Origin of the sequence: Epibacterium ulvae (assembly GCF_018678075.1) — a bacterium.
Classification (GTDB): domain Bacteria; phylum Pseudomonadota; class Alphaproteobacteria; order Rhodobacterales; family Rhodobacteraceae; genus Epibacterium; species Epibacterium ulvae_A.
In genome coordinates, this window is record NZ_JAHHIR010000012.1 from 1 (window position 1) to 41,194 (window position 41,194).

At 57.2% G+C, this 41,194-nt stretch carries 48 protein-coding genes, 2 tRNA genes and 6 pseudogenes; 31 read left to right on the forward strand and 25 right to left on the reverse strand.

Annotated elements, in window-relative coordinates; genetic code table 11:
- From KMP13_RS02485 to KMP13_RS02555, 15 genes and pseudogenes are all read left to right on the forward strand, one after another.
- Positions 1-393: transposase family protein (locus tag KMP13_RS02485; protein WP_251363655.1), on the forward strand; the 393-nt coding region annotated here is incomplete at its 5' end.
- Positions 394-532: 139 nt separating this feature from the next.
- Positions 533-784 (forward strand): helix-turn-helix transcriptional regulator, encoded by a 252-nt coding sequence (locus tag KMP13_RS02490; protein ID WP_215263996.1) that lies wholly within the window; start codon positions 533-535, stop codon positions 782-784.
- A gap of 1 nt (position 785) precedes the next feature.
- Positions 786-2,087 (forward strand): type II toxin-antitoxin system HipA family toxin, encoded by a 1,302-nt coding sequence (locus tag KMP13_RS02495; RefSeq protein WP_215263997.1) that lies wholly within the window; start codon positions 786-788, stop codon positions 2,085-2,087.
- A gap of 269 nt (positions 2,088-2,356) precedes the next feature.
- On the forward strand, positions 2,357-2,602 hold the full coding sequence (locus tag KMP13_RS02500) for a hypothetical protein (RefSeq protein WP_215263998.1): 246 nt from the start codon (positions 2,357-2,359) through the stop codon (positions 2,600-2,602).
- Positions 2,586-2,771: pseudogene (locus KMP13_RS02505) on the forward strand (ArdC-like ssDNA-binding domain-containing protein); the annotation flags it as partial. The gene KMP13_RS02500 and the pseudogene KMP13_RS02505, both read left to right, overlap by 17 nt.
- 195 nt (positions 2,772-2,966) lie before the next feature.
- Positions 2,967-4,031 (forward strand): annotated as a pseudogene (locus KMP13_RS02510) (VirB4 family type IV secretion system protein); the annotation flags it as partial.
- Positions 4,024-4,182, forward strand: coding sequence for a hypothetical protein (locus KMP13_RS02515; RefSeq protein WP_024096575.1), 159 nt, complete (start codon positions 4,024-4,026; stop codon positions 4,180-4,182). The pseudogene KMP13_RS02510 and the gene KMP13_RS02515, both read left to right, overlap by 8 nt.
- A 46-nt stretch (positions 4,183-4,228) precedes the next feature.
- Positions 4,229-5,323 carry a lytic transglycosylase domain-containing protein gene (locus KMP13_RS02520; protein ID WP_215264031.1) on the forward strand — a complete coding sequence of 365 codons (1,095 nt, stop codon included), beginning with the start codon at positions 4,229-4,231 and terminating at the stop codon, positions 5,321-5,323.
- Entirely contained in the window at positions 5,320-6,099 is a 780-nt protein-coding gene (locus tag KMP13_RS02525; protein ID WP_215263999.1) for a type IV secretion system protein, read from the forward strand. The genes KMP13_RS02520 and KMP13_RS02525 overlap by 4 nt, the downstream gene beginning before the upstream one ends.
- A gap of 4 nt (positions 6,100-6,103) precedes the next feature.
- Entirely contained in the window at positions 6,104-6,754 is a 651-nt protein-coding gene (locus KMP13_RS02530; RefSeq protein WP_215264000.1) for a virB8 family protein, read from the forward strand.
- Between the two features lie 3 nt (positions 6,755-6,757).
- Complete coding sequence (locus tag KMP13_RS02535) at positions 6,758-7,453, forward strand: TrbG/VirB9 family P-type conjugative transfer protein (protein WP_215264001.1); 696 nt, start codon at positions 6,758-6,760, stop codon at positions 7,451-7,453.
- Entirely contained in the window at positions 7,446-8,762 is a 1,317-nt protein-coding gene (locus KMP13_RS02540; RefSeq protein WP_215264002.1) for a TrbI/VirB10 family protein, read from the forward strand. The genes KMP13_RS02535 and KMP13_RS02540 overlap by 8 nt, the downstream gene beginning before the upstream one ends.
- Positions 8,763-8,764: 2 nt before the next feature.
- Positions 8,765-9,760 (forward strand): ATPase, T2SS/T4P/T4SS family, encoded by a 996-nt coding sequence (locus KMP13_RS02545; protein ID WP_215264003.1) that lies wholly within the window; start codon positions 8,765-8,767, stop codon positions 9,758-9,760.
- Positions 9,753-9,929: a DUF4177 domain-containing protein gene (locus KMP13_RS02550; protein ID WP_215264004.1), complete on the forward strand. Its 177-nt coding sequence runs from the start codon at positions 9,753-9,755 to the stop codon at positions 9,927-9,929. Before KMP13_RS02545 ends, KMP13_RS02550 begins: the two co-directional genes overlap by 8 nt.
- A 20-nt stretch (positions 9,930-9,949) precedes the next feature.
- On the forward strand, positions 9,950-10,948 hold the full coding sequence (locus KMP13_RS02555; RefSeq protein ID WP_215264005.1) for a type IV secretion system protein: 999 nt from the start codon (positions 9,950-9,952) through the stop codon (positions 10,946-10,948).
- Between the two features lie 109 nt (positions 10,949-11,057).
- Here the strand turns inward: KMP13_RS02555 and KMP13_RS02560 are convergent, their stop codons facing one another.
- The 9 genes and pseudogenes from KMP13_RS02560 to KMP13_RS02600 form a co-directional block, all read right to left on the reverse strand.
- Positions 11,058-11,519, reverse strand: a complete 462-nt coding sequence (locus tag KMP13_RS02560) for a hypothetical protein (protein WP_215264006.1) — start codon at positions 11,517-11,519, stop codon at positions 11,058-11,060.
- 302 nt (positions 11,520-11,821) lie between these two features.
- Positions 11,822-14,881, reverse strand: a complete 3,060-nt coding sequence (locus KMP13_RS02565) for a DEAD/DEAH box helicase (protein WP_215264007.1) — start codon at positions 14,879-14,881, stop codon at positions 11,822-11,824.
- A 46-nt stretch (positions 14,882-14,927) separates the two neighbouring features.
- The gene (locus tag KMP13_RS02570; protein WP_215264008.1) at positions 14,928-15,737 is read right to left on the reverse strand and encodes a DUF1837 domain-containing protein; all 810 of its coding nucleotides are present in this window, start codon (positions 15,735-15,737) and stop codon (positions 14,928-14,930) included.
- Between the two features lie 284 nt (positions 15,738-16,021).
- Positions 16,022-17,579: pseudogene (locus tag KMP13_RS02575) on the reverse strand (type IV secretory system conjugative DNA transfer family protein).
- 5 nt (positions 17,580-17,584) lie between these two features.
- Positions 17,585-18,910: pseudogene (locus KMP13_RS02580) on the reverse strand (type IV secretion system protein B4); the annotation flags it as partial.
- Positions 18,900-19,178 carry a type IV secretion system protein VirB3 gene (locus KMP13_RS02585; protein WP_215264009.1) on the reverse strand — a complete coding sequence of 93 codons (279 nt, stop codon included), beginning with the start codon at positions 19,176-19,178 and terminating at the stop codon, positions 18,900-18,902. The pseudogene KMP13_RS02580 and the gene KMP13_RS02585, both read right to left, overlap by 11 nt.
- Positions 19,179-19,185: 7 nt before the next feature.
- A complete protein-coding gene (locus tag KMP13_RS02590; protein WP_025060020.1) occupies positions 19,186-19,476 on the reverse strand; it encodes a TrbC/VirB2 family protein in 291 nt (96 codons plus the stop codon).
- Entirely contained in the window at positions 19,476-20,054 is a 579-nt protein-coding gene (locus KMP13_RS02595; protein ID WP_215264010.1) for a lytic transglycosylase domain-containing protein, read from the reverse strand. Before KMP13_RS02595 ends, KMP13_RS02590 begins: the two co-directional genes overlap by 1 nt.
- A gap of 70 nt (positions 20,055-20,124) precedes the next feature.
- Positions 20,125-20,445 (reverse strand): hypothetical protein, encoded by a 321-nt coding sequence (locus KMP13_RS02600; protein ID WP_215264011.1) that lies wholly within the window; start codon positions 20,443-20,445, stop codon positions 20,125-20,127.
- A gap of 166 nt (positions 20,446-20,611) precedes the next feature.
- Here KMP13_RS02600 and KMP13_RS02605 point away from each other — a divergent pair, with 166 nt between their 5' ends.
- Positions 20,612-20,896: a hypothetical protein gene (locus KMP13_RS02605; RefSeq protein ID WP_215264012.1), complete on the forward strand. Its 285-nt coding sequence runs from the start codon at positions 20,612-20,614 to the stop codon at positions 20,894-20,896.
- Positions 20,897-21,006: 110 nt separating this feature from the next.
- Here KMP13_RS02605 and KMP13_RS02610 read toward each other — a convergent pair whose 3' ends face one another.
- A complete protein-coding gene (locus tag KMP13_RS02610) occupies positions 21,007-21,396 on the reverse strand; it encodes a MerR family transcriptional regulator (protein ID WP_058289271.1) in 390 nt (129 codons plus the stop codon).
- A 56-nt stretch (positions 21,397-21,452) separates the two neighbouring features.
- On the opposite strand from KMP13_RS02610, the gene KMP13_RS02615 reads away from it, so the two are divergent.
- From KMP13_RS02615 to KMP13_RS20365, 3 genes are read left to right on the forward strand one after another with little or no spacing between them, the layout of a single operon-like run.
- Positions 21,453-21,833, forward strand: coding sequence for a hypothetical protein (locus KMP13_RS02615; protein ID WP_215264013.1), 381 nt, complete (start codon positions 21,453-21,455; stop codon positions 21,831-21,833).
- A complete protein-coding gene (gene merF / locus KMP13_RS02620; RefSeq protein ID WP_215264014.1) occupies positions 21,830-22,039 on the forward strand; it encodes a mercury resistance system transport protein MerF in 210 nt (69 codons plus the stop codon). Before KMP13_RS02615 ends, merF begins: the two co-directional genes overlap by 4 nt.
- Entirely contained in the window at positions 22,015-22,239 is a 225-nt protein-coding gene (locus KMP13_RS20365; RefSeq protein WP_251363650.1) for a GDCCVxC domain-containing (seleno)protein, read from the forward strand. Before merF ends, KMP13_RS20365 begins: the two co-directional genes overlap by 25 nt.
- Here KMP13_RS20365 and KMP13_RS02625 read toward each other — a convergent pair whose 3' ends face one another.
- Positions 22,240-22,656: a MerR family transcriptional regulator gene (locus KMP13_RS02625; protein ID WP_215264015.1), complete on the reverse strand. Its 417-nt coding sequence runs from the start codon at positions 22,654-22,656 to the stop codon at positions 22,240-22,242.
- Between the two features lie 70 nt (positions 22,657-22,726).
- On the opposite strand from KMP13_RS02625, the gene KMP13_RS02630 reads away from it, so the two are divergent.
- Genes KMP13_RS02630 through KMP13_RS02640 form a run of 3 tightly spaced genes read left to right on the forward strand, consistent with a single transcriptional unit; the run spans position 22,727 to position 24,680 of the window.
- Entirely contained in the window at positions 22,727-23,497 is a 771-nt protein-coding gene (locus KMP13_RS02630; protein WP_215264016.1) for a transglutaminase-like domain-containing protein, read from the forward strand.
- Positions 23,497-24,132, forward strand: coding sequence for a cation transporter (locus tag KMP13_RS02635; protein WP_058289269.1), 636 nt, complete (start codon positions 23,497-23,499; stop codon positions 24,130-24,132). Before KMP13_RS02630 ends, KMP13_RS02635 begins: the two co-directional genes overlap by 1 nt.
- On the forward strand, positions 24,129-24,680 hold the full coding sequence (locus KMP13_RS02640) for a methyltransferase family protein (RefSeq protein WP_215264017.1): 552 nt from the start codon (positions 24,129-24,131) through the stop codon (positions 24,678-24,680). Before KMP13_RS02635 ends, KMP13_RS02640 begins: the two co-directional genes overlap by 4 nt.
- Positions 24,681-24,821: 141 nt before the next feature.
- Here KMP13_RS02640 and KMP13_RS02645 read toward each other — a convergent pair whose 3' ends face one another.
- Positions 24,822-25,349, reverse strand: a complete 528-nt coding sequence (locus KMP13_RS02645; RefSeq protein ID WP_058289268.1) for a hypothetical protein — start codon at positions 25,347-25,349, stop codon at positions 24,822-24,824.
- Positions 25,350-25,424: 75 nt separating this feature from the next.
- Between KMP13_RS02645 and KMP13_RS02650 the strand changes: the two genes are divergently transcribed.
- On the forward strand, positions 25,425-26,015 hold the full coding sequence (locus tag KMP13_RS02650; RefSeq protein WP_215264018.1) for a Crp/Fnr family transcriptional regulator: 591 nt from the start codon (positions 25,425-25,427) through the stop codon (positions 26,013-26,015).
- Here KMP13_RS02650 and KMP13_RS02655 read toward each other — a convergent pair.
- The 7 genes from KMP13_RS02655 to KMP13_RS02685 all read right to left on the reverse strand — a co-directional run bounded on the left by KMP13_RS02655 (position 26,012) and on the right by KMP13_RS02685 (position 30,455).
- On the reverse strand, positions 26,012-26,443 hold the full coding sequence (locus KMP13_RS02655; RefSeq protein WP_035262750.1) for a c-type cytochrome: 432 nt from the start codon (positions 26,441-26,443) through the stop codon (positions 26,012-26,014). The genes KMP13_RS02650 and KMP13_RS02655 overlap by 4 nt on opposite strands.
- The gene (locus tag KMP13_RS02660; protein ID WP_251363651.1) at positions 26,440-27,741 is read right to left on the reverse strand and encodes a multicopper oxidase family protein; all 1,302 of its coding nucleotides are present in this window, start codon (positions 27,739-27,741) and stop codon (positions 26,440-26,442) included. Before KMP13_RS02660 ends, KMP13_RS02655 begins: the two co-directional genes overlap by 4 nt.
- Before the next feature lie 26 nt (positions 27,742-27,767).
- On the reverse strand, positions 27,768-28,634 hold the full coding sequence (locus KMP13_RS02665; RefSeq protein WP_215264020.1) for a copper resistance D family protein: 867 nt from the start codon (positions 28,632-28,634) through the stop codon (positions 27,768-27,770).
- Between the two features lie 2 nt (positions 28,635-28,636).
- Positions 28,637-28,978 carry a copper resistance CopC family protein gene (locus KMP13_RS02670; protein ID WP_215264021.1) on the reverse strand — a complete coding sequence of 114 codons (342 nt, stop codon included), beginning with the start codon at positions 28,976-28,978 and terminating at the stop codon, positions 28,637-28,639.
- Positions 28,979-28,989: 11 nt separating this feature from the next.
- Positions 28,990-29,421 carry a c-type cytochrome gene (locus KMP13_RS02675; protein ID WP_215264022.1) on the reverse strand — a complete coding sequence of 144 codons (432 nt, stop codon included), beginning with the start codon at positions 29,419-29,421 and terminating at the stop codon, positions 28,990-28,992.
- Between the two features lie 618 nt (positions 29,422-30,039).
- Positions 30,040-30,240, reverse strand: coding sequence for a hypothetical protein (locus tag KMP13_RS02680; protein WP_164644540.1), 201 nt, complete (start codon positions 30,238-30,240; stop codon positions 30,040-30,042).
- A 2-nt stretch (positions 30,241-30,242) separates the two neighbouring features.
- Positions 30,243-30,455, reverse strand: a complete 213-nt coding sequence (locus KMP13_RS02685) for a helix-turn-helix domain-containing protein (protein ID WP_215264023.1) — start codon at positions 30,453-30,455, stop codon at positions 30,243-30,245.
- A gap of 382 nt (positions 30,456-30,837) precedes the next feature.
- On the opposite strand from KMP13_RS02685, the gene KMP13_RS20370 reads away from it, so the two are divergent.
- Positions 30,838-31,254, forward strand: a complete 417-nt coding sequence (locus KMP13_RS20370) for a hypothetical protein (RefSeq protein WP_251363653.1) — start codon at positions 30,838-30,840, stop codon at positions 31,252-31,254.
- A gap of 2 nt (positions 31,255-31,256) precedes the next feature.
- On the opposite strand, the gene KMP13_RS02695 is transcribed toward KMP13_RS20370, so the two are convergent.
- Positions 31,257-31,571, reverse strand: coding sequence for an Arc family DNA-binding protein (locus KMP13_RS02695; RefSeq protein ID WP_058289260.1), 315 nt, complete (start codon positions 31,569-31,571; stop codon positions 31,257-31,259).
- A gap of 84 nt (positions 31,572-31,655) precedes the next feature.
- Between KMP13_RS02695 and KMP13_RS02700 the strand changes: the two genes are divergently transcribed.
- From KMP13_RS02700 to KMP13_RS02710, 3 genes are read left to right on the forward strand one after another with little or no spacing between them, the layout of a single operon-like run.
- Positions 31,656-31,850 (forward strand): Arc family DNA-binding protein, encoded by a 195-nt coding sequence (locus tag KMP13_RS02700; RefSeq protein WP_170695082.1) that lies wholly within the window; start codon positions 31,656-31,658, stop codon positions 31,848-31,850.
- A gap of 24 nt (positions 31,851-31,874) precedes the next feature.
- Positions 31,875-32,066, forward strand: coding sequence for a hypothetical protein (locus KMP13_RS02705; protein ID WP_058291186.1), 192 nt, complete (start codon positions 31,875-31,877; stop codon positions 32,064-32,066).
- Complete coding sequence (locus tag KMP13_RS02710) at positions 32,063-33,094, forward strand: site-specific integrase (protein ID WP_215264025.1); 1,032 nt, start codon at positions 32,063-32,065, stop codon at positions 33,092-33,094. The genes KMP13_RS02705 and KMP13_RS02710 overlap by 4 nt, the downstream gene beginning before the upstream one ends.
- A 68-nt stretch (positions 33,095-33,162) precedes the next feature.
- On the opposite strand, the gene KMP13_RS02715 is transcribed toward KMP13_RS02710, so the two are convergent.
- The 4 genes and pseudogenes from KMP13_RS02715 to KMP13_RS02730 all read right to left on the reverse strand — a co-directional run bounded on the left by KMP13_RS02715 (position 33,163) and on the right by KMP13_RS02730 (position 35,503).
- Positions 33,163-33,236, reverse strand: a tRNA-Cys gene (locus KMP13_RS02715).
- Between the two features lie 3 nt (positions 33,237-33,239).
- A complete protein-coding gene (locus tag KMP13_RS02720; RefSeq protein WP_215264026.1) occupies positions 33,240-33,830 on the reverse strand; it encodes a tyrosine-type recombinase/integrase in 591 nt (196 codons plus the stop codon).
- Between the two features lie 297 nt (positions 33,831-34,127).
- Positions 34,128-34,742, reverse strand: a pseudogene (locus tag KMP13_RS02725) (transposase); the annotation flags it as partial.
- A 68-nt stretch (positions 34,743-34,810) separates the two neighbouring features.
- On the reverse strand, positions 34,811-35,503 hold the full coding sequence (locus tag KMP13_RS02730; RefSeq protein WP_353055672.1) for a sirohydrochlorin chelatase: 693 nt from the start codon (positions 35,501-35,503) through the stop codon (positions 34,811-34,813).
- Between the two features lie 194 nt (positions 35,504-35,697).
- Here KMP13_RS02730 and KMP13_RS02735 point away from each other — a divergent pair.
- The 4 genes from KMP13_RS02735 (at position 35,698) to KMP13_RS02750 (ending at position 40,825) form a co-directional block, all read left to right on the forward strand.
- Positions 35,698-35,771: transfer RNA gene (locus KMP13_RS02735), tRNA-Gly, on the forward strand.
- Positions 35,772-35,962: 191 nt separating this feature from the next.
- A complete protein-coding gene (locus tag KMP13_RS02740) occupies positions 35,963-37,762 on the forward strand; it encodes an ABC transporter transmembrane domain-containing protein (protein ID WP_215264027.1) in 1,800 nt (599 codons plus the stop codon).
- A 177-nt stretch (positions 37,763-37,939) separates the two neighbouring features.
- Positions 37,940-39,835, forward strand: a complete 1,896-nt coding sequence (locus KMP13_RS02745; RefSeq protein ID WP_215264028.1) for an acyl-CoA synthetase — start codon at positions 37,940-37,942, stop codon at positions 39,833-39,835.
- A gap of 66 nt (positions 39,836-39,901) precedes the next feature.
- Positions 39,902-40,825 carry an alpha/beta hydrolase gene (locus KMP13_RS02750; protein WP_215264029.1) on the forward strand — a complete coding sequence of 308 codons (924 nt, stop codon included), beginning with the start codon at positions 39,902-39,904 and terminating at the stop codon, positions 40,823-40,825.
- Between the two features lie 9 nt (positions 40,826-40,834).
- On the opposite strand, the pseudogene KMP13_RS02755 reads toward KMP13_RS02750, so the two are convergent.
- Positions 40,835-41,059 (reverse strand): annotated as a pseudogene (locus tag KMP13_RS02755) (D-aminoacyl-tRNA deacylase); the annotation flags it as partial.
- Positions 41,060-41,194 lie beyond the last annotated feature (135 nt).

A 41,194-nucleotide genomic window follows, 5' to 3' on the forward strand; every position in this document is an offset into this window, starting at 1 on the left:
AAAGCTGCCAGCGAGTTCAAAGACAAAACGACAGCCATCAACCAGCTCTGGCAGACCGACTTCACCTATCTGAAGGTGCTTGGCTGGGGTTGGTTCTATCTCAGCACGATCTTGGACGATTATGCCAAGGAAAGCGAAGGCTACACGCGCAGCAAAGTCTGCTTCTCAGACAACTGGTTCAAGATGCGCCGATGGGAGAAGGGCCTTGCCCAGATACAGGCGGATCGTGAGAAAGCGCGAGAGGCCGAAGCCAAAGGCCGTGCCAGCCTCGCCGAGTGGGTCCACGAGCGCCATCCTCTATGCCGCCACATCACCAACCGGCAGATCGAGGATTTGATTGCATCAAAGCTGGTGACGCCCGAACAGGTTCGTGCTGCGGGGCTGCAGGTGTGAGAGTATTAGCGAAGTCTGGAAAACAGCTACCAATGCTGTCGAGCATTATGATGCTTGGATCATACTGCAGTTTTATGACTTGGAGATCATATTGACAATTTATGATTTAGAAGTCATATTCAGTGGTAGGAGAACCGCCATGAAGCACCTCGTTCGTACATCAAAAAACTTGGGCCACGCAATTCGCCAGGCTCGGAAGGCAAAGAACCTTACCCAGAAGGAACTCGCCTCGATGAGCGGTGTCTGGCAAGAGACAATTTCCAAGATCGAAAACGGCAGCGGCGGAACCAAGCTGGAAACGGTATTCGATTTGATCGCGGCCTTGGAGCTCGAAATAGCGGTGACCGAGCGTAGTAAAGGCACATCAGACGGGCTAGAGGACATCTTCTGACATGGGCCGCAAGCGCAGCTACACACCGCTGAACGTTTTCCTGAACTCGCGGCTCGTGGGTCAATTGGTGCGTGAGACCTCCGGCGGCGTCAGTTTCGCCTATTCGCGAGACTGGCTTGAGTGGGAGCACCGGATGCCGGTCTCGTTGTCGTTGCCATTGCAGGAGAACCGCTACAGCGGCGCACCAGTGATGGCCGTTTTTGACAACCTGTTGCCCGACAGCGACCTCATCCGTCGAAGGGTCGCGGAACGCGTCGGGGCTGAAGGCGTCGATGCCTTCAGCTTGCTGTCCCAAATCGGGCGGGACTGCATCGGCGCGCTTCAGTTTCTGCCCGACGGGCAAGAGCCCCAGCCAATGTCCGAGCTGACTGGAGAACTTGTCGACGAGGCGCAGATCGGGGCCATTTTGAGCGACCTAGATCTCGCGCCACTGGGGATCCGCCGCGAGAATGACTTCCGAATTTCTGTCGCTGGTGCGCAGGAAAAAACGGCGCTGCTTCGTAAAGATGGCCAGTGGATCGAGCCAACCGGTACAACGCCAACCACGCACATCATCAAGCCGCAAATTGGCAGACTTCCCAACGGCATGGATCTTTCCGACAGCGTTGAGAATGAATACTTGTGCCTCAAGCTGATGGAGGCATTTGGGCTTCGGGCGGCGAATGTCGAAATGGCGCAGTTTGGCGAAAAGAAAGCCTTGGTCGTTGAGCGTTTTGATCGGCGCTGGACGTCTGATGGCCGCTTGATCCGTCTGCCGCAGGAGGATTGCTGTCAAGCATTGTCCGTTGTGCCTACCCAGAAGTACCAGAACGAGGGCGGCCCAGGAATCTCAGATATCATGGATCTATTGTTGGGAAGTGATGACCCCAACAAAGACCGGTACGACTTTTTCAAAACGAATGTCCTGTTTTGGCTGCTGGGCGCGACAGATGGGCATGGTAAGAACTTTAGCGTCAGTCTTTTGCCCGGCGGTCGCTTTCGCATGACACCGCTTTACGACGTTCTGACGGTGCAGCCGACTGTCGATGCGCGACAGATCGAGCGAAAGTACTTCAAGCTCGCTATGAATTTCGGCAACTCGAACCACTACAAGCTGGCAAATATCGTGGGCCGCCACATCGTGGAGACCGGAGTTCAATCTGGCTTATCCCGCGCAGTCGTGCAGGGCCTGTTCGAAGAGCTGCAGGAGACCTCGCACGCGATCGTTGAGGCCACGTTCAATCAGCTTCCAGAGGGTTTCCCAGAGGCGTTGCTTGCTTCGATCGACGGCGCGCTGAAGGCTAGGTTGCACCTGTTGAACTAAAGCTGGTCGCGCTTGCTTGGTGCCAAGATGAGGCTTTTCGATGGTAGAGGACTTCAGTCAGGTTGTCGTAGCCGAACTCAGATCCTCAATGCCGTGTTTCTGATTGCTGAACATAAGCGGGCAGCCGTTTCAGACGCGGGACAAGCCCCGCTTCAACAAGAAAATTCCCCTGCGTCAGCGCATTCCTCGCGAGGCAAGTTTCTCGCTGACAGCCCCTTGGTGCCAGCTTGGGTCATGTTCATCGAAACACTCAAAGTGAGGATCAAAAAATGGCTACTCAAACTCTGAAACTGAACGTCAAATCCGGTGAAAAAGACGGCAAGAACTTCTGGGACAGCTGCGGCGTGCTCTTCGTCAACACCGACGACAGCGGCAACATCACGTCGATCAACGTCAAACACAGCATGTTTCGGTCAGATCAGGTGGCCGAGGCGCAGCCCATCGGCGGAAAGGGGGCGCGCAGCCTCACCCGCGTCACTTTGATCGAGGAGGCCACAAATGGCACCGAAGTTTGATGTTTATGCCCATGTCACCGACACCATTATTGCAGAAATCGAGGCAGGCACGCCGCCATGGCGCAAGCCGTGGACAGGGAGCGCGTCCGGCATTGCCCTGCCGACACGGCATAACGGCGAGGAGTATCGCGGGATTAATGTCCTGATGCTCTGGGTTATGGCGGCCAAGCAGGGTTATGTGTCCAGCCGTTGGATGACCTACAAGCAGGCCCAAGAGCTGGGCGGCCAAGGCCTATCTCCAAAGCGACGCCGCACTGGCCAACAGTGTGGCGATGGAGCATGTCCTCGACGAAATCGCCAACGAAGAACTAGACCTCCAACGCGAGCGGCACGTCGATACCGACGGCGAAAAGGGAGTGACGCATGGGTAACCGGCGGGCACACCTTGATCCTTGGCCGCCCTGGCTCCGGCAAATCGGTGTTGTCAGCCTTCCTCATGACCCAAGCGCGGCGCTGCGACGCACGGGTATTTGTCTTCGACTACCGTGCAGGAATGGAAATGGCGGTGCGGGCCAATGGCGGGCGTTACAGCGCCATCAAGGCTGGAGAAGCGACAGGTCTAAACCCGCTGCGGACAGAAATCGATGGGCGCGGCCAAGCCTGGCTCTCCGATTGGCTGGCCACGCTATTGCATCGCGCTGACAAGCCCCTGAGCCCAGTTCAGATTAACCGCATCCAAGAAGTGGTGCGCCAGAACGCCGGGGCGAGCGATGCCGCCCTTCGCAATTGGCAAGATCTGGCCTCGCTCTTTGTGGCCGGGGCGGATGAGGGGGATCTGTTCGAACGGATACAGGAATGGACCGCTGAGGGCCGCTACGGTTGGATTTTCGGGCAAAGCTCTGAGGATACCTTCTCGCTCGATGGTGACGTTGTCGGGTTCGACCTGACCGGCATTCTCGACAGCGAAAGCGAGAAAGAACGCATGGCGGTACTGTCCTATCTGTTTCGGCGGGTGGAACGCGTGATTGAAGATCGCAAACCTACGCTGATCATTATTGATGAAGCCTGGAAGGCGCTCGACAACCCGTATTTCGCAGACCGGCTGAGCAACTGGCTGGTCACAGCGCGCAAACAGAATGCCGTCGTTGTCATGATGACCCAATACGCCAGCCAGCTTGAGAAAACCCGCACCGGCAAGACGATTGTCGAGGCTGTGCCGACGCAGCTATTGCTTCCCAACATCCGCGCTTCGGCCAGCGATTACACGATGCTCGGTCTCGCTGAAAAAGAGCTCAACTTTTTGCTCGGCACAGGCAGCAACTCTCGTCTGGCGCTGGTGCGCGACGATCAAGGCTCCGTCGTGATCGACGCCGATCTGAGCGCTCTTGGGCCCTGCCTCACGATCCTTGGCGGTATGGAAAAAGGCGAAGCACTTGTTGGCGCGGATTATCGCCAGAACCCCGAATTTTGGAGACAGATTGATGCGTAGACTTTGCGTGCTGACCCTTACCCTTTTGACCCTGACAGCCTGCGCGGAATACCGGCCGTCAGAAGCCGAATGCTTCAACTCCTTTGCCGAAGTCAGTCGCAGCAACTGCAATTTCGAACTGCTCGGGCCGATTGGTGGACTGGGTGAATAAGCTTCACCCGCATATCCTTGCAGGCTTGGCGTCACTGGCCGCGCCAATGGCCTTTGCCCAAGGCGTTCCCACATTTGATGCAGGCATGTTCTTGCAGCGCGAGCGTGTGCTGCAGCAAGCCGAACAGGATCTGGCGCTGCAGCGGGACCGGATAACCAAAGAGGAAGAGCTTGAAGAACTCGAGCAAGAACAACTCCAGGCGCTGGAAGACATCCTAGATGCCTCGACGCTTGCCAGCGGGAACTCCGGCGCGCTGGTCGCGAGTTTGGAAGCTGGTTCATCACCTGAAAGCGCCGCAGAGACGCTTTATGGTCCGGTTGATCCAAACCCCGGCGCAGCCCAGATGTTCGGCGACGCCTCTGGCTCCATCGAACAACTGATCATTCGCGCCGCCCAAGAAACGCACCACATGTCCGGCGTGCGCGCAGCGGGTCTATCGCCCAAGCAGTGGCGCTGTCTGTTGCAGGCGCTGATCTGGCAAGAAAGCCGCTTCACCATCGGCGCGCGTTCCCCTGTCGGCGCATTCGGCCTGACCCAGATCATGCCCGGCACGGCGCAGGATCTCGGGATTTACCCCGCCTACTATGAAAACCCCTACATCCAGGTCAACGGCGGCGCGCGCTATCTGGCGCAGATGCTGGCCATGTTTGACGGCAACATCATTCACGGGCTGGCGGCCTACAATGCCGGTCCGGGCAATGTGCAACGCTACGGCGGCGTGCCCCCTTTCGCTGAGACCCAGCACTACGTTCAGGTCATCCCCGAACGCTACAATCTCTACCTTGCCCGCGTCGGCGGCGTCGATGCGCTTGGCACGATTGATCCCGTCTTGCTTGCCAACTCCACGATGAGCCTGACCTCTTTTGGGGCGGGGGTCTATGGCGACTACTCATTGGTCTCGGTGCAAGCGGCCGCGCTGCGCGTGCAGGACATCATCACCCGCATCGGCGAAACCGACGACATTCACGCGGCCATGTCGCTCAACACCTACGCGCGGGCCGAACTCGCCCGCCTGATCGCAATCCGTACGCGCCTGAAGGCCGCCCATACCCGCCCGCTTAGCTCGGCCGAGCTGGCCATGGCGGCCGCACAGGCCCGCGAACAAGACTTCATGCAATTCGATCTGGAGGCATTCCGATGATCCGCTTTCTTTCTACCGTTGCCACTTGCGCGCTGTTGGTTGCCTCACCCGTATCTGCCCAAGGTGTTCCGACTGTCGACACACGCAACATCGCCCAGGAAATTCGCCAGCTGCAGCAAATGCTGGAGGATTTCGGGATCCAGACCGACCAACTCGACACGCTTCTCAAACAGCTCGACCTGGTGCAGCAGCAACTCGACACGCTCAATGAGACTTACGCCGCCTTGACCGGCGCGACGGATATCATCGAGATGGCTATGGGTGGTGATCTCGACGGCCTACTCGATCAGGAATTCGGCGATCTCCTTGGCACCATCCGGCAAATCCAAAGCGGCGATTTTCGCGGCCTGATCGGCAACGCGGCCCCTCAGATGGAAGGCCGCATGACGCAAGCCCTCGAGGACGCAGGTTTTGACCAAGAAACCCTCTCTGACATGGCCAGCAGCGGCAATCCGGGGGCTGAGCGCATTGCCAGCCAGGCGGGCACCGGGGCGGTGATGTCGGCGGCGGCAGAGAACAGTTATGACGAGGCCGCGCAATCGCTGGAACGGGTCGAGCAGCTGGTTTCATTGATCCCCGACATGGAAACGCTCAAGGAAGCCGTCGATCACAACACCCGCGTCACGGCCGAGCTGGCCATCGCCATGACACGCATGTGGGAGCTCGAAGCCATTCAAACAGTCGGCGCGGGCCAATCCGGAGTGGTCGATGCCGCGACGCTGGCCGAAGAGCGCCGCTATATGGATTTCACCCTGCCAGACCTGCGCGCGGACTGACCCCATGAACAGCGAGGCAGAAATCATCGAAGAAGAGCTCGTCTACGGCGCACGACGACGCGAGCTCATGTGGCAGAAACTGGGGCTGACAGGCATGGGGTTTGGCATGGCAGGTTGCCTCGCCGCCGCCCTCGTGGCCCTGTTCGACGTGGACCCGCCGCCCATGATCGTGCCCTTTGATAGCGAAACCGGCATGGCCCTCCCCAATGCCATGGTTGAAGCGGTCTCACTCACGGAACGCCCCGCTATCATCGAGGCACAGGTCTACCGCTATGTGATTGATCGAGAGACCTACAATCAGCTCGACAATGATGTGCGCGTGCGGCGGGTCCTGGACCAGTCGGACGGCGCGGCCGCCGCAGGGCTGCGCGCGCTTTGGACCAGCGGCCACGAGGCCTATCCGCCCGACAGCTACGGCACAGATGCCCGGCTTGAGGTCGAGGTTCTGTCGATCACTCATATCAGCGCCAATCGTGCCCAGGTGCGCCTGCGCAAGCGGCTCAACTCACCGCGCGGCTCTCAAAACGGACTCTTCACCGCTACCCTGATGTTTGAATTTCGGCCCGAGAATAGCCGGTCGATCGACGATGTCTGGCAGAACCCCTTTGGCTTCACCGTCACCGAATACGCGATCCGCTCGGATCGTTTGGAGTAACCAATGCGCCGCCTGTTCTTGATCCTCGCCGTCCTCGTTCCGTCTGCTGGCATCGCCTATGCAGAAACACAGCCGCGCCAAGGCCCCTTTGATGCCCGCGTCCGGCTGGCCACCTATCAGGACGGGCAGGTCTACCGCATCAGAACCAGTCTGACCCACGTGACCAGCATTGAATTTGGCCAGGGCGAGACCATCCGCTCGATCATTGCTGGCGACACCGAAGGCTTCCTGTTGGACGGAGTGCCCGGTGGTCAGGCCTTTGCGATCAAGCCCGTTACACGCGGCGCGCACACCAATATCACCGTCTACACCAACCGGCGTAGCTACTATTTCAACGTGACCGAGGCGAGTTCGCCGACCTTCTACGTCATTCGCTTCACCTATCCCGAAGCGGCCCCTCGGCAATCGCGTATGGCTGCCACTGCGCCAGCAAACCACGCCTACGGCGTCAGCGCGCGATCCGAGATCACCCCGCGCGAGATTTGGGACGATGGCACCTTCACCTATTTCCGCTTTGCCGCGAATGCCCCATTGCCCGCGATCTTTCGATGGTCCGGTGGCAATGAGCGCAGCGTGAATGCGCTCGCGCGGCCAGATGGCGTGATCCGCGTGTCAGGTGTCAGCACTCGATGGGTTCTCAGGCTCGGCGATGACGAGATCTGCGTCCAAGAGATGAGCGAGGCAAATCCCGATGAGTGAAACAGCTGAGCTTAAGAAACGCCTCGAAGCACTTGAAGGAAAACCACAAAACCGAAAGGCGCGGCCATCTTTTGTCGCCATCACCCTAGGGATTGGAGCAATCGCGGCTCTTGGCGGTTTCTTGCTGTTGTTCTCTGGCGGCTCTGACCCCGACAGCCTGGAAACCGCCTCCCCAGATGAATTCCAAGCGGCCGGTCCGGGGTTTGGAGACCTTGAGCCAACTCCTGCACCGATAGACACATCGCTACCTCCAGCGGAGTCAGAACCAGAAAGCGAGACAGAAGAGCTGCGCGCGCAAATGGACGCTATGCGGTCCGAACTCGAAGCCCTGCGCAAAGCACCTGCGCCTGAAGCCCCAACCGTCGACCTCGAGGCATTGGATACCTTGGGCGCAGAGATCGACGCCCTGCGCAGCGAGGCAGCAGCAACGCAAGCCGCCTTGCGCGAAGAACTGGAAGAACGCGCACGGCAAATCCAGCGTCTGCAGAACGATCTGGAGCTTGCACGCCTGGAAGCCCCGCGCACGCCCGCACCAACCGGCCCCACGGCCGAGGAACTGCGCCTTCAGGAGCTGGAACGGCGGCGGCAAGCCGAACTTGACGAACTCCAAGCCCGCATCGCCAGCCCAATCATCGCCTTTGGCGGCTCGGGTAACGGCAACAATGAAACCGCCGCGCAGCAACGGCGGCTTGATGGCGACACAGACTTTGTCCGCAACGGCGCTGAACCCGCTGAGGTGACCCAGGCCCAGGTGATCGTGAACCCGTCAAACACGGTTGTTCAGGGCACGATGATCCAGGCCGTGCTCGAGACAGCGATAGACAGCTCGCTTGCCGGTCAGGTCCGAGCAATGGTGTCTGAAGATGTCCACGCCTATGACGGCACGCGGGTCTTGATCCCACGCGGGGCGCGGTTGATCGGGCGGTATCAATCCGGCCTAGATATTGCGCAACAACGCGTGACCATCGCCTGGGACCGGATCATTCTGCCCAGTAACCAGACCGTCGAAATCAGCGCCTTCGGTGGTGATGAACTGGGGCGGTCCGGCACAACCGGTTTCGTCGACAGCCGCTTCGGCACTCGGTTCGGGTCCGCTGCTCTGATATCACTGATCGGAGCCTTGCCCGCCGTCGCAGCCCAGAACATCGAAGATGAGATCACCTCGGATGTGCTCGAGGGCATTGGCGAAGACCTGCAAGACAGCGCGCAAAGCGTGATTGGCGAATATCTATCTGTATCGCCCGTGATCTATGTCGATCAAGGTGCCCGTGTCACCGTGATGGTTGATCGCGATCTGGAGATTTTCTGATCATGGCGGCCAGCTACCTGCAAAGCTCGATGGACAAGATCCCCGAGGCGCGTGATCCAAAGCTGATCGAGCTTTGCATCAATCCTGACGGCACGCTGTGGGCCGAGTTTCAGGGGGATCACTTTATGCGGCGCGTCAATCGACAGCTCTCGCCCAATGAAATCAAAGACCTTGGCAATCAGATTGCTTCCGCCGCGAACACCACGCTCAGTCGGACCAAACCCATTGTCTCGGTAAGCATCGACTACCGTGACCGCCCAATCCGCGCTCAAGTCATCCAGCCTCCCGCCGTTGATGGCGGTTATGCGATTTCCCTGCGGTTCTTCGCCGACCTGCCATTGGAGCGGATCAAGCTGTCCTATCTCTTCGGCAAAGAGCGCAGCAACGAGGGTGCAAGACGCAAGCGCAATGCCGAGCTGCGCGATGTCGTGGCCACCGGCGACATCGACGCTGCGATCAAGTTCTGCGTCACCCACAAGCTCAATATGATCGTGTCCGGCGGCACCTCGACGGGCAAGACCGTCACGGCGCGCAAGATCCTCTCCTTCGTGCGCGCCGACGAGCGTATTCTCACTATCGAAGAGGCCGCCGAGTTGCGCCCGACACAGCCCAATGTCGTCACGTTGATGTCCGACCGCGATGAACCCTCACGCAGCGCAGATGTCCTCCTGACCTCCACCCTGCGCATGCGACCGGACCGCATCGTCTTGGGCGAAGTGCGCGGCAAAGAGGCCATGACCTTCCTTGAGGCCATAAACACCGGCCATGGTGGCTCACTCACCACGCTACACTCTGAGACTCCTCAGCTGGCGGTCCAGCGCCTGGCCATCGCCGCCCTGAAAACCGATGTGCCCATGACCTACCAGGACATGAACGACTACATCACTCGATCGATCGATGTGATCATCCAAGCCGGTCGCCATGAAGGCGCACGCGGCATCACCGAATTCTACCTGCCGATTGATCCGGCCCATTCAAAGGAAACAGCCCATGTTTGAATACAAGATTGAACAGATCAACACCGCCAAAACCAAGCCACCGAAGATCGAAGCGCAGCTGACCGCCCTTGGCCAAGCTGGCTGGGAGCTGGTGTCGGTGGTGCCGGATTTCGACGGTGAGCACATTCTGAAAGCCTTCCTGAAACGTCGCACCGGCGCGAGCGCCTAAACCTAACTGAGGGGGATCCTATGGGCGTTGTCACCTGGATGGTTGAGACAACCGACAACTTTCTGGAAGACGCGGCCCAAACCACATTTGGCAACGTCGCCGGTCAGCTTGGCGGCATCGTTGCGGTCGCCTCCACGCTCGCTGTGATCGGCGTCTTCCTCAACATGGTGTTTCAGTACAAATCCATGGATGGGCGAACCGCCTTCTGGTTCGCCCTAAAGCTCATGCTGATCTCTTTATTCGCAATGAACTGGGTCCAATTCAATGCGGTGGCCAGCGCGCTGATTAATGGGCTCGACCAGCTCGCGGGCGGCATGGTGGCGGGGCTTGGCGGTGGCGGGGCTGGCGCGTCCTACTTTGCCGGGGCCTTCGACGATCTTATAGAGGAATTTGGCGACTACCTGAACGCGGCCGGTGACAACATGCATTGGATGGCCGGAGCCCTCATCGGCGCGATCGGCGCATTCCTCCTGGGCGTCATCGGCGCGCTCTGCGGCCTTGTCCTGATCTTCGCAAAGATCATGCTGGCCTTCATGATCGGCATCGCCCCTATAATGATCGCGCTTTCGCTGTTCGACGTCAGCAAGGACTACTTCCACCGCTGGCTGTCCAGCACCGTATCCTACGCGCTATACCCCCTCGTGATCGCTGGCGTGTTTTCCACCGTCGTCGGCATGTCCCGCTCGCTGATGACCGAACTCGGAGATCCCTCCGGCGCAAGCAACATCGGCGCGCTGGTGCCCTTCTTTATGATGATGTTTCTCGCAGGCGGCATGATCATCGCCACCCCGCTGATTGTGCGCTCAATCTCCGGCAACTTCATGATGGCCGGACCGCCGAGCATTCCTGGACCTAGCGGGTTCGCGAAGGGCTTGATTGGCACCAAGGGGTCACGGGCGCGGGCACGGTTTGGAACAAGGTCAAATGCGGAAATCGCCGGGGCTGGGATGCGCCAGGCTAGCTCTGCGACCGTTTCACTGGTTCAGAGGGTCGCTGAACGGGCCAAGCGCTTAGAGTGAAGTCGGCCGTTTCCACCATTCATAGCATGAGCAGGCTCTGCATTGCAGATTTGCCAAAAGCTGTCTTTGGCTGGGGGTGCATTCACCCCCAGCCAAAGGTTGGTCTAGCTTAAGCTTCCGCGTTTCGATCTGCTTGCACGGCGAGATCGATTACGTGATGGACCAAAAACGCCTCGATCAAAGACAGGGCGTATTCACTATCAATTGGAAGCATATCAGCGCTTAAATGGTGATGATCGATGTACTCTACCGCATCCCAGAGCCGCCGCGTTTCCACTGGGTTATCGGGCTCAATCCGACTTATCACCATTTCAAATGTGCTGTTGGCCAGCTCTATCGCCTCTCTACGGTAGCCGTCATCGACTGGCAGCGAAGTGATCTGATAGCCTGTCCGAGGTCGCGCATTCGGCTTTGGCTTCTGCGCTTCATAGTCGCGGATTAAGAGCCCCCAGCTCGCATAGCCTTCTTCGTTGGCGATACGCGCATACGCTTGATTGAGTGGGATATCCTCAGAGCGGCGCAACAGCTTTGCCTTGCGTTTAAGTTCATTGATCGGTGCAGATAGGTTCATTTGAGTTTCTCCTATTGCGAGCAAAAATACACAATCCCTCCTTATGTGCGCGCTCGAACAGAAAAAGCTCTATTTCAAACCCTGCATGCTGAATACTTTCCCGTCGGAGGGGGGAGGCTGGGGCGGCAGCTCAAGCCAGAAATACGTTGTCACAAGATGGGTTTCAAGTGCTATCGCCCCTTAACGACCTCCATTTTTCAAGCGCAAAAGCCCGTACGAAGCCCTTCCGCGTCATTCGAGGGGGGAGCAGCATTTCAACTGCCGCAAGTACGAAACCAGCGGTTCTGCTTGACGTGCCCAACTCAACGCCGCAGTTCTTCCACAACACTCTGGAAATATGCTGGGAAAGCGTCGAGAACCGCATTCAGCTCGTCTTGCTGAGCGCGGCAAACACGCCGGACACCATGGCGATCGTTAATGCCGCCAAATGAGGTTGCCAGTGCCTGAGCAACCACGCGATCCTTGAAACCAGCTTCATAAAAGGCGAGCGCTGTTGTGTTGCTCAGTCCATTCTTTATCTGCCGCTGAAGCAACAACAGCTGTTCGTGGAGGGCTGGATCTCGAGGTTCAACGAGGTCGGCAATCGATGCCACGACCATTGCGAGATCGAACCCAAAACCGCCTTCGCAGATGGCTACTACATGGTTTGCTGTAATATGCCGATTGCTAGTCCGAACATTGGCAGCACGCAGCGCCTGCCCAATAGTGTCAAATGACTCACCAGCCATCCATGCCTTCAATGTGGGCAGGATTTGGTTTTGGTCAGTGAGCTTGGTCAGGGCTTTGGAGGTGACGTATTGACGGACCTCCGCAAAGACTGCATCGACAAGTTCACCACGTTCTGCCGCATCCACAAGCGTTTGAATGTTAGCGTTTGTCCAATCACGTAGAGCAAAAACGTCTGCAGGTGGAAGTGGAGATTTTCTGATCAAAGCGCGTAGCGCATCGTCACCAGCTTCCCTGATAGCTCTCCCAGTCATGTGGAAAACTTCGAGAAGGTTTTCGCGCGTGGCTTCGTCAGCCAAGTGCCATGCCAAAGTGTTGCGGGTTAGTTCGTCGATCCGTTCGCCTGCTTGGTCGCTCGAAAAATCCACGTAAGCCGCTAGATAGGCGGCGATGCGCTGAATGGCGCGTGCGCGATCGGCGACGAAAGTTTTGAATCTATCAATGTCGACCCAATCAAATCTCCGTTTGATCGAGGTTACTGCAGCGTCGATGTCGGCATGCGTTGCAAAGGCAAGGTCCAGCCAACCCACTTGAAAAGTGAGCTGGAGCCTGGCGGTCTGTTCATAATCATCGAACAAGTTCAGGATGCTGCTGCGCGATGGCTCGGCACGTGTTGAATCCAGGAGATTCTTGGTGGAATTCCAACGCCAGCGCCCATCGATATTGCCCCGCTGATCGTAAATAGATGGTGCCGAAAAAATTACACTACCCTCTGTGTGCATTCCGGCCCGTCCGGCTCTGCCCATAAGGTTGTGGAAGTCGCGCACCTTTATCTTTTCTTTGCCCTGCTGGGTTGCCGAGACGATAAGGTACCGAATTGGGAAATTGACACCTTGCGCCAGCGTCGAGGTGCAAATGACAAATTTTGCGTGCCCTTCCTTCATGGCATGTTCGACTGAGAGACGCAGTCCCTGCGGAGTGTTACCGTGATGAGCAAGAATCCCCAATTCTGACGCTTGGGTCACATCTTGGTCCGCGCCGAGGTTTAGTTTTGCGAGGTGCGAGAGACGCGCGATCTCGGCCGCGTCGGAAACATCAAGCGGGCGCGATAGTGCGACTCGGCGATCAAATATATCCGCTGCCCGTCCACAAAGTGAAATGACGGATTCCTTGGTTCCGCAAAACAGTGCCACACTGCCGCGCTCGACCAAGTACAGCCCCAAATACAATCCGACTTCCGCACTCTCGCCAGTACCGCCCCGTTTCGGGAAAACGCGTGCTACGCGCTCACGAGGCTTTAGGGCAAGATTGGTCTGTGTCACGACGCGAGGGACAAAAAACTCTTGCTGTTCAGGATCGTCTGGACTCACGTATTGCAAAAGCCCGCGCTCGAATTGCCAACTTGCAAAGGCGATGCTTTTGGTGGTCGGTAGTAGACCCTCACCGCTGATCACCGCATTGGCGTCGTCGACAAGCCATTCGGCTATAACCGGTGCATTGCCAATGACGGCGGAGATCAGGACCACCTGCGCCTCCCGTTGCAAAGTCATCCGCAACGATGAAAGCAGCAGCTCGTAGGTCGGACCGCGTGCGAAGCCTTCGAACTGGTGGCCCTCATCATAGATGACGAGGCCGATTCTCTCCGCAAGTTCAGGCGCACGCCTTAGCATGTAGAGCATCTTTTCTGGTGTCACGATCATAACCGATCGCTGCGCAAGAACTCCTGCGAGATCAACATCGAGTAAAAATGAGTCTGAGACTTCGTCGATAGCGACGTCCTCTCCCACAAACGCCCCCACCATATCGGAACGAATATCGTTACATAGCGAACGAAACGGGGCGACTATCACAGCCAAGTTCGAGCGCCCCGATAAAAAAACCGACCTGATGATCAACTCGGTCGCGCGCGTTTTGCCCGCACTTGTCGGCATCTGCACGACGCCAGAGTTTCCTTCTAGTAGGCCAGCCTCCGCAATCCTTCTCTGAGCTGGCCATAGCTCTTTGGGGAAGCGCGGCTTACGTAAAGCTTGGGCCCACAAATCATGCGGCAAGCCCGATGATGGTGGCAGAATCGTGCGAGCTGCATTCTCTAGCTTGCGAGCACAGAGTGCCGTTACGATATCCGCGTAAACGACTTCACGGGCCGATCCGTTGTCATAAACACTTACCCGCAATTCAGCACACAAAGAGCAAATTTCCTCTTGGGCGTCTATTTCAAGGCTGAAGTGCCGAGTCAAAGCGGTAAGCAGACGATTGCCGAATTCGGCATGTTTAGCTTCCCCCTCGACGGGACCGACGTCACCCCGAAGGATATGCCAGGCCACCCGTGAAAGGCCATGCCCTAGTTCTAAAGAGGGTGCTTCGGACCTTTGGGCGACAACCACCGCACTTCCAACACTGTCTGCTAGGTAATAGGATGCCCCACAGAGCGTCGAGAACTCGGTTGTGAGTTCGGCATTCAGCTGCGACTCTAAATACGCGTCAAAGAACGAGGCCGAGAACCGGATCATCTGCGCAATCGAACCATCATCCTCTTCCCAAGCGGAGGGGATGACAGGACCTTCTGACCGATCGACAAAACGATCGGCGATAGCGCCTGCTGCGTCATGCAGAATACCAACAGCCAATGGGAAGAGGGTCTCTGGCGCTCGCCTGAACGGGACATGATCCTCTTCGGCTGCACGAAACTCATACATTTTCGCGCGCGCTTGAACGGCGGCAAGGATTAGTCGCGATTCCCGCTCAGGCCTCATTTGCAGCCCTCGTATAAAGTGCGTGTACGAGGTCCATCATCGATGTTCCTCGAATGACAATAAGCCGGAGATTGTCCCCGTTCGGGTGTTCCGATGCGTCTGACTCGTCAAGCGCCATATCGTTGAATATCTCATTGTCAAGCACAGCAACTGCGGCATTGGTTCGCTTGAACGGCTTGTCAGCCTGGTTCTGAAAACGCCCAACCTTCAAGGCATCATAGCGGTTAATCTTGAGTAGTCTCTGTTTGATGGCGCTCAATGACATCGCTTCACGGACAAGGTCCTTGCTGGAATCATTGATCGCCTGTTGTAGGCGATTGATTGCCGTTGGCCGAAATCCGGCTTTCGACTCAATAACCAGCAATTCGTCGTCGGGACTTGGCTCGTCTTCCATAAAGCTGAACCCGATCACATCTGTGCCGTTGGAAGGCACGTTACGGTTTTCGCGATCCTCAAATCGACCTTGCCGAGGGCACCAGTACCCCAGGACGTATTCGACAAAATCCGCCACCAGGATTTCACCGAAGTCACCCGCGCGCGTACTGGGTCCAGGGGCCGCTGCCGTGTCTGGAAACTTAATGCAGGTCAGAAAGTCGGCGTTCGATAGTCCCGTATCCGCGACCAGATCAGGCAGATCTTCATCGCGGCAGTAGTGGTTTCGGTAGTGGGTGGCCCAATTCGAGAGGATCGATGGGTTATCGGCGTGCTGTAAAACCCAGATTTCAACTTCGCGGCCGTCTACCGTCGCAACAGTTTCGCCGGTATTATGTAGCCATGCGATATGATCAGGTACTGTCAAATTTATTGATTCTTTCTCTAAATCTCTTGGTCCGCCTCAGAGTCTTGAATTCACATCGAGAAAACAACCCAAAATAGAGCAAGCTTTTTGCATTATGAAGGTGGTAGCTTGCCCAGAGCAAGTTCCGGACTCTCCCTTTCGTACTGCTGTAAGCGGCCGGAACGTAGCCAAATTGTTGACCGACTCCGTTAACCGCAATGCCCACTTTCGTGGTTTGAACTTGCTAGCACGGTTTTCAGTTGCCGTTCAGCACGGCAGCACGATGGTTCCCCGCAATGCGTCATTCATCTTTCAGCCGCCTCTTCCATAAATCTTTCCACACGTTCAGTGCCTTCCCGATACTCTCCCAAACCGGGCTGATCGCCGGGCGTCACCCCCCGCTCTGCGCTAGCCAAATCATCGATCTCTTCTCGGCGCTTTCCTCCGCCTTTAGAGCCGTCGTCTGAAACCACTCCAGGCATCTCAAGCGACCCAATCTTCGCCTCTAGAGCCTTGATCTGCCCTTGCAGGCCGCGCATCTGGTCCCCCGCTGAGGGATATGGCTGATCGCCGGTCTGCTTGTCGAATATCTGTTTAAAGAAGCGATCCTCATAGTATTTGATCCGCTTGGCGCGGACAGGCATTTGCGCGTCGACGACCAAGACGATGTCATCCAGATCCATGCGCCGCGCCTCATCCTCAGGTAACAAAGCCGTTTCTTCCGTCCGCTCAGACATGCTGCGCCCAGCGAATGGGTTGCGGCCGACCGAGCGCGAGCGGGTCACAACCCGTTTGGTGGTTTTGCCGACGGCTTTGCTGAGCTCTTCGATGGTCTTCTCATCCGAGGGGGTCAGATAGAGCTTGATGCCCGCGTTACCTTGCAAAGCGCGGCGGGCATTTTCTCCATAGATTTCGTCCAAAGCCGGAATGGTTTGTGTGACGATCGCGAGGTTGGCACGATACGATCGCAGGGTTTCGATACTGTCGAGCACGATCGGCATTTTGCCCAGGCGATTGAACTCATCGAGCATGATCATCACCGGCCACGGCTCATCCTTGCCTGGTTCATGATCCTGCAGCGATGCCAACAGGTCTGAGAAGAACAGACGGATCAGCGGAGCGAGCGGTTTCACCATGAGCGGCTCAACCACGAGATAGACCGAAAACGGCGTCTTTCGGATGTCGCGGAAATCGAAGTCTGACGTTGCGGTTGCCCGGTCTATGGCGGGGTTCGACCACTGCTTGAGGCCCGAGGTCATCAGTAGCGACAGGTAGGACGTCAGCGTGTCGTTGTTGGTCGAGGCCATCTTTCCAATCCGTGGGCGCGAACCTAAAGACTTTGTCGCCTTGCGATGCCCTGTGCCGCGCCGTCGCCTCGAAGTTCTCGCCCTTCACGTCCAGAACCACCGCACTGCCCTGGTAGGTCAGAAGGTTCGGGATGACGAAACCCGTGGTCTTACCGCGCCCGGTCGGGGCCACGATCAAGGCATGGGGAAAAACCTTGGACATAACAAACGGCTTCCGACTCTTCGGCCTGCCCATTTTGCCAAGAACAAACCCATGGCCAGGCTTGCCGAAAAAGCCGTTCCGCTTCATCTCGGACATGTGCTGCCAGTGGGTTTCACCGAACTTGGTCAGCGCGTCGTTCATCAACACAGCACTGAGCAAGACACCGGCACCGGTGCTGATTCCGACAATCAAGTGCACGATCTGCATATCGCTCGGATGGGTCGTACGAAGCCCTCCATACCCACGCGCCAGCATCAGAAAATCGATTTCCGCCCCGACCCCGAACCAGCGGAACGTCAGAAAGGCCGACGCCAGGACATAGCCCAATGCCGCGCCGAGAAGAGCAAAGCTCATGACGCCAAGTGCGATCCGCGCCTTGGTTCTTTGTCTGGCTGACCCGTCTCATGGTAGTTGAACAGGAAGCCCGAGCGTTCAGGCGTCGGGAAGAGGGTAATCGGCTTGCCCCAAGGCACTTGATGGCCAGGTTTGCCCAGTTGACCGCGATGAAGCGCTGCGAGATCGGTAAAGTTCGTGTTGGTGATGGCGGCCTTGCGGCTGCGCATCTGCCCATTGCCCGGATGCTGCGCGAAATAATGGGTGCGCGCCGCAAAGCTCTCGTTCACCAGGTTTACGCCTTCACTGGCGGCGATGTTTCGAACCTCGGCGGCAATTGCTTCCAGCTTTTCCTCGGTCTCGGCGAAGACCGTGACCGTCATGTGATGATCGCCGAAGCTGAGGCGCTTCGACTCCAGATCGTCCAGCGCGTCGACCAGTTCTTCTGCGAGGGAAATCGCGCCGTCATCGCTGGCCTTCATCAGACGCTGTTGCCGCTTGATCCGACTGGCCATGATGTTGCTGTTGATCGGCGTGAAGGAATGGGTGACGACCATGTCGACGGGCAGGTTCAGCTCATCGAACATGGTGCAGTTGGTTTTGGCCGGGTAAGTCTTGATCGCAAAGCTGGTGCCAAATCGCTTGCCCGCCGTCCCATCGTCCAGCGTAAAGCCTCGCCCCTGAAACGTAACGCGGGTGTTGGCCACATCCTCGGCAATAGTGCCAAAGCGCGATTTAGCGAAAAGCGGTCGTTCCTGGCCAATATTGAGCGCCCCGAGGAATCCGAGTAGCTCGCCGCTTTTGGCCCCAAGAAGGCGCGGGTTCATCTCGGCAAAGGACGATTGCAAAAACCCGACGACTTCCTCGAGCTTGCGCAGCTGTTTGGCCGTCTGGTCTTTCAGCTGCGCGATTGAGACCGAGCGCTTCAGTCGCAGCCGCGCGCCGAGGGAAGGACGTTTCAGCACCGTGAGCGTGAGCGTCTTGTCCCGCAGGCCCGACCGCGTCATGGCCGTTTTCCAACGGGTATCCAGCGCTTGTGCAAACCCTTTCTCGGGCACCGGTGGCAAAGCGGTCTCAATCGCCTTGGAGACCTTGTGGACGTAGAAACTGTAGTCCGGCCCGATCTGCGCGATGATCGCCGCGAAGAGCGCGCGGATCTTCTCCAAATGCGCGTCATCGCTGGTCATGCTGTTGACGCCATCAAGGCGGATGCACTGGAAAAGGGCATTGCCGCGCGTGCGGATCGTCACGTCATTCACGAGGCTGACATAGGGCAGCATGCTGGCCATCGGGCGCTCTTTGCGCGCCCAGTCCGGCAGCATGGCAAGATCATCCGAGGGGTCATGGAGCATAGCTGTCCCCTGAATGGATTTTGCGGTTCGGCGTAGGGGGCGTTTCCTGCAGTGCGGTGACCATCACCTCAAGAAAGGCCGGATCCCAGTCAGCCGCTTTCCACAGCGCAGGATAGGCCACAGCTGCGATGATGATCACCGGCCAGCTCTGAACCCAGAGAAACAGCAACACAAACCCGAACAGCCAAACCATGGCATACATGATCGGCAAGCCGATGAGCTTTGGCGGCCGGTTCAGGCCGAGGAAGAGGCGGGTTTGCGTTGCCATGCCGAATTTACGCGCCCCAGATGGCGGTCACGATGGTCGGCGCAGCCGCGATGCCTGCAATGGCAACAAGCACCCAAAGGGCTTGGCGGAAATCCAGAATGCCAAAGAGCCAGGAGAGGAACACGCCGATCAGGGCCAGGGTGCCGATCACAATGCCCAAGGGGCCGGTGATCGTATCGACAATGCCTTGCAGAAGGTTCTGCACCGGGGAGAGGTCAATGCTCTGCGCAAAGGCGGGGTTGGCAATCATCAAACTGGCCAGAGCCAGCGACAGGATCGTGCGGAATTGTATGTGCATCAGGAGGCTCCAGTCAGTCGATCACGCACGGCCATGACGCGGCGCACGTGATTTTGGGTTTCTTGGTAGGGAGGGATGCCGCCATAGCGCGCGACCGCGTTTGGTCCGGCGTTATAGGCGGCGAGCGCGAGTTCGGGCGTGCCAAACTGCGCCAACATCATCAGGAGGTAACGAGCAGAGCCATCGAGGTTGGCCTGCCAGTCATGTGGATCCACACCAAGCTGCGTGGCTGTCGCAGGCATCAACTGTCCGAGGCCGATCGCACCTGCGGTGCTGCGCGCATTCGGGCGATAAGCGCTTTCGATTTCGATGTTGGCTTGGAAGAGGGCCTGCCATTCCCTCACCGACAGACCGGCGCGACGCAGGGCGGCGTGCCCGCCATAGCGATGCGCGGTGCTTTCAATGGCTGACAGGATTTCGGGGCGGTGAACTGCTCGGGTGGGTGCAAGAGGCGGATCTTCAGGCTCAGGGGAGGCAAACACGATCAGCTCTGGTGGGTTTGCGCCGATCCCGTCGACATAGCTCTGCGCGAAACCTGATTGCGGTGCTTTGGTCTCCAGCTGGCCATCGGCCCGCATGGAAAGCACGAAGCCGTCGGAATAGGCGGGGACAGCAATGCATGCTGCCAGGACGGCAAGTGGTTTAGCCTTAGTCGTATAGGTTGTGAGACGCGATCTTGCCTTCGAGCATCGGGATCGAGACAATCGAAACGCCAAGGCCAGCAAGGAAGCTGGACAAGCCGTTGATTGTCTTGAACTCTCGGGCAGCCATGTTGTTGCGCGCGGTAACGAGCAGGCGACGCGTCTCACCATCTGGCGAGACGCAATGCACGGTCCAAATCCCGGACCACTGAGCACCTGTACGTTTGGGCGTATCCCGGCACACAACATCCGCCGAATGACCCTCGGCAAGCAGCGTGCGCAGCCCGTCTTCACTGACAACATTTGGGGCATCTTGCATCAAATTCATAGGATCGAGCCTTGCAGAATTCTGCATTGGCCCGGCAGTCCCTCATGGACTACCGAACCGATACAATATTATAATAATGCAATCAATAGGTGCGTTTTGAGTTATTACACCTTTCATGCGTTGAAACGAATTTACTGCAACGGAGTGGCTGAGCCAAGATAATATGGTGCTTTTGAAACAAACATGGGCGATTATGATCGTTCTGAGCTGGAGTTCTGCGGCGATCGCGGGCAGTTGTCTGCCGCCTGCTCCGCCCTGGATGCCGACCAATGCCGATGACGTATGGGCCTATGCGGACCTGTTGAGGCGTGATGCGGAGACGTATTTTACCGAAGTTGAGCGGTACTTCCGTTGCCAGGACCTGGAGCGTCGTGAGATCTTCGAGCAAGCGCGCGTCGCCAGCGAAGACTACGCGCGCGTTTTGGAGCTTCTGGACGACGTGAGGAAATGACACCTGTCCTCACGTAGAGAAAGATGCCTTTCAACAAAGCGGCGGCGAAGGTCGCCAACGCGCTGACGAAGTGAAATTGCGCTGCGACTGAACCAACGTCGACTTTCCAACTAGCGGGCTTTTAAAGCATCCAACATCGGACAGTCGCTTTGTCCCTTTGCGCAGTTCGCGACCAGCTCGACCAGAGCCTTCTCAAGTTTCCGAAGCTCCGCCAGTTTCGCCTGAACGTCCGAGAGATGCTTGCTTCCAAGTCGCTCGACCGTCTCACATGCATCGGACGGTGCATCGGCGAGATTGCGAAGCGCAACTGCGTCTTGGATGGAGAACCCAAGATCACGGCATCGTTTGATGAAGCGAAGCTCTGAAATCTCAGTGTCCGAATAAGCTCGTCGCCCAGAAGCAGTGCGGACTGCCTTTGATATTATCCCCTCACGCTCATAGTAGCGGATCGTCTCTATTGAAACGCCACTAAGGCGGGATGCCTCACCAATCGCAATCATGTGATCGAACTCCGCTTGCTTCTGTAGTGACTACAGGATGCATAAGATCAGCCATGATGTCGAATACTGAAACTCTTCAAGATGAAACCAATGGGCCAAACCGACTGCTGATCGGCGGCGCTGGTCTGTTGGCTTTGCTAAGCGCATCCTGCTGCGTATTGCCGATTGGCCTTTCAATCATAGGGCTGGGTGGCACGTGGCTGGTTTTGCTTGGGCCATTTGTCGAGTATCGCGCCGAGATATTGGTTGTCGTGGGACTTGTACTTGCTTGGGGATGGTTCCGCCTTTGGCGGCGTTGGGCATGCGCAAAACGCAGGCGCTCAACTGTCGTTATGCTTGGCTTCACGACGCTGGCTTTCGCTCTCGCTGCCAGTTCACCTCTCTGGGAAGAAGACGCGGCGAGGACGATGTTTGCCTTGTTTAGGCAGTATCGATGAGGGGCTGGTTGCTTCCACTGAGCCTGGGCGGTTCGGGATTGGCCGCAGTTTGCTGCCTGACCCCTTTTCTACCATGGCTGTTTTCGCTTCTTGGGATCAGCGGAGCACTCGGTTACGTCTATAGAGACGAATTGCTGCTGCCAATCCTTGCTGGATTTCTACTACTTACAGGATACGCGCTATGGCGACGCAAACGAGCGAAGTGAACTTTCAATCTACGATTACCTGCCCAGAATGCGGACACGCTGCCGAAGAGACGATGCCGACGGATGCATGTCAGTGGTTCTATGAATGTAAGTCCTGCCACACGGTTCTAAAACCGCTCGAAGGGGACTGCTGCGTGTACTGCTCCTACGGCACGGTCAAATGCCCTCCAATCCAAGAGGGAGGCTCGTGCTGCGGGTGATCAGTGCTCGTTTTCGCAATGCTCATGGTCAGAAAGTGACGCCAGAACGTAGCAGTCCTCGGACACACCAAGTCCATCACATCCCTTGGATATGCGGGTCAGCTCCTTTTCCAGCAACTTCAACCGTTTGATCTTCTCACGCACGTCTGAAAGCTGCGAAACGGCTATGTCTGTCGCGGTCTCGCACGATCTGTCCGGGTGGTCTTGCAGCTCGATCAGGGACAAGATCGCCTCAATCGAAAAGCCCAGATCGCGTGCATGGCGGATGAAACTGAGGCGTTCCAATCCGGCTTTGTCATAGCGTCTTTGGTTGCCGCTTGTGCGCTCGGCCTCCGCTAAAAGGCCCATTTCCTCGTAATAGCGGATGGTCGGCACCTTAACTTTTGTGCGTCTTGAAAGCTCGCCGATAGAAAACATGAAGAAACCTCTTGAACCTCTAGTCACTAGAGATTGTAAATAGGGTGGGACACAGACTCAAGAGGCTTCGATGACCGATCAATTCCTGTCCCCAACATCCCTTCTGGATTTCGAGGCTGGCCCTATTCAGCGCCTTGTTGCTGATCGTGGCTGGATGAACCTTTCAAACGCCGACCGTATCGGTGCCGCCTATGACTTTGTCCGCAACGAAATCCGGTTCGGTTACAACTCCGATGATGCGCTGCCTGCGTCCAGGGTGCTGTCTGATGGCTATGGGCAGTGCAACACGAAAGGCACATTGCTGATGGCGCTTCTGCGCGCCCTTGGTGTGCCGTGCCGCTTCCATGGTTTCACCATCGACAAACGATTGCAGCGCGGGGTGGTGCCGGAGTTGGTCTATCCGCTTGCCCCTGCCAACATCATCCACTCTTGGGTCGAAATCCATCATAGAGAGCAGTGGTTGAACCTGGAGGGCTTCATCCTGGATGCACCCATCCTGGCGGCGCTGCAAAATGCTTTTCCAGAACGTCAATCGCTCTGCGCCTATGGTGCTGGCACGGATTGTCTTCAGAACCCAAACGTCGAATGGCACGGGGTCAGTACCTATATTCAAAAAACCGGAATCAACAACGACTTCGGCACCTTCGATGACCCCGATGCCTTTTATGCAACCCACCGTCAGCTGACCGGCGTGAAGGGGCTTCTCTATCGTGTCATCATTCGCCATTGGATGAACCACCGCGTCAGGAGGATGCGCAAAGGCCACGTGCCGGATATTCCCGGCGGCGAAGCAGCCCTTGTTCCAGATCAATCAATCCCTGAAACGCAGGAGGCAACCTAATGCCTGGATGCTGTGGACACGATGCCAAATTCGAAGGCGTCTCGGACGACTATAAACGGCGGCTTTGGATCGTCATTGCCCTGAACGCAACGATGTTCGTGGTCGAGATGGCTGCGGGCCATCTGGCCAACTCGCAAGCCCTGCAAGCGGATGCCCTCGACTTCGCAGGCGACGCCCTGACCTACGGCATTTCGCTGGCGGTCATCGGGGCTTCAATCAGAGCGCGCACGAACGCCGCCTTGTTCAAGGGGGTCAGCCTTCTGTTGATGGGGTTGTGGGTCTTCGGCTCTACCGTCTACCGCGTCTTCTACGTTGGTGTCCCAACCGCCGAGATCATGGGTGCAGTGGGCTTTCTTGCCCTGCTCACCAATCTGGCGAGTGTTCTCTTGCTTGTCAGATACAAAGACGGCGACGCCAACGTTCGGTCAGTTTGGCTGTGCTCGCGCAACGACGCTATTGGAAATGTCGCGGTCATGTTTGCTGCGTTAGGCGTCTGGGGCACGGCAAGTGGCTGGCCGGACTTGATCGTCGCAACCGTCATGGCGGGACTGTTTCTGTCCTCGGCCTATCAGATCGTGCGCCAGGCTCTCGCGGAGCGCCGCCAGATGATCGAGCACGGGCATGTAGAAACATGATGCAGACAGCTATCATCTATCCCGGCTTCGGGGTTGCAGCAGCGACGCTCACAGCAATCCTATGGTCGATTGTTTTTCCCAAGCGCCGCATATGGCCGCCGAAACAGTATACCGCCCTTACGCCAGTGTTCGTCTGGGTGCCGACTTTCACGCTGTTCGGCATCCTCATCGTCTTGGGGATACTGGGTTGGGGCAACGCCGCCATTCAAGGTTGGCTGCGCTTCGGGGTCGGACTTCCACTAATAGTGATCGGCAATGTCATTGTCTGGCTGGAGGTCTCGCACTTCGGAGTGCCCCAGACGGGTGGTGCCAAGGGCACGCTGCGCACCGAAGGCATGTATCGGTATTCTCGAAATCCGCAATATGTGGCCGATATTGCTATCGTCGGCGGGTGGATGATCTTGTCAGCTGCGCCCTGGGTGTTCGCGGTTGGCGCTCCGGTAATTGCGATATTGGTGGTCACCCCATTTGCTGAAGAGCGTTGGCTAAAGGATCAGTACGGCACTGCGTTTGAGGATTATGCTAAACGGGTCAGACGGTTTTTCTGAAAGTTGAATGAGCGACAAAACCGACCTTCGCTATTTTACGTCAACCTGCCGTCCAAAATTGCTCAATCTTATGGTGACAGTCTCGGGCAAAATACCCGTTGGCTGTGCAAGCTCCAATCACTGCGTCTTGGCTGGATCGCATCAGTGATGCGGATCTTCACCGGAAGCCATCTGTATGTGGTGCGCCTGATGGTGCGCACCGATTGTCATAACACCGAAGAACCCGAGGCCAAGGACGCGGGCAAGCTCCTGTTCGGTCTGGACCTCGATGCGCATGGTCGCTCCGTCCGTGGACGGTTCAGCAGTCACCGTCCATCCAGTTGCCAATTCCAACATCGGTGAATGTGCCGTCGCCATGCGCGCGACGGCATCGGCCACAATCCCCTCGCCGGTAACGCGAAACTCGACTTTCCTGCCTTCGGTCTGAGTGTTCACGGTCGCTTGGGTCGTGACCAACTCCATATCCACGAGGTGATCGCGCAGCGCCTGAATATTGACCTTGGTCCAGTCGGTACCGGGGTCGTCTGACAGGATTTGTACGATTTCCGAAATTGCGGCGAAGGCGGACTGCCCTGTTTCCAAAGGGCCGTCCGAGCCCTGATGGGCATGTTGGGCGGCGGCTGGAAGGGCTATGAGCGCCACGATGGCGCAAAGTGTCGTTCTGATCATGGTATGTCCGTTCTTGCATTTGGGGTTGGTGGTTTGCTACACCCCAGACGCAGATCCGAATATGATTGAAATCACATGTTACCCACCCCGTTCGGCGCATTGGATGAAAAATCTCTGTCTCAAATGCGTTATTCCATTGGAGACCACGTGTTCCGGCAGGGCGACACCACAAAGGGCATATTCTTTGTGGCGTCAGGTGGCATCTGCCTAACTCGCGTGACGGAATCTGGAAACTCCGTAACGATCTACAACGCTCAGACTGGCGACATGTTTGCCGAAGCATCCATTTATTCGGATCACTACCACTGCGACGCGATTTGTACTGCTCCATCCGAAGTTGTTCGGATTTCGAAGCAAGCCATCCAGAAGCAACTACGTGAAGACACGGCTTTTTCGGAAGGGATCACCAAGCGATTGGCGGTGCAGGTGCAGGATTACCGCCAGCTATTGACGCTGCGCGCTGTGAAATCAGCGAACGACCGCGTATTGCTGGCGGTGGAATTGGGCAAGCTGACCGGTTCGGTCACACAATTCGCCAACCAGATCGGGTTGACCAAAGAAGCCTGCTATCGGGCTCTCAGAGATCTGTCTGATCAGGGATTGCTGACAAAAACCGGGCGCGGGCGCTATGCCCCCACGCCACGTAGCGAAGACCGCCTTCCTTAGTTGTGCGGTGGGTTGCGACCGGCTTGGATTTCCCGAACGCGGTCCGGCCATGTTGATCTGATATATGCCAGAATGTCCCAGATATCGTCATCGGCAAACGCATCGCCAAACCCTGGCATGCCGCTGGCAAAGCCGGTGACACCGCGCGCAGCCAATGCTTCCTCTCCACCAAGCCGAGTGTATTCGAACAGAAGCTGGTTGTCGTGGTGCCATGTGTGCCCGGTCTCATCATGGGGTGGAGCTGGCAAAACGCCGTTTTCATCAGGCGTGCGCCAGTCGGGTTGCCCTTCAAGACTGGCCCCATGGCAGGACGCGCATTGTTCGCTGTAGAGGGTTTGACCATTGGTCAAATCTCGGTCATTCAATTCGTGATCGGCGATTGCACCGGTCGCGATACAGCATGCGGCAATGATCAAAACGCGTTTCATGCGACTTCCACCCATGTCTTCATACCCGCCGCCTGATGCCCCAGCATGTGACAATGCAACAGCCATTTTCCGGGATTGTCGAACACGCAGACGATGTCGCGGGTCTCACCCGCGTCCACAAGTGTTGTGTCCCGGAAAGCGCCCAGACCGTCGTCAGCCCCGACCTCAAAGAAATGATGCCCGTGCAGATGGATGCCATGCGGGAAACGGGTGTCGTTCACCAGACGAATACGCGCTGTCTGCCCACGTTCGAACAGATGAAACGGGGTATCCGTTAGACCGGACTGCCCGTTGAACGCCCAGATATCGCCACCCATCATACCTTGCATCATGCGACGGCTCATGGCCCCACCTTCCATGGTAAGCGTCAGGGAAGCCGCATTGTCTAAGTTGGGCTGCGTAACCTCGTTTGGTGGCAACGCAGAAATCTCCGATGGTTGCCGCTCCGTGTTCGCGTCCTCAACGGGGATTTCACCCAGCAAGTAGGGGCCGTCCTGCGTGGGAAACATGAAGGCGATTTGATCCGGGGAAGTGATATCCGCGATGATATCCGCGCGTTGGGCCGGGGCAAGAATGAGACTGGATAACTCCTGTGGACTGACAAGGGGCATTCCGTCATTTGCAACGATCTTGCCGTCGACACCTTCAATCTCAATCGGGAAAATCCTGTCGGTCGCGACATTGATCAGACGAAAGCGCACACGATCACCACGACGGACGGGCGTGCTCGGTTCGACAAGAGCACGGGCATAGTTGCCGAGCCGCCCCTGATGCGCCTGATCGTGCATATTTTCGAAACCATCGGCCAGCGTGCCCGCTTCGGTCATGCGCCAATCATCTATCAACACGATCAAATCGTGATCCACGTCCGGTGGCGTCAACTCTTCCACGATCAACGGGCCATAGAGTCCCTTTGCAACCTGTTCCCAAGATCGGTTGTGCGAATGGTACCAGAAGGTGCCTGCATCCGGCGCACGGAAACGGTAGGCGAACTCGGCATCCACTTCGACGACGTCTTGCGTCAGGCCCGGAACGCCATCCATTGCATTGTCGATACGCAGCCCATGCCAATGCACCGCCGATCCCTCGCCGATCTGGTTCCGGAACCGGATGTCAAAGATTTCTCCCTGACGGGTCCGCAGCACTGGTCCGGGCGTGCTGCCGTTGAATCCCAGCATAGGCGTTGCCGGTTCCCCAACGGGCAGGATTTGCGCGCTGACCGGCTGCGCAACCAGTTCCGTTGGGGTTGAAGCAAGTGTGATACGCGGAACCAATGCCGCCACGCTTGTCGTGATCAAGAATTCTCGTCTGTTCATGGAAGGCCTCAGTTCGGAAGGGTCTGAACGCTGGTGAGTGTTGCGGTTGCCGCAAGCACGACCAGGATGACCGCTGTTTCAATTTCGATGGAGCGCGCCAGATGCTGCGCGGCTTTGCTGTCTCCGGCCTGCATGGCGGGAACAAAGCGAAGTTTGTTTGCGGCTGCCAGAATCAGGATCGCGCCGACAAGCACCAGCTTGATTAGAAGGGTTTGCCCATACCCGGTTGACAAGAGTGCCCTCAGATCGCCCAGCAACAGCCAGGCCATCAACAGGCCTGCCAGGATCAGCACCGGGACAATCACTGCCGCCGCTTGCCCAAAGCGATGCCCCAGCAGGGCCGCGTCGTCCAAGTGTTCTGGCAGTCGTGACAGGTTCCGTAAGGGGCCAAGGATACCGATCCAGAACGCGATACCAAGAAGGTGCAATAGAAGGAGCAGACGAACGCCAGTTTGCTGCAAGTCAGGTACGTGCCCGATTTTTGCAAAGGACCATAAGGCAATGGTCCCGCCAGCAAGTGAAACCCACCTCCCAAAACGGGGAATGAACATTCCCGCGATTAGGATTGCCATACCCGCAATCCGATAAACCAAAACGTCGCCAACCGGTGTTTGCCACAACAGCCCGAGCATTTCGGGATCCGTCATGCCATCGGCATCACCCGTCAGGGCGGCTCCGCGCAGCATGAAGCCGAACATCGCTGCGAATATGGAAAGTCCCGCCAACACCACAGCCTTTGCCTTGATCCGGCGGCATAGTGGTAGCACCAGATTTGGAAAGGTCGCTAGAATGATCACAAGCCCGGTCGACCCAACGACGCCAAAATACAGCGTCAGTTTGGCGAATATCGCGGCTATTCCCCAGATATCCGGCATGGTCATTCCACCGTGAACGAGAATTCGCCCTGCATGGCGTGCCCGTCTGAACCTAATCCCCGCCATTCGATGCGGTAGGTGCCTTTCCCCATGCCTTCGAGGGGCAGCGTGAACACACGGTCAAAGCTCGTTTGATCCCTGAGATCAAGCCGTACAGACGGATGATCCTGATGAAGCATATCCACCCGTGTAAGACGGATATCATTGGCAAAGTTGAAGCTGATCTCGGGCGGGACTTCCGTGATTGTCGCGCCATTCTCAGGCGTTGTGTGATCTACGGGTGAATGCGCAAACGCACTGGTCGCCAGAACGGTCATCAAAGCAAATGTGGCAAGTTTTTTCATTGGGGTATCCTTTAGTTAATTCCGTTGGCGCGCTGGATTTCGCGGATGTAGGAGATGACCATAGCAACGTCGCCACGGGTCAAGCCTTCAACCGGCGGCATGTCACCAAACCGCCAGTGATGGCTTCTGACACCCACCGCAACCGCGCGCTGAAAGGACTCGTCGGCGTGATGGCTGGGCTCATAGATGACATGGATCAATGGTGGTCCCGCGCCCTCAACACCAACAGCGTTGGTGCCGTGACAGGCAGCGCAGGCATTCTCGAATATGCGTTGGCCTATCGCTGCGTTGCCGTCGATTTGCGGCATCTGGATCGCAACAATCGCGTTACCTTCAACAGGTGCCGCTTGCGCGACTTCCTCTGCGGGGCCGGGTCGAAGAACGAGGTATGCAGCGACGGCTGCCACGGCGCACGCGCCGATCACGATGTATTTTTTGTTCATGGATTGGTCCTAACCTTGTGAAACAGGGGCGGGCCGCAGTATTCCTGCGACCTTTCTAAAACGCTGATCACTCACGCAAGCAGCGGTGAAATCCTGATTCAAAGGTTGGGTGGTCTGTCCGGGTTGTCCGGCTCTTCCAGAGTTGAGAGGTGGCCAACCTGCCAACCCAATACGGCCTCGGATTGGTCAAAAACTGCGTCGGAAGTTAGCAGTATTAGCGCGAGAGAATTGCACAGGAATGGATTGCATTCGTCATGCTCTATCCCATCTGATCCAAGCAGTGTGCTGCTCGTCAATTCCCCCAAAGCGTGGCCAGTGTGGTTTTCGACCACAGGCATGACCTTGTGCTCGTCACAATGCCCACCAACGCAACCCATGGATAAAGCATGCGCAGCGCTGCTCAGCCCCGTCATAAAGACCAGAAGAACAACAAGCAGTATTGAGGTTATGTTTCGAAGGCACTTCACACAGCGAAGCTATCTCAGTTTCCGATCCATTACAACGCGAGCCCTCTGTCAGGTGGTATGAACTCCAACCGCCATAAGAAAAAAGCCACTCACCCGATTGCAGACCTCCAGGCAACACGCCGCATTTGATAAAATGAGCTTTTTCCGGCCGTTAGCTGCGGTTTGCGCCAATGTCCGTTTCAGCGGGATGATCTGAGCAGTTTGATGTTTCAGGATGACCATCATCGTAAAGCGCTGCCTGAGTTTCACCATTGTCCCAATGATACAGCAAGCCGATTTCTTCGCCTGTCTTGATGCATGTAATGCGGCCGATGGCTTCGGCCGTTGTGCGAGCACTCTCAAATTCGGGCAAAACTAGCCCCTCTCGTTAAACAATTCCTTTGGATCGACGCCGAGAGCAACCGCGATCCGCTCCAGAACATCGATTGATGCCGAGTTTTTGGCGAGTTCGATCTCGCTGATATAGCTGCGATCGACTTCCGCAGCTAAGGCTAATTGTTCTTGGCTCAATCCTCTGGAATTTCTTAGATTCCGTACATTTAGCCCTACTCGTTCCCGCAATTTCATGGCCTGTATTCGGCCAGATCACAAGAACTGCTCTACGGAATATATTCCACAAAACGCGCGCGAGCATCACAAAAGATGTTCTCGTATATGGTGTGAAGGGGGCTGTTGGAGCTACATTTACAATAATACAGTAATGTAGCAAAGGGTATATATTGATATGTGGTGCAGATCTATCAGGAATTGGTTCTTTGGGCTCGCAATGTCTCTGCTTTCCAGTGTGGCTCCGCAGGCGGCAAAAGCCTATCAGGTTGACTGCGCCATTCTGCTTTGCCTGGCTGGCGGGTGGCCTACGTCAGCAGAATGCGCTCATGCCCGTGCTGTGTTCATCCGTCGGATTACGCCCTGGCCGATCGAGCCACCTTTGCAAATCTGGCGTTGTCCTATGGGGGTTTCTGAGCGTGCGCCATTGCAAAGCGAGGCCCCGAAAATATGGGAGGCCAGTAACCAAACAGGTCAGACGCTCGGCCAAGTCATTCTGGCACAGGTGGTGGAAAGTGGCGCAGACATCGACATCAGTGGCCTAGAATTCGATTTCGTGCGCTCGATCCGCGTCTGGGATGTTCGGCACTACAGCCATCGCGAACGTGGTCGCGACGATGATTGCTCCGAGAATTACAATATGCTCCTCGGCACCTACGGCACGCAGGGCGATTTCGGTTGGCAACGAACGACGCCAGCGGCCGCCCCGCAGTGGGTGCTTCCATCGCGGCGCTGTTCGTCATCAAATTGGCGTCGCGGAGTCGGCGTTGAATGGGAGGATCACGAAGGCAGCCACGGATATGAGTGGGTGGCCTATTAGGGCTATTCCCCGATATCCTTCATGCGTTCCGAGATATCGACCGCAATGCGCTCATACAAGGCTGCTTGCTTGTCTCTGGGAGAGCCGGGCTTCGGACTTCTTCGGCGGATGCGCTTCGCGAGCCAGAAGAGCAGCCGCGCGGCGGGGTCTTCCAGTTTTTCCGGCACAGGGGCCGGATAATTTTCTTCGAGTAGGGCAACGACCTCAGCATTCATACTGCGGTGGTTGGCCTCAGCCGCGAGGCGTATCCTATCGCGCAGGCCGTCCGGCAGCCGCACGATAAATTTATCCTGATTCTGAGAGCTTTGTTCTGCCATGATGGCACTGTGCCATAAAAAGCGATTGACGCAATAGTGGCTAAGTGCCACTAACGGGACATTGTTTCAACCTGGAGGCGTTTCATGAACAGTCGTAAACCAATGCAACTTCGGCTTCCGCAAGAGCTCAAGGAGTGGATCAAGGCGGAGTCCGATCGCAATGGCAACTCCCAGAATTCTGAGGTGATCCGCGCAATTCGCGCGGCAAAGGACAGGCGCTCCACTCCCGCTTCAATCGGAAATATCAATATAGATCAGGGTGATAATGCGCGTTGTTAACGAGGTGAGAGAGGTGTCGATAAGATGACGAAAGTAAGTGCACAGACGAAAGCGAAACAAGCGGCCTCGGCTTTTATCCGCGAGGCGCGGGAGGCAGGTTGGCAACGCGCGAAGTTCGAGATCAAGCCAGATGGCAGTGTCATCGTCGATGCCAACATGGTCGCGCCAGAGGCAGCTGACGACTTTCTCAACAGTGACCTGAGAATGGGCGAATGACCCGCAAGAGCCTTCCAAAATACGTCTACAATGACAGAGGATACCTTCGGTTCATCCGGCGTTCGCGCGGCATCTCTGTCATGATGCATGAGGAAGCGGGCACTCCGGAATTTTGGGATCATTACAATCGCCTGCTTAAAGGAAAGCCAGCGCCTGCGCCGGTGAAGCGTAACTTTGAGGCCTTAATCCTGAGCTATTACGAGAGCGACGCCTACAAAAAGCTGAAGCCCCGGACGAGATCCGACTATCGGCGGTATATCAGCCACATTCGTGAGATCTGGGCCGAGAAAGACCCGGCCAGGATCGAGACCCATCATATCTACGAATTGCACCGCGCCAATGCGGATCACTGGCGGCAAGCCAATTATCTCGTCCAGGTCATGGTCGTCTTGATGAACCACGCACGATTGATTGGCTTTATTAAGAAGGAGCACGGCAATCCGGCGAAAGGCATTCCGCTCTTCAAGCAGCAGAGCGATGGCTGGGAGCCTTGGCCGGACGATGTCCGCGCAGAGTTCGAAGCGCTGGCTTCTGAGCGTGCGAGACTGGTCTACGAGCTTTGCGTTGGCACAGGCCAGCGAATTGGCGACGTCGTAAAGATGAAGTGGGCACACTTTTCCGACGAAGGATTCGATTTCACTCAGGGTAAAACCGACAAGCCGCTGTGGATCCCGCTCACTGATCGTCTCAAGGCTCACCTGGACGGGCTCGAGCGAACGGACGGCACGGTCGTGACTGACGCTAAGGGCAGGTCGGTCAGCTATCGCATCATCGCCGAGGAAATGCGCTCCATCAAAAAGAAGATGAAGCACGAGAAGGCGAGCTACTACAAAACGCACGGGCTCAGGAAAAATGCGACGATTGAGCTGTATCTGGCTGGGTGTGATGACGAGATGGTCAAAGCCGTCACCGGCCATTCAGGCGTTGAGATGCTCAAAAAGTACGGTGGGCCGATCCGGCAAAGAGAGCTCGCGAAGCGCGCTCAAGAGGCAAGAAATCAAATGGAACGAAGCAAGACCGAAACGTGAAAGTTTCAACGGTTGTTTCAAAAATGGCAGTGAAGGAGAGAAAGGATGACGCAAGTCATTGATTTTATTGGAGGCGAGTACCGGAATCGAACCGGTGTACACGGATTTGCAATCCGCTGCGTCACCACTCCGCCAACTCGCCTTTTCAATAACTTAGCTGTGGCGGGTGGTGTCCTGCCACACAGTCTGGCTGACGTTCTATTTTTCTTCCCGGGGAGGTGCAACCCCAAAATTCGCTCTTTTTTGCTGCGCTGAGCGTGCGCGGATCTTTTGTCGCTCTGACCTGGTGTAATGTGCACCATTTCCAAGCTTTGGCTTGTGACGCTTGCGATGTCGTCGTCAGTACAGCCTGCGAGCAGAAACTCTGTGGCTGCCGTATAACGAAGGGAATGGTTGTCAAACCGATGCTTTTTCTCGCCTTGTGCATCGTATCCGCCGCGCCTCGATAAGCCCACTTTTCGGGAGCCTTTGTCTTGGACATGTCCTTCTGGAGGATGAAAAGGCCCTTGTCGCTCCTTCGCGTGTGTTCCCAGGCGGCACTATGAACGGGCAGCGCCTCCAGGAGCTCCCCTGTCGCCGGTATCAACAGGCGTTTCTTCGTCTTGTTTTGCTTCACAGAAATTGTATCGCCTGCAATGTGGGAGCATTGCATGTCCAAGCGGTCGACAATTCGCTGTCCTGTCCCAAGCATCAGCTCAAACAGCATGCGTTCGTTGATGAGGTCGCGAAACTCCATGAGGTGATGGCATGAGCAACGTTGTGAGGCTTCCATGGCCCCCGCTAGAGTTGTCGCCAAACGCTCGCTGTGACCGTCGCAGCATTTCCGGGGTGCGTCGTCGTTATCGCGAAGCGTGCGGCTGGGAAGCCAAGGCCGTCAATCTGGGACTGGGTGCGCACGTGGTTGTCAGGTTCTGTCCTCCCGATCGAAAGCGCCGCGACGTCGACCACCTGCTGGCAAGTATCAAGAGTGGCCTAGACGGCGTCGCGGATGCTATCGGCCAAGATAACAGCGAATGGCAGTCATACACGCTTACAGAAAACACAATCCAAAGCCGCAACTCCGCTTGTTTACCCCTTCTCGGGCATTTTCAATGCCCTGCCAGGCAATGGTCAGACGTTCCAGCCAACCAGCGATCTCTTCATTCTCATCGTTCATCACAGGGCGGTACCTGTAGCAGGTCTCGCTGATCTCGAACGTCCGGCACGCTAAAGCGATGCTTACACCGTGCAAGGCGACAGCATTCATGGCCATCTCTAGTCTCCGTCCCTCTCGGGACATTGCCGGGCAGTGGACGGCCATAACGCGCACGTCCATTGTCCTCGGACCAATGGCGGAAAATGGCCTGCTTCCGAGAGCTTCCTTCAGTAGATCGTCTCGGACATGCTCATCTCAGCATGCATGTGCTTCAGGCGACGGTTCTCGTCCGCCATATCGTTCATCTCAGACAACAAAGACGCATTCTTGCCGCCACATTTGGCACGCCATTTATAGAAATTGGCGCTGGTTCGGCCGGAAATTGATGCACCGGATCAATTTCTCCCCCGCCTTACGCCAGTGTTCACGACAAAGATCAGAGACCGGCACACCGCCCTCCGCCTGCTTCAACACCGCCATGATCTGCGCGTCGCTATATCGTCTGTTCGTCATTCAACAAAGCTCCTCAGATATTTTGCTGAGAAAATTTTACTCTTGAACACCACCAATTTTAGGGCGGATTACCCAGGATCTGCACTGGCGTCCAGCAGAGCATTGGCGATCAATCGCGCGGCACCAGGCAGCGCGCCCAGAACGGGTAGGGTGCGACCGGGGAAATTGGCCTTGGCCAGGGATGCTGGAATGTCGTCGCGCACATGGTCTCCTGCTTGGGCAAAAAACGGCAGGCACAGGCATTGGGAGGGCAAAAGGGCGGCCGCGGCGGCAATGCTGGGGGATTGTTCCACAAATCCGCAATTGATGCGTGGACCAGGGAGGGCGGTGGCCAGGGCCTTGGCAAATTGGAACGCTGCCGCAGCTGCATGGCGTCCGCGGGCGGATCCATGGGCTGCAAGCAATATGTCGACTTCGTCCAGGGGCCAGTCGCTGGCGGCGGCTTCGGCGCGCAGCGCGTCCGCGGCCAAAGATGCAAGGGCTGGGTCCAGGCCAAAGGGGTCAGCTATCCGTGCCTGAATGTTTCCCAGTCGTTTGGGCAGGACCTTGGTTGTGAACCAGCCTTTGGACATGAAAAACGGGTAGATCAGCGCGCCATCCTCGGCGACCTCTTCCAACCGGCCAGGCATTGACAGGGTCGCAGAGCGGACGTCCCACCCGGGCATGAATCCAGCAACCTCTTGGGCGAGCGCGGCCAAAGCGGCCTCGGGTGCTTCGGGCGCTGAGGGTTGGCCATGGGCGGTGATAACTGCGACGGGCACGTTGGTTTTCCTTGCTCTTTGGCGGCGGCGGGGGCTTTGGAAACGCCTATGTGGCCATGGCGTGATGCAAGCGCAAGCACTGCTGAATGAGGCCCGGTGACAGATTTGAGACAAAAACACCTTGAGCAGAAAAAACAAGCAAATTAGTCGGTTGACCTTCTTCAAAGCTTCACATACATCACTGCCACATCCGAGCGGGTATGGTGAAATGGTATCATAAGAGCCTTCCAAGCTTAAGGTGAGGGTTCGATTCCCTCTACCCGCTCCAAAAAATCTCCATGCACATCGAAACTGCCTTATTTGCGAACGCTATTCTGGCTCCTGGGTCATAGTTCGCTCTGCTACCGCCTTGCGCGGCACTTGGTCGCTTGACCTTAGGGAGCGAGATGGCCATGAAACCCAAGTCTTTTACGGACCATTGCGGTTCGACCGGGATCAGACAGGGAAGAGGGAGCCATCATGGCACGACGACAGGCCGCCCCAGGTGCAAAAGAAGAGCGCGAAGGCTCAAAGAAGGTCGGCGTTTTGCGCGCATTATGGCCGTTCATGAAACCTTACCGCTTGCTCATCCTCGGGGCTTTGGCTGCGTTGATCCTGACTGCGGGTGTTTCGCTGACCTTGCCGCTTGCGGTGCGCCGGGTTGTTGACAGCTTCCGGTTTTCTGAAAGCGCATTGCTGAACCAGTATTTCCTGGCCGCCATTGGCATCGCCGGATTACTGGCCGTGGGCACGGGACTGCGGTACGCGCTGGTCACCCGATTGGGTGAACGGGTCGTCGCGGATATCCGCAAGGCCGTGTTTGACCGCGTCATCGCCATGAGCCCTGCGTTTTTTGAAAACATCCTGACTGGCGAAGTTCTGAGCCGGATCACCACCGATACAACCCTGATCCAATCCGTGCTCGGCTCATCCGCCTCAATTGCGCTGCGCAACCTGCTGATTTTCCTCGGTGGTTTGGTGCTGATGCTACTGACCTCCGCCAAATTGACATTGTTGGTTCTGCTGATTGTGCCTGCGGTGGTCGTGCCGATCATGACCTTGGGGCGTCGTTTGCGGGTGATCAGTCGCGAGAACCAGGACTGGATCGCGGCCTCATCCGGCAACGCAGGCGAAGCGCTGGGGGCGGTGCAGACCGTCCAGGCCTTTACCCATGAAGCGATCAGTCGAACGCAGTTTGCCGAGCTGACCGAAACCGCATTTGACAGCTCGCAACGGCGTATCCGCACTCGGGCGTTTTTGACCGTGATCGTGATTTTCTTGGTGTTCTCGGGCGTGGTCGGCGTGTTGTGGATCGGCGCCAATGATGTGCGCGCGGGCAATATGACCGAAGGCGCGCTGGTGCAATTTGTCATCTATGCCGTGCTTGTCGCCGGATCGGTTGCGGCCCTGTCCGAGATCTGGAGCGAGATCCAGCGCGCAGCCGGTGCGACCGAACGCCTGGTCGAACTGCTTGAGGCTGAAGACAGGGTGGTTGACCCCGAGACACCGCGCCCGCTGCCTGCGCCGGTGCAGGGGCGTATTGAATTTGACGCGGTGAATTTCCGTTACCCCGCGCGCCCGGACACCGTTGCCCTGGATGACATCACATTGACGGTTGAACCGGGGGAAACCGTCGCCTTTGTCGGCCCGTCTGGCGCGGGTAAAACCACAATCATTCAACTGCTCCAGCGCTATTATGACCCCACTACCGGGCAGGTGCGTCTGGATGGTGTTGCCCTTGATCATATGCGCCGCGATGAATTCCGCCAGTCCATCGCGATGGTTCCGCAAAGCCCGATTATCTTTGCCACATCGGCGCGCGAAAACATCCGCTTTGGCCGCCCGGACGCCACCGATGCTGAGATCGAGGCCGCCGCTCAGGCCGCCGCCGCACATGATTTCATCACCGCTTTGCCGGAAGGGTACGACAGTTTCTTGGGCGAACGCGGTGTGATGCTGTCGGGTGGGCAAAAGCAACGTATCGCCATCGCGCGCGCCATCCTGCGTGACTCGCCGGTTTTGTTGCTGGATGAGGCAACCTCGGCGCTGGATGCCGAAAGCGAACGTCTGGTGCAGGCCGCCGTGGATGAGCTGAGCCAGGGGCGTACGACTTTGGTTGTGGCCCACCGTTTAGCAACTGTGAAAAAGGCCGACCGGATTGTTGTCATGGACGCAGGTCAGATCGTGGCCATGGGCACCCATGACCAGCTGGTCGCCGAAGGTGGGCTTTATGCACGGTTGGCGCGTTTGCAGTTCACCGACGGCATGGCGGCAGAGTAACGCTCGACCCCTAAGTCACACGCCCATGCGACGATGACGCCGCGTTCCCAAAATTTTGGAACGCGGCTGCGCCTTGCTGGTGCCGCAAAACTTTCGCAACTATACTCTAAGAGACCCGGCGACGTGCAGGCGAGATTTTGCACCGGTTGGCCGGTTAACGAGGGAGGAGAGTACGAGATGGGATTTTCCACCGCTGAAGAGTGTGCCCAGTTCGAAAGCAAAATGACCTATGAAGAGCGGGGGATGCCTGCGACTTTGTATGCGTTGCTGGCGCAAACCGCGGGGAAATTTCCCAACCACAATGCGATCAGCTATCAATTGTTTTCCGGGGCAAAAGATCCGGCGGAAACTGTCAATTGGGGCGATTTGCTCACTCGGGTGACCCAGGCTGCGAACCTTTTTCGCTCCCTTGGCATCGGCGAAAACGACACGATCGCCTATGTGCTGCCCAACTGTAACGAGGCGCTTTATACCTTCCTTGGCGGTGCGGTTGCGGGCATTGTGAACCCGATCAATCCGCTGTTGGAGCCTGAACAAATCGCCTCAATCCTGCGGGAAACAGGCGCCAAGGTAGTGGTGACGCTGAAGCCATTCCCCAAGACCGATGTGGCGCAAAAAGTGGCCGAGGCGGTGCGCCACGCGCCCAATGTGAACACGGTGTTAGAGGTGGATCTGAACCGCTATCTGACGCCGCCCAAATCGTGGATCGTTCCGTTCCTGCGGCCCAAGATGGCGAACAAAGAACATCTGGCCCACGCGGACTACCGGTGTTTTAAAACGGAGATGGGCAAACAGCCGACGCAGCTTGCCTTTGCGGACAGCGCGGGCGACCGGGTGGCCTGTTACTTCCACACTGGCGGGACAACCGGCATGCCAAAAGTGGCGCAGCACAAATATTCTGGCCTGATCTATAACGGTTGGATCGGATCAACCCTGTTGTTCAGCGAAGACGACAACATCATGTGCCCCCTGCCAATGTTCCATGTGTTTGCCTGCCATGTGATCGTCATGGCAGCGGTCGCTTCGGGCGCGCATGTGGTGTTTCCAACACCACAAGGGTATCGCGGCGACGGGGTTTTCGACAACTTCTGGAAGCTGATCGAACGCTGGCGGATCTCCTTTATCATCACCGTGCCCACGGCGGTCTCGGCCTTGATGCAGCGGCCGGTGGATGCGGATATCTCTTCTGTCAAAACGGCCTTTTCCGGGTCCGCTCCCATGCCGATGGAGCTGTTCAACCGCTTTCAGTCCACCTCGGGCGTCAACATCGTCGAAGGCTACGGTCTGACAGAAGCCACCTGCCTTGTGGCCTGTAACCCGGTTGAAGGGGCGAAACAGATCGGGTCAGTTGGTATCCCGTTTCCCTACACCGATATCAAAATCATCCAGCCTTCGCCGGGCGGCATGGTTGAGGCACAGACCGGCGAAGTGGGTGAGATCTGCGTCTCCAGCCCCGGCGTCTCTCCCGGCAACACCTATACCGAGACGGCCAAGAACGCCGATCTTTACCACCAGGACATCTTTCTGCGCACCGGTGATCTGGGGCGCATGGATGAAAGCGGCTACCTGTGGATTACCGGGCGGGCCAAGGATTTGATCATTCGCGGCGGCCACAACATCGACCCGGCCGAAATCGAAGAGGCGGTTTTGGGCCATGAAGCGGTCGCTTTTGCCGGCGCCATCGGCCAGCCGGATGCCCATTCCGGTGAACTGCCCTGCGTCTATGTGGAATTGGTGGATGGCGGGCAGGTGAGCGAGGCTGAGTTGCTCGACTATTGCAAAATTCATGTCCACGAACGTGCGGCCATTCCAAAACATCTGACCATTTTGGATGCCCTTCCCAAAACCGCCGTGGGCAAAGTCTTCAAACCGGACCTGCGCAAACTGGCGATCACCCGTGTGTATAATGCAGCCCTGGAAAAGGCGGGGCAGGCGGCGCGTGTTGAACATGTGGTGGACGACAAACACCGGGGCCTTGTGGCGCAGGTTTCCTTGCAGGGCAGCGACCCGGAGGCCGTCGGCCATATGTTGGGCAGCTTCACCCGGCCGTGGGAGCCGCTCAGAGCCAATTGAGCGCCTGCTCTTTTCACGGCGCGTGCTCTGCCCTAACCTGAGGGGCGTTCATATGGAGTGTGTGCGGTGAACTATGAAAAACTCATCGACGAAGAGACCTGGGCCTTTATCCGGCGCACGGATGAGCTGCTGTCAGCAGACGGTGCGCCGCGGCCATTGGCGGAGCAGCGAAAACACTACGATGAATGGAGCGCAGCATTTCGCGCCCGGCGCCCGGCGGGTGTCGTCAGCGAGGATCTCGACGCAGATGGAGTGCCGGTGCGTCTTTATTCGGTGGGAAATCCCACCTGCACGGTGGTGTACTGCCATGGGGGCGGTTTCATCTTTGGTGGGTTAGACAGCCATGACGACGTCTGCGCCGAGGTTTGCGCCCAGACCGGCTACCGCGTGGTGGCAGTGGACTACCGCCTGGCCCCCGAACATCCGCACCCAGTCGCGTTTGACGACAGCTGGCGCGCGCTGCAATGGGTCAAGGCGACCTATCACACTGATCTGGTTTTGATGGGCGACAGCGCCGGTGCCACGCTGTGTGCTGCGATGGCGCACAAGGCACGCGGCACCGACGTCAGTATTCTGGGGCAGGTGCTTGTCTATCCGTTGCTAGGCCAGGACACCGATACCGCATCCTACCGCGATCACATGTCGGCCCCTTTGCTGACGCGCGATGACATCATCGGCATGCTGGACCTGCGCGGCCCGGCGCAGGACACGGCGCACGATGTGACCTATGCACCGTTGAACGATATCAATTTCAAGGACCTGCCGCCAACCGTGGCCTTTTCGGCAGATTGCGATCCGCTGCGTGATGATGCCCACCTGTATGTCGAAAAACTGCAACAGGCGGCTGGGCAGGCCAAATGGATCAACGAAGTGGGGTTGGTGCATTCATACCTCAGAGCGCGTCACAGCGTCAGGCGCGCCAGTGAGAGTTTTGAACGTATCACCCTCGCGGTTGAGGCCTTGGGGCAAGGGGTCTGGTCCTGGGACTGACCCGATGCGTCACGTTGGTTGATCGGTGTCGATCCAGATCGTGACCGGCCCGTCATTGACCAGCGAGACTTTCATATCCGCGCCGAGTTTTCCTGTTGCGACCAATATCCTTTGACCCCTGAGGTGGGTAACGAACTCAAGATAGAGCGCTTCAGCTAACTGGTGCTGCGCGGCGGTCGAGAACCCAGGGCGATTTCCGTTGCGCGTATTCGCGGCAAGGGTAAACTGGCTAACGCCAAAGATTTAACCAATTATCCACCTGACCTGAGCCCCAAGTCTCCTCCGGTTTTGCGCGGAGTCCTTGAGGTTAAATCTTTGGCGTTAGGCCGCCAGCTTGTCCATTGCCTTTCTTTGCAAAAATTCCATCGG

Coding starts and splice junctions, on each gene's coding strand:
- KMP13_RS02490 (WP_215263996.1), top strand. CDS start 533: ATGAAGCACCTCGTTCGTACATCAAAAAACTTGGGCCACGCAATTCGC.
- KMP13_RS02495 (WP_215263997.1), top strand. CDS start 786: ATGGGCCGCAAGCGCAGCTACACACCGCTGAACGTTTTCCTGAACTCG.
- KMP13_RS02500 (WP_215263998.1), top strand. CDS start 2,357: ATGGCTACTCAAACTCTGAAACTGAACGTCAAATCCGGTGAAAAAGAC.
- KMP13_RS02515 (WP_024096575.1), top strand. CDS start 4,024: ATGCGTAGACTTTGCGTGCTGACCCTTACCCTTTTGACCCTGACAGCC.
- KMP13_RS02520 (WP_215264031.1), top strand. CDS start 4,229: ATGGCCTTTGCCCAAGGCGTTCCCACATTTGATGCAGGCATGTTCTTG.
- KMP13_RS02525 (WP_215263999.1), top strand. CDS start 5,320: ATGATCCGCTTTCTTTCTACCGTTGCCACTTGCGCGCTGTTGGTTGCC.
- KMP13_RS02530 (WP_215264000.1), top strand. CDS start 6,104: ATGAACAGCGAGGCAGAAATCATCGAAGAAGAGCTCGTCTACGGCGCA.
- KMP13_RS02535 (WP_215264001.1), top strand. CDS start 6,758: ATGCGCCGCCTGTTCTTGATCCTCGCCGTCCTCGTTCCGTCTGCTGGC.
- KMP13_RS02540 (WP_215264002.1), top strand. CDS start 7,446: ATGAGTGAAACAGCTGAGCTTAAGAAACGCCTCGAAGCACTTGAAGGA.
- KMP13_RS02545 (WP_215264003.1), top strand. CDS start 8,765: ATGGCGGCCAGCTACCTGCAAAGCTCGATGGACAAGATCCCCGAGGCG.
- KMP13_RS02550 (WP_215264004.1), top strand. CDS start 9,753: ATGTTTGAATACAAGATTGAACAGATCAACACCGCCAAAACCAAGCCA.
- KMP13_RS02555 (WP_215264005.1), top strand. CDS start 9,950: ATGGGCGTTGTCACCTGGATGGTTGAGACAACCGACAACTTTCTGGAA.
- KMP13_RS02560 (WP_215264006.1), bottom strand. CDS start 11,519: ATGAACCTATCTGCACCGATCAATGAACTTAAACGCAAGGCAAAGCTG.
- KMP13_RS02565 (WP_215264007.1), bottom strand. CDS start 14,881: ATGTATGAGTTTCGTGCAGCCGAAGAGGATCATGTCCCGTTCAGGCGA.
- KMP13_RS02585 (WP_215264009.1), bottom strand. CDS start 19,178: ATGGCAACGCAAACCCGCCTCTTCCTCGGCCTGAACCGGCCGCCAAAG.
- KMP13_RS02590 (WP_025060020.1), bottom strand. CDS start 19,476: ATGCACATACAATTCCGCACGATCCTGTCGCTGGCTCTGGCCAGTTTG.
- KMP13_RS02595 (WP_215264010.1), bottom strand. CDS start 20,054: ATGCGGGCCGATGGCCAGCTGGAGACCAAAGCACCGCAATCAGGTTTC.
- KMP13_RS02600 (WP_215264011.1), bottom strand. CDS start 20,445: ATGAATTTGATGCAAGATGCCCCAAATGTTGTCAGTGAAGACGGGCTG.
- KMP13_RS02610 (WP_058289271.1), bottom strand. CDS start 21,396: ATGATTGCGATTGGTGAGGCATCCCGCCTTAGTGGCGTTTCAATAGAG.
- KMP13_RS02615 (WP_215264013.1), top strand. CDS start 21,453: ATGTCGAATACTGAAACTCTTCAAGATGAAACCAATGGGCCAAACCGA.
- merF (WP_215264014.1), top strand. CDS start 21,830: ATGAGGGGCTGGTTGCTTCCACTGAGCCTGGGCGGTTCGGGATTGGCC.
- KMP13_RS20365 (WP_251363650.1), top strand. CDS start 22,015: ATGGCGACGCAAACGAGCGAAGTGAACTTTCAATCTACGATTACCTGC.
- KMP13_RS02625 (WP_215264015.1), bottom strand. CDS start 22,656: ATGTTTTCTATCGGCGAGCTTTCAAGACGCACAAAAGTTAAGGTGCCG.
- KMP13_RS02630 (WP_215264016.1), top strand. CDS start 22,727: ATGACCGATCAATTCCTGTCCCCAACATCCCTTCTGGATTTCGAGGCT.
- KMP13_RS02635 (WP_058289269.1), top strand. CDS start 23,497: ATGCCTGGATGCTGTGGACACGATGCCAAATTCGAAGGCGTCTCGGAC.
- KMP13_RS02640 (WP_215264017.1), top strand. CDS start 24,129: ATGATGCAGACAGCTATCATCTATCCCGGCTTCGGGGTTGCAGCAGCG.
- KMP13_RS02645 (WP_058289268.1), bottom strand. CDS start 25,349: ATGATCAGAACGACACTTTGCGCCATCGTGGCGCTCATAGCCCTTCCA.
- KMP13_RS02650 (WP_215264018.1), top strand. CDS start 25,425: ATGTTACCCACCCCGTTCGGCGCATTGGATGAAAAATCTCTGTCTCAA.
- KMP13_RS02655 (WP_035262750.1), bottom strand. CDS start 26,443: ATGAAACGCGTTTTGATCATTGCCGCATGCTGTATCGCGACCGGTGCA.
- KMP13_RS02665 (WP_215264020.1), bottom strand. CDS start 28,634: ATGCCGGATATCTGGGGAATAGCCGCGATATTCGCCAAACTGACGCTG.
- KMP13_RS02670 (WP_215264021.1), bottom strand. CDS start 28,978: ATGAAAAAACTTGCCACATTTGCTTTGATGACCGTTCTGGCGACCAGT.
- KMP13_RS02675 (WP_215264022.1), bottom strand. CDS start 29,421: ATGAACAAAAAATACATCGTGATCGGCGCGTGCGCCGTGGCAGCCGTC.
- KMP13_RS02685 (WP_215264023.1), bottom strand. CDS start 30,455: ATGAAATTGCGGGAACGAGTAGGGCTAAATGTACGGAATCTAAGAAAT.
- KMP13_RS20370 (WP_251363653.1), top strand. CDS start 30,838: ATGGGGGTTTCTGAGCGTGCGCCATTGCAAAGCGAGGCCCCGAAAATA.
- KMP13_RS02695 (WP_058289260.1), bottom strand. CDS start 31,571: ATGGCAGAACAAAGCTCTCAGAATCAGGATAAATTTATCGTGCGGCTG.
- KMP13_RS02700 (WP_170695082.1), top strand. CDS start 31,656: ATGAACAGTCGTAAACCAATGCAACTTCGGCTTCCGCAAGAGCTCAAG.
- KMP13_RS02705 (WP_058291186.1), top strand. CDS start 31,875: ATGACGAAAGTAAGTGCACAGACGAAAGCGAAACAAGCGGCCTCGGCT.
- KMP13_RS02710 (WP_215264025.1), top strand. CDS start 32,063: ATGACCCGCAAGAGCCTTCCAAAATACGTCTACAATGACAGAGGATAC.
- KMP13_RS02720 (WP_215264026.1), bottom strand. CDS start 33,830: ATGGAGTTTCGCGACCTCATCAACGAACGCATGCTGTTTGAGCTGATG.
- KMP13_RS02740 (WP_215264027.1), top strand. CDS start 35,963: ATGGCACGACGACAGGCCGCCCCAGGTGCAAAAGAAGAGCGCGAAGGC.
- KMP13_RS02745 (WP_215264028.1), top strand. CDS start 37,940: ATGGGATTTTCCACCGCTGAAGAGTGTGCCCAGTTCGAAAGCAAAATG.